The organism is Vreelandella venusta (genome assembly GCF_007989605.1).
In the GTDB taxonomy this organism is placed as follows: Bacteria; Pseudomonadota; Gammaproteobacteria; order Pseudomonadales; family Halomonadaceae; genus Vreelandella; species Vreelandella venusta.
Window position 1 is genome coordinate 171875 of the sequence record NZ_BJUL01000005.1, and the last position, 56036, is coordinate 227910.

58 protein-coding genes and 1 other RNA gene (2 of these 59 running past the window's edge) are annotated in these 56036 nt (G+C 52.0%); 41 read left to right on the plus strand and 18 right to left on the minus strand.

The features are described from left to right. The 4 genes in view from HVE01_RS07505 to tldD are tightly spaced (at most 59 nt apart) and all read left to right on the plus strand, a layout consistent with a single transcriptional unit that may run on beyond the window. On the plus strand, positions 1-182 hold the final stretch of the coding sequence (locus HVE01_RS07505) for a Maf family protein (RefSeq protein ID WP_146943313.1). The gene continues 430 nt to the left of window position 1, outside the view; only the last 182 of its 612 coding nucleotides appear in the window; the start codon falls outside the window, past its left edge; it ends in the stop codon at positions 180-182. A gap of 59 nt (positions 183-241) precedes the next feature. Next, positions 242-1705 carry a ribonuclease G gene (gene rng / locus HVE01_RS07510; protein ID WP_125749186.1) on the plus strand — a complete coding sequence of 488 codons (1464 nt, stop codon included), beginning with the start codon at positions 242-244 and terminating at the stop codon, positions 1703-1705. After that, positions 1705-5616: a YhdP family phospholipid transporter gene (locus HVE01_RS07515; protein WP_146943315.1), complete on the plus strand. Its 3912-nt coding sequence runs from the start codon at positions 1705-1707 to the stop codon at positions 5614-5616. Before rng ends, HVE01_RS07515 begins: the two co-directional genes overlap by 1 nt. Beyond that, a complete protein-coding gene (gene tldD, locus HVE01_RS07520; protein WP_146943317.1) occupies positions 5616-7070 on the plus strand; it encodes a metalloprotease TldD in 1455 nt (484 codons plus the stop codon). Before HVE01_RS07515 ends, tldD begins: the two co-directional genes overlap by 1 nt. Before the next feature lie 43 nt (positions 7071-7113). On the opposite strand, the gene yjgA is transcribed toward tldD, so the two are convergent. Further along, complete coding sequence (gene yjgA, locus HVE01_RS07525; RefSeq protein WP_146943319.1) at positions 7114-7635, minus strand: ribosome biogenesis factor YjgA; 522 nt, start codon at positions 7633-7635, stop codon at positions 7114-7116. Between the two features lie 96 nt (positions 7636-7731). Between yjgA and pmbA the strand changes: the two genes are divergently transcribed. Continuing rightward, a complete protein-coding gene (gene pmbA / locus HVE01_RS07530; RefSeq protein ID WP_146943321.1) occupies positions 7732-9072 on the plus strand; it encodes a metalloprotease PmbA in 1341 nt (446 codons plus the stop codon). A 71-nt stretch (positions 9073-9143) separates the two neighbouring features. Here pmbA and HVE01_RS07535 read toward each other — a convergent pair whose 3' ends face one another. The 10 genes from HVE01_RS07535 to HVE01_RS07580 form a co-directional block, all read right to left on the minus strand. Continuing rightward, positions 9144-9413: an HPr family phosphocarrier protein gene (locus tag HVE01_RS07535; RefSeq protein ID WP_125749171.1), complete on the minus strand. Its 270-nt coding sequence runs from the start codon at positions 9411-9413 to the stop codon at positions 9144-9146. A gap of 46 nt (positions 9414-9459) precedes the next feature. After that, positions 9460-10374, minus strand: coding sequence for an RNase adapter RapZ (rapZ, locus tag HVE01_RS07540; protein WP_125749168.1), 915 nt, complete (start codon positions 10372-10374; stop codon positions 9460-9462). Positions 10375-10448: 74 nt separating this feature from the next. Next, entirely contained in the window at positions 10449-10919 is a 471-nt protein-coding gene (ptsN, locus tag HVE01_RS07545) for a PTS IIA-like nitrogen regulatory protein PtsN (RefSeq protein ID WP_089037697.1), read from the minus strand. Between the two features lie 4 nt (positions 10920-10923). Further along, the gene (gene hpf / locus HVE01_RS07550) at positions 10924-11232 is read right to left on the minus strand and encodes a ribosome hibernation-promoting factor, HPF/YfiA family (protein ID WP_009721972.1); all 309 of its coding nucleotides are present in this window, start codon (positions 11230-11232) and stop codon (positions 10924-10926) included. Between the two features lie 98 nt (positions 11233-11330). Beyond that, the gene (locus HVE01_RS07555; RefSeq protein ID WP_125749165.1) at positions 11331-12746 is read right to left on the minus strand and encodes an RNA polymerase factor sigma-54; all 1416 of its coding nucleotides are present in this window, start codon (positions 12744-12746) and stop codon (positions 11331-11333) included. Positions 12747-12851: 105 nt separating this feature from the next. Beyond that, entirely contained in the window at positions 12852-13577 is a 726-nt protein-coding gene (gene lptB, locus HVE01_RS07560; protein WP_125753647.1) for an LPS export ABC transporter ATP-binding protein, read from the minus strand. A gap of 75 nt (positions 13578-13652) precedes the next feature. Next, positions 13653-14156 (minus strand): lipopolysaccharide transport periplasmic protein LptA, encoded by a 504-nt coding sequence (lptA, locus tag HVE01_RS07565; protein WP_125749162.1) that lies wholly within the window; start codon positions 14154-14156, stop codon positions 13653-13655. Between the two features lie 8 nt (positions 14157-14164). Continuing rightward, the gene (lptC, locus tag HVE01_RS07570) at positions 14165-14737 is read right to left on the minus strand and encodes an LPS export ABC transporter periplasmic protein LptC (RefSeq protein WP_186808816.1); all 573 of its coding nucleotides are present in this window, start codon (positions 14735-14737) and stop codon (positions 14165-14167) included. Beyond that, positions 14737-15279: a KdsC family phosphatase gene (locus HVE01_RS07575; RefSeq protein WP_038485504.1), complete on the minus strand. Its 543-nt coding sequence runs from the start codon at positions 15277-15279 to the stop codon at positions 14737-14739. Before HVE01_RS07575 ends, lptC begins: the two co-directional genes overlap by 1 nt. 35 nt (positions 15280-15314) lie before the next feature. Continuing rightward, positions 15315-16301 (minus strand): KpsF/GutQ family sugar-phosphate isomerase, encoded by a 987-nt coding sequence (locus HVE01_RS07580; protein WP_125749159.1) that lies wholly within the window; start codon positions 16299-16301, stop codon positions 15315-15317. A gap of 293 nt (positions 16302-16594) precedes the next feature. Here HVE01_RS07580 and HVE01_RS07585 point away from each other — a divergent pair, with 293 nt between their 5' ends. The 9 genes from HVE01_RS07585 to hisD all read left to right on the plus strand — a co-directional run bounded on the left by HVE01_RS07585 (position 16595) and on the right by hisD (position 23372). Next, positions 16595-17416, plus strand: a complete 822-nt coding sequence (locus HVE01_RS07585) for an ABC transporter ATP-binding protein (protein WP_125749154.1) — start codon at positions 16595-16597, stop codon at positions 17414-17416. Continuing rightward, positions 17417-18217, plus strand: a complete 801-nt coding sequence (gene mlaE, locus HVE01_RS07590; protein WP_125749151.1) for a lipid asymmetry maintenance ABC transporter permease subunit MlaE — start codon at positions 17417-17419, stop codon at positions 18215-18217. Between the two features lie 16 nt (positions 18218-18233). After that, a complete protein-coding gene (gene mlaD / locus HVE01_RS07595; protein WP_146943323.1) occupies positions 18234-18698 on the plus strand; it encodes an outer membrane lipid asymmetry maintenance protein MlaD in 465 nt (154 codons plus the stop codon). A gap of 38 nt (positions 18699-18736) precedes the next feature. Then, positions 18737-19396, plus strand: coding sequence for an MlaC/ttg2D family ABC transporter substrate-binding protein (locus HVE01_RS07600; RefSeq protein WP_125749146.1), 660 nt, complete (start codon positions 18737-18739; stop codon positions 19394-19396). Continuing rightward, positions 19393-19725 (plus strand): STAS domain-containing protein, encoded by a 333-nt coding sequence (locus tag HVE01_RS07605; protein WP_125749143.1) that lies wholly within the window; start codon positions 19393-19395, stop codon positions 19723-19725. Before HVE01_RS07600 ends, HVE01_RS07605 begins: the two co-directional genes overlap by 4 nt. Before the next feature lie 110 nt (positions 19726-19835). Further along, positions 19836-20084, plus strand: a complete 249-nt coding sequence (locus tag HVE01_RS07610; RefSeq protein ID WP_125749140.1) for a BolA family protein — start codon at positions 19836-19838, stop codon at positions 20082-20084. A gap of 13 nt (positions 20085-20097) precedes the next feature. Further along, a complete protein-coding gene (murA, locus tag HVE01_RS07615) occupies positions 20098-21360 on the plus strand; it encodes a UDP-N-acetylglucosamine 1-carboxyvinyltransferase (protein WP_125749137.1) in 1263 nt (420 codons plus the stop codon). Positions 21361-21388: 28 nt separating this feature from the next. Continuing rightward, positions 21389-22042 carry an ATP phosphoribosyltransferase gene (hisG, locus tag HVE01_RS07620; RefSeq protein WP_125749134.1) on the plus strand — a complete coding sequence of 218 codons (654 nt, stop codon included), beginning with the start codon at positions 21389-21391 and terminating at the stop codon, positions 22040-22042. A 13-nt stretch (positions 22043-22055) separates the two neighbouring features. Then, positions 22056-23372 carry a histidinol dehydrogenase gene (gene hisD / locus HVE01_RS07625; protein WP_125749130.1) on the plus strand — a complete coding sequence of 439 codons (1317 nt, stop codon included), beginning with the start codon at positions 22056-22058 and terminating at the stop codon, positions 23370-23372. A 70-nt stretch (positions 23373-23442) separates the two neighbouring features. Here the strand turns inward: hisD and HVE01_RS07630 are convergent, their stop codons facing one another. Next, complete coding sequence (locus HVE01_RS07630; protein WP_125749127.1) at positions 23443-24687, minus strand: Do family serine endopeptidase; 1245 nt, start codon at positions 24685-24687, stop codon at positions 23443-23445. A 156-nt stretch (positions 24688-24843) separates the two neighbouring features. On the opposite strand from HVE01_RS07630, the gene HVE01_RS07635 reads away from it, so the two are divergent. Then, complete coding sequence (locus HVE01_RS07635; protein WP_125749124.1) at positions 24844-25605, plus strand: Nif3-like dinuclear metal center hexameric protein; 762 nt, start codon at positions 24844-24846, stop codon at positions 25603-25605. 62 nt (positions 25606-25667) lie between these two features. On the opposite strand, the gene HVE01_RS07640 is transcribed toward HVE01_RS07635, so the two are convergent. Next, positions 25668-26114, minus strand: coding sequence for a ZapG family protein (locus HVE01_RS07640; RefSeq protein ID WP_146943325.1), 447 nt, complete (start codon positions 26112-26114; stop codon positions 25668-25670). Positions 26115-26346: 232 nt separating this feature from the next. On the opposite strand from HVE01_RS07640, the gene zapE reads away from it, so the two are divergent. The 8 genes from zapE (at position 26347) to HVE01_RS07680 (ending at position 32747) form a co-directional block, all read left to right on the plus strand. Continuing rightward, the gene (gene zapE / locus HVE01_RS07645; protein WP_146943327.1) at positions 26347-27528 is read left to right on the plus strand and encodes a cell division protein ZapE; all 1182 of its coding nucleotides are present in this window, start codon (positions 26347-26349) and stop codon (positions 27526-27528) included. Between the two features lie 225 nt (positions 27529-27753). Beyond that, entirely contained in the window at positions 27754-28182 is a 429-nt protein-coding gene (gene rplM, locus HVE01_RS07650; RefSeq protein WP_009721993.1) for a 50S ribosomal protein L13, read from the plus strand. Between the two features lie 13 nt (positions 28183-28195). Beyond that, positions 28196-28585 carry a 30S ribosomal protein S9 gene (rpsI, locus tag HVE01_RS07655; RefSeq protein WP_125749117.1) on the plus strand — a complete coding sequence of 130 codons (390 nt, stop codon included), beginning with the start codon at positions 28196-28198 and terminating at the stop codon, positions 28583-28585. 208 nt (positions 28586-28793) lie between these two features. Next, complete coding sequence (gene petA / locus HVE01_RS07660) at positions 28794-29393, plus strand: ubiquinol-cytochrome c reductase iron-sulfur subunit (RefSeq protein WP_125749114.1); 600 nt, start codon at positions 28794-28796, stop codon at positions 29391-29393. Next, entirely contained in the window at positions 29393-30652 is a 1260-nt protein-coding gene (locus tag HVE01_RS07665; protein WP_125749111.1) for a cytochrome b, read from the plus strand. Before petA ends, HVE01_RS07665 begins: the two co-directional genes overlap by 1 nt. Further along, on the plus strand, positions 30652-31419 hold the full coding sequence (locus HVE01_RS07670; protein ID WP_125749107.1) for a cytochrome c1: 768 nt from the start codon (positions 30652-30654) through the stop codon (positions 31417-31419). The genes HVE01_RS07665 and HVE01_RS07670 overlap by 1 nt, the downstream gene beginning before the upstream one ends. A gap of 150 nt (positions 31420-31569) precedes the next feature. Continuing rightward, on the plus strand, positions 31570-32196 hold the full coding sequence (gene sspA, locus HVE01_RS07675; protein ID WP_089037713.1) for a stringent starvation protein SspA: 627 nt from the start codon (positions 31570-31572) through the stop codon (positions 32194-32196). A 62-nt stretch (positions 32197-32258) separates the two neighbouring features. After that, positions 32259-32747, plus strand: a complete 489-nt coding sequence (locus HVE01_RS07680) for a ClpXP protease specificity-enhancing factor (RefSeq protein WP_146943329.1) — start codon at positions 32259-32261, stop codon at positions 32745-32747. Between the two features lie 130 nt (positions 32748-32877). On the opposite strand, the gene HVE01_RS07685 is transcribed toward HVE01_RS07680, so the two are convergent. The 4 genes from HVE01_RS07685 to HVE01_RS07700 form a co-directional block, all read right to left on the minus strand. Beyond that, positions 32878-33450, minus strand: a complete 573-nt coding sequence (locus tag HVE01_RS07685) for a BON domain-containing protein (protein ID WP_146943331.1) — start codon at positions 33448-33450, stop codon at positions 32878-32880. A gap of 106 nt (positions 33451-33556) precedes the next feature. Next, complete coding sequence (locus HVE01_RS07690; protein ID WP_125749098.1) at positions 33557-34150, minus strand: phosphoheptose isomerase; 594 nt, start codon at positions 34148-34150, stop codon at positions 33557-33559. A 22-nt stretch (positions 34151-34172) separates the two neighbouring features. Continuing rightward, positions 34173-34562: a YraN family protein gene (locus tag HVE01_RS07695; RefSeq protein ID WP_146943333.1), complete on the minus strand. Its 390-nt coding sequence runs from the start codon at positions 34560-34562 to the stop codon at positions 34173-34175. Further along, positions 34552-36057 carry a penicillin-binding protein activator gene (locus HVE01_RS07700; RefSeq protein ID WP_146943335.1) on the minus strand — a complete coding sequence of 502 codons (1506 nt, stop codon included), beginning with the start codon at positions 36055-36057 and terminating at the stop codon, positions 34552-34554. The genes HVE01_RS07695 and HVE01_RS07700 overlap by 11 nt, the downstream gene beginning before the upstream one ends. 113 nt (positions 36058-36170) lie before the next feature. Between HVE01_RS07700 and rsmI the strand changes: the two genes are divergently transcribed. The 17 genes from rsmI to lpxC all read left to right on the plus strand — a co-directional run bounded on the left by rsmI (position 36171) and on the right by lpxC (position 55189). Beyond that, a complete protein-coding gene (gene rsmI, locus HVE01_RS07705; RefSeq protein WP_146943337.1) occupies positions 36171-37028 on the plus strand; it encodes a 16S rRNA (cytidine(1402)-2'-O)-methyltransferase in 858 nt (285 codons plus the stop codon). Positions 37029-37060: 32 nt separating this feature from the next. Further along, positions 37061-37421: RNase P RNA component class A (gene rnpB / locus HVE01_RS07710), an RNA gene on the plus strand. A 53-nt stretch (positions 37422-37474) separates the two neighbouring features. After that, on the plus strand, positions 37475-38431 hold the full coding sequence (gene rsmH / locus HVE01_RS07715; RefSeq protein ID WP_125749087.1) for a 16S rRNA (cytosine(1402)-N(4))-methyltransferase RsmH: 957 nt from the start codon (positions 37475-37477) through the stop codon (positions 38429-38431). A 2-nt stretch (positions 38432-38433) separates the two neighbouring features. Then, a complete protein-coding gene (gene ftsL / locus HVE01_RS07720; RefSeq protein WP_125749084.1) occupies positions 38434-38769 on the plus strand; it encodes a cell division protein FtsL in 336 nt (111 codons plus the stop codon). Continuing rightward, positions 38766-40472, plus strand: a complete 1707-nt coding sequence (locus tag HVE01_RS07725) for a peptidoglycan D,D-transpeptidase FtsI family protein (RefSeq protein WP_125749081.1) — start codon at positions 38766-38768, stop codon at positions 40470-40472. The genes ftsL and HVE01_RS07725 overlap by 4 nt, the downstream gene beginning before the upstream one ends. A 14-nt stretch (positions 40473-40486) precedes the next feature. Continuing rightward, a complete protein-coding gene (locus tag HVE01_RS07730; protein ID WP_146943339.1) occupies positions 40487-41980 on the plus strand; it encodes a UDP-N-acetylmuramoyl-L-alanyl-D-glutamate--2,6-diaminopimelate ligase in 1494 nt (497 codons plus the stop codon). Then, on the plus strand, positions 41980-43338 hold the full coding sequence (locus HVE01_RS07735; RefSeq protein WP_146943341.1) for a UDP-N-acetylmuramoyl-tripeptide--D-alanyl-D-alanine ligase: 1359 nt from the start codon (positions 41980-41982) through the stop codon (positions 43336-43338). The genes HVE01_RS07730 and HVE01_RS07735 overlap by 1 nt, the downstream gene beginning before the upstream one ends. Positions 43339-43347: 9 nt before the next feature. Next, on the plus strand, positions 43348-44430 hold the full coding sequence (mraY, locus tag HVE01_RS07740) for a phospho-N-acetylmuramoyl-pentapeptide-transferase (protein WP_125749072.1): 1083 nt from the start codon (positions 43348-43350) through the stop codon (positions 44428-44430). A 62-nt stretch (positions 44431-44492) separates the two neighbouring features. Beyond that, a complete protein-coding gene (murD, locus tag HVE01_RS07745) occupies positions 44493-45887 on the plus strand; it encodes a UDP-N-acetylmuramoyl-L-alanine--D-glutamate ligase (protein ID WP_146943343.1) in 1395 nt (464 codons plus the stop codon). Then, positions 45884-47065, plus strand: coding sequence for a putative lipid II flippase FtsW (ftsW, locus tag HVE01_RS07750; protein WP_125749066.1), 1182 nt, complete (start codon positions 45884-45886; stop codon positions 47063-47065). The genes murD and ftsW overlap by 4 nt, the downstream gene beginning before the upstream one ends. An 18-nt stretch (positions 47066-47083) precedes the next feature. Next, entirely contained in the window at positions 47084-48181 is a 1098-nt protein-coding gene (gene murG, locus HVE01_RS07755) for an undecaprenyldiphospho-muramoylpentapeptide beta-N-acetylglucosaminyltransferase (RefSeq protein WP_146943345.1), read from the plus strand. Between the two features lie 53 nt (positions 48182-48234). Then, complete coding sequence (gene murC / locus HVE01_RS07760; RefSeq protein ID WP_125753641.1) at positions 48235-49647, plus strand: UDP-N-acetylmuramate--L-alanine ligase; 1413 nt, start codon at positions 48235-48237, stop codon at positions 49645-49647. Next, positions 49644-50585, plus strand: coding sequence for a D-alanine--D-alanine ligase (locus tag HVE01_RS07765; RefSeq protein WP_125749060.1), 942 nt, complete (start codon positions 49644-49646; stop codon positions 50583-50585). The genes murC and HVE01_RS07765 overlap by 4 nt, the downstream gene beginning before the upstream one ends. Beyond that, positions 50582-51298, plus strand: coding sequence for a cell division protein FtsQ/DivIB (locus HVE01_RS07770; protein WP_125749057.1), 717 nt, complete (start codon positions 50582-50584; stop codon positions 51296-51298). Before HVE01_RS07765 ends, HVE01_RS07770 begins: the two co-directional genes overlap by 4 nt. Before the next feature lie 316 nt (positions 51299-51614). Beyond that, positions 51615-52904 carry a cell division protein FtsA gene (gene ftsA, locus HVE01_RS07775; protein ID WP_089037730.1) on the plus strand — a complete coding sequence of 430 codons (1290 nt, stop codon included), beginning with the start codon at positions 51615-51617 and terminating at the stop codon, positions 52902-52904. 34 nt (positions 52905-52938) lie between these two features. Further along, positions 52939-54117, plus strand: coding sequence for a cell division protein FtsZ (gene ftsZ / locus HVE01_RS07780; RefSeq protein WP_125749054.1), 1179 nt, complete (start codon positions 52939-52941; stop codon positions 54115-54117). A 160-nt stretch (positions 54118-54277) separates the two neighbouring features. Further along, complete coding sequence (gene lpxC / locus HVE01_RS07785; protein WP_125749051.1) at positions 54278-55189, plus strand: UDP-3-O-acyl-N-acetylglucosamine deacetylase; 912 nt, start codon at positions 54278-54280, stop codon at positions 55187-55189. A 96-nt stretch (positions 55190-55285) separates the two neighbouring features. Here lpxC and HVE01_RS07790 read toward each other — a convergent pair whose 3' ends face one another. Further along, on the minus strand, positions 55286-55762 hold the full coding sequence (locus HVE01_RS07790) for a DUF721 domain-containing protein (protein WP_125749048.1): 477 nt from the start codon (positions 55760-55762) through the stop codon (positions 55286-55288). Between the two features lie 111 nt (positions 55763-55873). Between HVE01_RS07790 and HVE01_RS07795 the strand changes: the two genes are divergently transcribed. Then, on the plus strand, positions 55874-56036 hold the 5' end (the start) of the coding sequence (locus HVE01_RS07795; protein WP_125749045.1) for a hypothetical protein. It continues 191 nt past the right edge of the window; the window shows 163 of its 354 coding nt (coding positions 1-163); its start codon is at positions 55874-55876; its stop codon lies beyond the right edge, outside the window.

Consider the following 56036-nt stretch of genomic DNA (forward strand, 5'->3'; position numbering starts at 1 on the left):
GGCAGACCGGTGAGCCAGTAGATAAAGCCGGAGGATATGCCATCCAAGGTTTAGCCGCTGTGTTTGTTGAAGAAATTAAGGGCAGCCATTCAGCCGTCGTGGGGCTGCCACTCTATGAAACAACACGCTTGTTGTGCCAGCAAGGGGTGCCAATCTGGTCGGGCTGCTATCAGCAGAGCTAACCACCATTTCGCCGCCTGCTGTGTTGGCAAGGATACTGTGACTCAATAAGGAATTTTGCATGAGCGGTGAAGTCCTCATCAATTTAACGCCAATGGAGACTCGCGTTGCGCTGGTGGAAAATGGTGTCTTACAAGAGGCGCTCATTGAACGCTCACGTAGGCGCGGCATTGTAGGTAATATCTACAAAGGCAAAGTAGTGCGTGTACTGCCTGGTATGCAGGCTGCTTTTGTTGATATTGGCCTTGAGCGCGCGGCGTTTATTCATGCCCATGAGGTAATGCCATCGGGTACGCCTAATGATGAGCAGCAGACTATTGGTCAGTTGCTACATGAGGGGCAGGCGCTTGTCGTTCAGGTTACCAAAGATCCCATTGGCACTAAGGGTGCCAGGCTCACTACCCATCTCTCGATTCCGTCACGCTATCTTGTCTATATGCCTGATTCCCCCCATCACGGAGTGTCTCAGCGCATTGAAGATGAGCGAGAGCGGGAGCGTTTGAAAGCGCTGCTAGATAAGGGCATTGATGAGCAGACCATTGAGGTAACCGGTGGCTTCATCGTGCGCACAGCGGCAGAGGGGGTCGGTGATGAAGAGCTGGCGAGTGACATGTACTTTCTGCTGCGCATCTGGCGCAAAGTAAGTGAGCGCAAAATAACGGCGGCATCGCCTAGTGTGATCTACGATGACCTGCCGTTGTTTATGCGTACATTGCGGGATGTAATGCGCGATGATATTGAAAAAGTGCGCATCGATTCTCGCGAGAACTTTGTCAAACTGGTTGAGTTCGCAGAAGAGTTTATGCCCGATGCGGTAGACCGTATTGAGTATTATCCAGGCGAGCGACCCATCTTTGATTTGTATAGCGTTGAAGATGAAATTCAGAAAGCTCTGGGTCGTAAGGTTCAGTTGAAGTCTGGTGGTTACCTGGTTATCGACCCGACGGAAGCGATGACCACGATTGATGTTAATACCGGTGGTTATGTCGGTCATCGTAATCTTGAAGAGACGATTTTTAAAACCAACCTGGAAGCGGCAACTGCGATTGCCCGTCAGCTCAGGCTTCGCAATCTTGGCGGTATCATTATTATCGACTTTATCGATATGGTGGATGTCGAACATCAACGCCAGGTGTTGCGTGTGCTTGAAAAAGCGCTAGAGCGTGATCATGCGAAGACGAAATGCACCGGGGTGACTGAGCTGGGCTTAGTTCAGCTGACCCGTAAGCGCACGCGGGAAAGCCTGGAGCAAACGCTGTGCGAGGCTTGCCCAACTTGCAGTGGGCGCGGGACGTTGAAAACGCCTGAAACTGTTTGTTATGAGATTTTTCGCGAGATATTACGCGAAGAACGTGCCTACAGTGCAGAAACGTATATGGTGCTTGCTTCTCAACCGGTGGTTGACAGACTGTTAGACGAAGAGTCGGCGGCGGTGGCTGACTTGGAAACGTTTATTAATAAAACTATTCGTTTTCAAGTAGAGCAACACTACTCACAAGAACAGTACGACATCGTACTAATGTAATGGCAGCGTTACGTTCATTCTCTCGGTGGTGCCTAGTAGTAATCGCTTCGTTACTAGGAGGCCTTGCTGTTGCTCTATTGCTGGCACGTTTATTAATTAGCCAATCCAGTCTGCTGACACCGAAAATAGAAGCGTTATTAGAGGCCCGTGTCGGGGTGCCCGTTACTATCGAGCACCTATCGCTATCTTTGGCGCGTAACGATCTTGTTTTGCGATTGGAAGGCGTACATTCAGCGACGTCTGATGGGCAGCAATTAGTATCCCTTGAAAGTGCACTTTTACGGCTCGATGGCTGGGCGACATTGAGAAATATTGCGCCTGTGTTTAATGATGCGCGTATTACGGGCTTTGAGTTTCATCTCTATCAGCAGGAAAATGCTGCTTGGGGCTGGCCGGCGCCAGCAGAGCTACCGATTGCTATGTCTGAGGAGCCCACTGTTGACTTAGAGGCGCTGGATGCCTGGGCGGGGCTTATTCTTCGCCAGCGCTTGTGGGTAGATAATACTCGTTTGGTGCTGCATGGAAACCAGCAAGCCGTCACCTTGCACGCGCCTACCTTGCTGCTCAATGGCGACGAACGACGGACACGTTTGGAAGGTGCTATTACGATCTTAGAAGCGCAGAGCGAGAATTCGCAAGGCGCTGGGTCTCAAGAAGTCGAGGTTCAAGAAGCACAGGCACAAGAAACGCTGCCGGCTATCGCGATGAACGTGGAGATGCAGCCTGGGGCACAGGGCTTCCGTGATTTTTCAGCGGCACTTCAATTGGACATGCAGTTGGATCATCTCGTGGCACTAGCCGCTGTTTTACGTTCCGATCATATGCCTTTCCTAGAGCAAGCGGGAGGCGAGGTTACGTTATGGGGACGCTGGCATGCAGGGCGTTTAGATGAGGCTCGCTTGGCTGTTGATGTGCCACAGTTGACTCTGCGCCACGATATTCAATATGCCGTACTGCAGAATATTCAGGCCAATGGCCTTTGGCAGCGAGACGGCGAGGGCGGCGAAGCTTGGCTTAGTGGTGACGCTAAAAACGTTGAGTGGGCACGACCTGAAGGGGGAAGTGGTGGCCCAGCCCTACCGCGGCACTGGTACTTATCCCATCAGCCTGATCGATGGGAAGTCCGCACCAGCGAATTTGAACTGGCTTCTTTGGCGGCTTGGCGCGACTATATTTTGTTGCCTGAATCGCTGACTCGCGTGTTAAAAACGCTATCCCCCCGTGGTCAGGTTCAAGGTTTGCGGTTAGGTCAGCGTGAGGGGCATTGGGGGGTTGATGCGGCGTTAACCAATGTGGCGGTGCTGCCTTGGGAGCAAGCGCCAGGAGGTGGCCCCTTAGATGCCTGGGTACAGGCAAGAGATTTTCGCGGCAGGGTAACGTTTAACAGTGCCGGAAGCAGCTCGCTTAATTTTCCTGAATTGTTTGAATCCCCTATGCAGTTGAGTCATGCCGAGGGTGTGGTGGAGTGGGTGTATGATGGCCCAAGCACCATGATCAGTGGTAGGGATCTGCGCTTGGATTGGGACGGTGCCGAAGTGAGTGGAGGCTTTGGACTGATTGCGAGCGAGCACGGCGGACAATTTGGGCTTGATATAGCTTTTGCGAATGTTGATGCGCTTAATTACCCGCTCTCCCAGTGGCTGCCTGTTAAGGCACTTGAACCTGAGCTTCGTGAGTGGTTATTAACTGACGTAGGTGGTTATGTTCCCAGTGGCTTGCTCAAGCTTAGCTTTCCCCTGACCGATGACGAGGCGGAGTCAGAAAGTCAGTTTGCAGAGCAAATTTCCTCCACGTTGGCTCTGACTGTTACACAAGGGCGACTACCTATCGCGCCTGAGTGGCCTGTACTTGAGGAAATAGAGGGCAGGCTGGTTTGGAAGGACCAGGTGTTGGAGGCAGCTATTCAGCATGCTGAAAGCCAGGGCATTGAGGTCTCTGATGGGGTGCTAAAGATGGCCGATGAGACGCTTAATTTGTCGGGAAGTGTTCGCAGCGATAGTGATTCACTGCTGACGTTTCTCCAGACGATGCCCGAGCTTGATTTGCCCATACTTAACGATATTCGTGCAGAAGGCCGAGTTGAGGGTGACGTCGCTTTATCGTTGCCACTGAACGCGCCGGACTCATTGGCGCTGGAGATTAATGCTCGACCCAATGTCACAACGCTTGCTTTTCAACCCGTCGCTATTCCGCTAGAAGATATTCAGGGGGAGGTGACGTGGCAGCAGCACGGCGAGAAAAGCGCGTTGCTTGGCAACGTTTCGGGTCTATGGTCGGGTAATTCCATAGAAGCGGATATCAATGTTCCGGACGACGGTATTGCCTTGGGTGGAGATATTGATATTGCCACCTTATTTCAACTGGCCAATATTCCCGCTGAACAAGCTCGCCAGCTGTTTGAAGGGCGTGCTCAGTGGCGTGGGCAGGTCAATCTACAGCCATCACCGTCGCTGGTCCTTGAAAGCCGCTTGCTTGGCATTACAAGCAAGTTGCCAGCGCCATTTAGTAAGTCCGCTGAACAGCCATGGCCATGGCGGTTCAGCGCCGACTTCGACAGTGGTCGCTTAAGCTCACAGTTGGCTGACATCGTTAATGCTCGCGTGCAGCTTGGTAACGATGAACCGGCTGGGGCGATTACGCTAGGCAGCGCTGCTGCACCGAACGGTTGGCCGACGCAGCCAGGTTGGAGTGTTGTCGCGCAGCTTGATGAGTTGCCTCTCGATGACTGGCAAGAGGCGTTGTCACCGTTGATGCAGGCGTCGTCTTCGCCGAATGGCGATAGTAAGGGTACGCCAATATCAGTCATGCTGAGTACGCCTTGCGTATATTTCCGTGATGCGTGTTTTGGTCGCTTAGAAGCGACAGGTAATCTTGAAGGAAAGCGCTTGGCTATGCAGTTAAGCGGTGATCTTGTGTCAGGGCGAGTGAATTATCAGCCTGATAGCGAGCTGCCGCTGGATATTGCAATCTCGTCGCTGGAAGTCGACCGGCTATTTGATATGCCTGCTGCAGCGCATGATAGCAGTGCGCCAACACCAGGCTCTTGGATGGATGCTGTTGAAACTCAGCACACCACACCAATTGCTATGCCGGAATGGCTTAACCAACTGCCGGATGGCAGGCTCAGACTAGCCGATATTGGCGTTGGTGAAGGGCGTTTCGGACCGTTAACCGCTTATTGGCAAAGCCAGGATCAACGTTTTACTCTTTCCCCGGTTGGCCTGACATTAGGTCAGCTCTCTGCCCGCGGAGAGTTGGTGTGGGAGGGCGACGCTAACAATAGCCATACTCGCGCTGATATTTCGATACAAGGTGGTGATGTAGGTACTGCGTTAGAGCATCTCGGTCAACCAATCGCTATGCGTAGCCGTTCCACGGATGTTGGCGCCGCTCTGACGTGGCCAGGCGCTCCTTGGCAATTAGAGTTAAGTCGGGCAGATGGGAATATTCGAGCCGATGTACGGGATGGACGCTTTGTGACGCTGGAATCTACACCGGCTCGCTTGGTTGGTCTGCTGAATTTTGACAACATACTGCGTCGTTTGCGTTTCGATTTTTCGGACGTGACGGGACAAGGAACCGCGTTTGACCGGGTGCATGGCACGGCAGATGTCGCCACGGGGCAATTACAGCTACGCGGGCCGCTTACCATTGAAGCGCCATCTACCACGCTAACGTTAACGGGAAGCGTCAATCTTATACAACGTGAACTTGATCAGCGGTTAGGCGTCACACTACCTATTAGTCAGAGCTTGCCTATCGCAGCTATTGCAGTAGGTGCTCCGATCGTTGGTGGCGCTCTTTTTATAGCGGACCAGCTTTTTGGTAGCGCGTTAGATCAAGCAACCACTATTCACTATCGCGTGCGAGGTCCGTGGACGTCGCCGCAGATCACTCTAGAAGGCCCTTAATGACCGCACATAAGAGCGATGTAAATACCGCTGTTTCGATTTTGTTAACACCAAGTGGCCTGGATTTGGATGCCTTGGATACAGGGCTGTCTTACGCCATGGGAGCGGGCATCGATTATGCCGATCTCTACTTCCAACGTACTTGGCAAGAGGGCTGGGTGCTGGAAGATGGTGAGGTAAAAGAAGCCAGCTATAACATTGATGGCGGTGTTGGTGTGCGCTCCTTGGCGGGTGAAAAGACAGGCTTTGCCTACTCCAATCAAATTACCGCAGATGCGCTAATGGATACTGGGCGTACCGCCGCGGGCATTGTGCGAAGCGGTAAACAGCTGCCTGGGCAGCCGGTAGTGGCTGTCAGCGCTGCCGGTCGTTATGCAGGACTTGATCCGTTGGCGGGGCTTACAGCTGACGAAAAAGTGGCGATGTTGAAAGAAGCAGACCGCATCGCGCGCGCAGCTGACCCCTGTATTAGCCAAGTGAGTGCCTCATTGTCAGGCACTTATGAAGTGGTGTTAGTACGTGCCAGTGATGGCACCTTGGCGGCAGATATCCGCCCATTAGTGCGTTTTAACGTGAGTGTTATCGCAGCTAAAAACGGTCGGCGAGAGCGAGGTAGTGCTGGCGGGGGCGGTCGTTACTCTATGTCCCGGCTGCGAGATGAAAACGTAGCGGAACGCTATGCGAAAGAGGCTGTTCGCCAAGCCCTGGTTAACCTCGAAGCAGTCGATGCACCTGCTGGTCAAATGCCTGTTGTTCTCGGCGCAGGCTGGCCAGGTATTCTGCTTCATGAGGCGGTAGGCCACGGGCTAGAAGGCGATTTTAATCGTAAGGGCAGCTCAGCGTTTGCAGGGCAGATGGGCAAGCGTGTCGCAGCGAAAGGCGTGACGGTTGTCGACGATGCTACCGTTGCTGACTGCCGTGGTTCGTTAAGCGTGGACGATGAAGGCACGCCCGGGCAATACACACCGCTGATTGAAGACGGTATTTTAACGGGCTATATGCAAGACAAACTTAACGCCCGGTTAATGAACATGGCGCCAACGGGTAATGCGCGACGTGAATCTTTTGCCCATTTGCCGATGCCGCGTATGACCAATACGGTCATGCTGGCAGGCCAAGATGAACCCGCCGACATTATCAAAAGTGTTAAGCGCGGTATCTATGCGGTCAGTTTTGGTGGTGGTCAGGTCGATATTACATCAGGCAAGTTCGTGTTTTCAGCCAGCGAAGCCTACCTCATTGAAGATGGCAAAATTACCGCGCCTGTTAAAGGGGCAACCTTGATTGGCAGCGGCCCTGAGGCAATGGGGCGTGTTTCAATGATTGGCCATGATATGGAGATGGACACCGGTATCGGAGTGTGCGGCAAAGAGGAGCAGGGAGTGCCGGTAGGCGTTGGTCAGCCCACCCTTAAGCTGGATGAGCTGACTGTTGGCGGTACCCAGTCGTCGTAACTTGGCTTGGTCTTTATGACTCAGTCATTGAGGCATGCAAGGGTTAGAGTGCCAGCGTATCGCGTAAGTGTTTGAACAGCTTACGCGAGCTGGTTGGTGGTTTACTTTGCTCACGCTCTTTGCGTGCATTGCGTACCAGTTGTCGTATTGCCTGACGATCAGCGTTAGGGTATTCCGCCATAAATAGATCAACAGCACTGTCACCTTCTTCGATTAACCGATCGCGCCATTTTTCTAGTCGGTGAAAGGCATGATCGCGCTGCTCTTTTTCTTGCTCGATAGCGTCGAAGACACCCTGTATGGCAGTAAGGTCTTCTTTGCGAATAAGCTTGCCCACATATTGCATATGGCGACGGCGGCCTTCATGGGAGCGGATGCGCGAGGTTTCTTCTATGGCGCGTAACATGTCGTCAGAGAGCGGAAATTTTGCGCGTTCTGCAGGTTTCATGGCGATAAGCGTTTCGCCAAGCGCCTGGAGAGCATGCATTTCCCGCTTGAGCTGCGATTTGCTGGGGCGCTCTTCTTGTTCATCAATATCGAAGGGCTCGGGACGTTGCTTAGGCATACTAGAACTCACTAATTAGTTTCGTTTGCAGCATTATATCAGGCTGCGACCACAACATTGATCCGCCAATGCGATTCAGGCGAAAAGGAGGCCAAAATGGCACAAGCATTTGATGCAGCGGCCCAGCAGGTGCTGTTAACACAGCGTGCTGAAGAGGCGCTTGCGCTGGCAAAAAAATTAGGCGCAGATGCTGCCGAGGTCGGCGCTAGTGTAGATCAAGGCCTTGGGATAAGCGTGCGTCTTGGTGAAGTTGAAACCGTCGAGCTTTCACGTGATCAAGGGATTGCCGTTACGCTATATGTTGGGCAGCGCAAGGGCAGTGCCTCGTCTACCGATGCCAGCAGTGCGTCAATTAAAGCCACGGTAGAGAAAGCCCTGGCAATTGCCCGTTATACGGGTGAGGATCCTGCCGCAGGGTTGGCAGATGCATCGCTAATGGCAACTGACCTACCTGACCTTAAAGTACATTATCCATGGGCGTTGACGACTGACGAAGCAATCGAATTGGCGCTGGCATGTGAGCAAGCGGGGCGTGACGTAGCGGGTATTCATCAGTCGGAAGGTGCTTCGCTATCCAGTGGTGAGGGAGTGCGAGTTTATGCTAACAGCCACGGTTTCCTCGGCACCCAGAAAGGCAGCAGCCATTCGCTTTCCTGCATGCTGATTGCACAGGATGAGAAGGGTATGCAACGCGATTACGATTATACTTCGGCTCGTAATCCCGCCATGCTTCGTGATCCTGCGGAGGTTGGCCGCGAAGCGGCGTCACGCACGCTACGTCGGTTAGGCGCTCAGCGGCCGCCAACAGGCTCCTTCCCGGTGCTGTTTGACCCGTCGCTTTCCAGCGGCCTGGTAGGTCATTTAATGGGAGCGTTGGCAGGTGGGGCGCTTTATCGCGAATCCTCTTTCTTATGTGATCGTTTAGGTAGCCCGCTATTCCCGAGCTGGTTTGGCTTGGAAGAACGGCCTATGGAGATTGGAGCCACGGCTAGCTCGCCGTTTGATGCTGAAGGCGTTCAGACTCGTAATAATCGCTTTATTGATCAGGGTAGTGTCGCCAGCTATATGCTGTCTGCTTACAGTGCGCGGCGCTTGGGCATGCAATCGACAGGGAATGCCGGTGGGGCGCGCAATTTACGTCTGTTGGCGCCGCTGACGCCGCGAGATGATTTGCTGAAGCAGATGGGGCGTGGCATTTGGGTGACTGAACTAATGGGGCAGGGGGTTAACGGCGTGACGGGTGACTATTCACGAGGCGCTGCAGGCTTCTGGGTAGACAATGGCGAAATACAGCATCCCATCGAGGAGTTCACTATTGCCAGTAATTTGAATAGCATGTTTGCTGGCTTAGTTGCAGTCGGTGATGATACCGATACCCGTGGCAGTATTCACACGGGTAGTTGGCTAATTGATGCAATGACCGTCGCTGGTAACTAACAACTTGGCTAACGGCTCAGCTAACACGTTGGCTGACGCTGTTTTACTGATGTTAGTACTCTTCACTAATGTTAGTGCTCTTCGTCAAAACGCGCGTCGAACAGAGCTTCAATCGCCTCTAGTGCTTGTTCGGCGTCGTCGCCTTCCGCTTGGATTCTAAGTTCAGTGCCACAAGGAGCGGCCAGCATTAACAACGACATAATGTTGGCCGCATCTGCCATTTGCTGTTGCTTGTAAACGTGAATCTTGGCCGAAAACTGTTGGCCACACTTGACGAGTTTTGTCGCTGCGCGAGCATGAAGGCCGCGCTGATTAGTGAGTGTTAAGATTCTTTCTGGCACTCTGGTTCCTTTTTGCCGAGTGGGGTCGTGAAGAAAAAGGCGTTGCTTATTGCGCGTTTGTTGAAGGCGGGGATGTGGAAGGCTGCTGTTCACTGAGCGTGTACTGCAGGCCTAGCTCACGATGACGGAGTTGAACCTCTCCCGCTTGTTTCACCAGCATTTGCGCTAGTTGTTCCACCATAAAGACAGAGCGGTGCTGCCCACCGGTACAGCCAATAGCAATCGTCATATAGCTGCGTTGGCTATTTTGGTAAGCGGGTAGCCACTTTTCCAACCATGTCTGGATATCATTGCGCATTTCTTCAACGACGGGATATCCCTTCAGAAAGTGGATGATATTGGCGTCACGGCCAGTGTATTGGCGCAGTGTAGGATCCCAGTACGGGTTTGGTAAGCAGCGCACGTCAAAGACGAGATCAGCGTCAAGTGGGACGCCACGCTTATAGCCAAATGACTCTAGTGTCAGCGTTAATCTATCTTCACGCTGTTGAGCAACCTGATCCGTTATCCGGCGACGCAGGTCATGAACCGACAGACGTGATGTGTCGATCATCAGGTCAGCAAGATCACGGATGTCTAGCAGGGTTTCTTCTTCTTTATTGATGGCCTCTTCGAGCGTCATGTCACTGTCACGCGTCAGGGGGTGGCGACGACGCGTAGCTGAATAGCGCTCAAGCAGAATTCGGGCATCGGTGGTTAGATAGATAACCTGAAAGTGAATGCTTTTCTGACGCAAAGATTCGAGCATTTTTGGCAGCTGCTTTAGTGCAGCAGGCAAATTGCGCGCATCAATGCTTACCGCTAGTTGGGGACGTGCCCCTTGCTCACGAAGCTCATCCACCAGAGAGCTGAGTAGCATGGCCGGCAGGTTATCGATGGCGCAATAGCCAAGATCTTCTAACGCTTGTAAGGCGATAGATTTACCGGACCCTGAACGGCCGCTAATGATCACCAGTTGCATAGAGTGTCTCTTGGCATGCCAATAAAAATGAAGGTAAATGTTGAACTTGTAGGCAGTGTCTAACGGTGGACCGTTTAGCTAACAGGTTGTTCACGAATTTTTGCTGTTATAAGGTCCAATAGCTCACGTTGGCTAGCCGCTCTACGAAGCTGCTGGCGTGTGTCAACGCTGTTCATAATGGACGCCACTTGCCCTAATAAGGCTAAGTGCGTGTCGTCCGCTTCTTCGGGTACTAAAAGTACGAAAACAAGGTCGACGGGGTCGCCATCAATAGCATCGAAGTCTACGGGCTCAGCTAGCTTTAAGAAACCAGCTATAGGTGAGCTACAGTGAGGGCTGCGGGCGTGAGGAATAGCAACGCCGTTGCCTATTCCAGTGCTGCCCAAGCGCTCACGACCTATCAGGCGGCTGAAGACTTCTTGGCTATCTAGGCTTGGCGTATTTTGCGCAATAAAGGTGCTGAAAAATTCCAGCACCCTTTTTTTGCTACCCCCGGGGACGTCATACAGCACGCGCTCCGGGGGAAGAATGGTTTCCAACGTCATTGAGTTAACGCACGCCGGCGCCTTGGGCGCGAGCTTGTGCTTTTTCCTTGTGTTTAACGAGTTGACGGTCAATTTTGTCCGCTAGTGCATCAATTGCAGCGTACATATCATTGTCTAATGCTTCTGCGTGTAGATCGGCTCCGGCAGCATGCAGGGTGCAGGCAGCCTGTTGACGCTCCTTCTCAACAGATAAGGTTACTTGTACGGTGGTGATGTTGTCATAATGGCGCTCAACGCGTTCCAGCTTCTCATTTACATAGTCACGCAAGGCGTCAGTCAGATCTACGTGATGACCAGTGATATTTACTTGCATTGACGTGCTCCTTATCCATCGGACTGTTCTTCGATTGTAACCCTTTTTGCGCTATTGCAAAGCCCCTAGACGGACTTTGTCTCGTTAGCACTGTTTTATTAGCGTAAACGGCGGCGCTCGCTTGAAGAGGGAATACCCATTGATTCACGATATTTGGCCACCGTTCGCCTTGCTACTTGAATGCCACCCTCTTCCAATAGCGCCACGAGGCGGCTGTCTGAGAGGGGTTTTCCGGGCGGCTCATCTTGTACCAGCTTTTTGATTCGCGCTCGGATGGCAGTGCTGGAGTGATTGTCGCCGCCATCCTGGCCACTTACTTGGCTTGAGAAGAAGTATTTGAGCTCGAACACGCCACGCGGAGTATGAATATATTTCTGGGTGGTGACCCTGGAAATAGTAGATTCATGCATTTCCACGGCATCTGCGATATCGGCTAAGATCAGCGGTTTCATGGCTTCTTCACCGTGTTCCAGAAAGCCTATCTGGCGAGCGATGATTTCTCGACCCACCCGCAGCAGCGTATCATTTCGGCTTGAAAGGCTCTTGATGAGCCAGCGAGCTTCCTGAAGATGCTCTTTTAAAAATTGGTTATCTTGGCTCTTGTCAGCCCGTTTGATGAGGCTTGCGTAGTCAGGTTGAATGCGCAAGCGCGGCAGCGCCTCTGGGTTTAGCTCCAGGTGCCATCCTTCGTGGTCATGGCGGACGACTAAATCTGGCGTTACGTAGCTGTCATCTGTGTCGCCAAAGGCACTCCCAGGGCGGGGATCAAGGCTGCGGATCAAGCGAATGACATCATCAAGCTGCTCATCATCCAGACTTAACCGTCGCTTTAGCAGGCGCGCATCATCTTTACCGAGCGCTTCAAGAAATTGACGCACTAGCCGCTTGGCAGGCATCAACAGCGGTGTATCTTCGGGGAGTGAGGCGAGCTGCAGCATTAAGCATTCTCGCAGGTCGCGAGCAAATACACCGGTGGGTTCAAACTGTTGAAGGCGCAGCAGGGTTGTTTCAACTTCACGCTGGCTAAGGCCTTCATGCCCCTGGGCTTTAAGTCCTTCGCGAATGTCATTGAGCGGCTGTGTGAGGTAGCCGTTGGCATCCAGGGCATCGATGAGGCTTTCAGCAATGGCATGATCGCGTGGTGAAAAATCTGTCATGGCGAGTTGCCAAAGTAAGTGGCCATGTAAACTTTGACCAGCGGCTTGACGCTCAAAGTCTGGCCCCTCGCTACTGGCACCATGGCTACCCAAGTCTTGATAAGTGTCTGACCAGTCACTGTCAGTAGAGAGCTCGTTAGGAATGCTTTCGGACCACTCAGCTTCCTGGGGCTCGCTAACGGCCTGCTCGCCGAACTCGTCTTCCTGCTCAAGCATGGGGTTGGCATCAAGCGCTTGCTGAATTTCTTGACGGAGGTCCAGCGTTGATAGCTGTAACAGGGCGATGGCCTGCTGCAGCTGAGGTGTCATGGTCAGCTGTGTACCGATACGCAATTGAAGAGAAGCTTTCATGACCATCTGAGAACCACTCGTTAATCAGAAAGCTCCACCCTAGTGCGAGTTATGGCTTGGTGCAAGTGCAATAAGTATGCCACCCATACTATTTTTTCTGCAGGTGGCTGTTTACAGGCGGAAATCAGCCCCCAAATAAACGTCTCTTACCCGTTGGTTGTTGAGAATTTCCTGAGGGGGGCCGCTGGCGATGATATGGCCGTCACCTACAATGTAGGCAATATCGCAAATATCTAGTGTTTCTCTGACGTTATGGTCGGTGATCAGTACGCCGATATGGCGTTTTTTGAGTGCTCGAATGATCGTTTTAATATCGCCTACTGAGATCGGATCAACGCCGGCAAACGGCTCATCAAGCAGAATAAAGGCAGGCTCTGTCGCGAGTGAGCGTGCAATTTCAACACGTCTACGCTCCCCGCCTGAAAGACTCATGCCGAAGTTGTCACGAATGTGAGTGATGTGAAAATCTTCCAGTAGCGACTCAAGGCGCTGCTCCCGAGCGCTGCGATCGAGTTCTTTGCGAGTCTCCAGAATTGCCATTATGTTGTCGGCGACGGTCAGTTTGCGAAAAATAGAGGCTTCCTGGGGCAAGTACCCAATACCTGCCAGTGCACGTTCGTGCATAGGGGCATGGGTTAAATCAAGCCCGTCGATGCCTACCTTTCCAGCATCAGACTTTACCAAACCGACAATCATATAGAATGATGTCGTTTTGCCCGCGCCATTGGGGCCTAGCAGTCCTACCACGCTGCCTTGAGATATCTCTAGGTTAATATCCTTAACGACACGGCGGCGTTTATAGCTTTTGGCTAAGTGGTGGGCATAAAGTGTTTTTATCGGCGCTGTTTCTGATGCTGATTCTAAAGTTGTGTGAGGTGCAGACTCTGCATGTTTTGTCGCCACTGGTCACTCCTATTGTTCCGGCTGAAGAGTCATGCGGATACGTTGTGGTTCACTGCCGCTAACATCAGAACGCGCCTGAACTACACCTTGGTCGATAAAATACTCTAAGCGCCCACCTTCGAAGCGGTCAGCTTGCTGGGTCAGCTCCGCTTGGTCGATTAGCTCTACCCGACGCTCGGCAACATGATAAATGATGCGCTTTGCCCAGCCTTCCATTGGACTAGCTTGGTCTTCGAGCTGGTTGCGTATATAGGCTCGTCCACCGGTTGCAACGGCGCGCGATAGCTCGCCAGCATCGTTGCGCTGAATCTCAACGCGATCTCCGCGTAGCTGCATATTGCCCTGACGAATATCGACGTTGCCCGAATACACTGCAGTGCCTGCGCGTTGATCTAGATCTAAACGATCAGCCTCTACTTCTACAGGGGCTTGGCTTTGTGCCATGACCGGTAGCGCTGCCGCAGAAATAGGTAGTGTAATGACGAAGAGTGCCGTGCGAATAAGAGCGTTCATCGCGACTCCTACTGAGAACGAGTGGCAGGCGGGTGAACGCCGCGCACGTTATTGGTTAAGCGGATCTGGCTATCATCCAGCCATACATCCATACGTGAAGCGCTAATGCGTTGAGGCGGCTGCTGAAGTATGGTTTCGGCATCGCTCCAAGCATGGCGGGTGATGCCATTGTAATGTAATAACTCTGTATTCAACTGCCAGCCCTCATCAGGTGCAAGTAATTGGGCTGAGCCAGCTAGCGTGAGTGCTTGCGTGTCAGTATTTAGAGTGCCGCTCTGGGCCGTCGCTAGCCATTGACGCTCCTCTCTATCGAACAGTGTCGCCCTGGGAGAGGTAACCTCTGTCATCGCTGTTTGAGGGGTATGGACTAAGCGTGGCGTCGCCAGCGACTGTTGGATGGCACCGGTGTCACCAAACAGAGTGATTTCTGCATTTTCCAGTACATGGCCGGGCTCTTGAGCGCGAGCCTCAGGATCGATTAATTGGTCTTGAGGGCCGCGCGGGTCTAGCCACGCCAGCACACCACCTAGGGCAAATACCATGGTGGTTATCCAAACGCGTTTTTTAGCCCAAAAGCGCATTACGATTGGCCGTGTAGGTACGTATCTAAAACAGCATCCCAATGGCCTTGAGACATCAATAAGGTGTCGCAGATTTCACGTACGGCACCGTGGCCACCAAGCCGGTCGGTGATCCAGTCGGCATGGGTATGCATGTAATCAGGAGCATTAGGCACGGTAATGCCTACGCCAGAGCGTTTAATAGGAGCAAGGTCTGGTAGATCGTCACCACAATAAGCAACCTGCTCAAGCGTGATATCTAGGCGTTGGCAAAGCGCGCGTAACGTAGTGAGTTTATCTTCACATCCTTGATAAACATGGGTAATGCCCAGCGACGCAGCGCGTTGACTAACCATCGGAGAGTCACGCCCAGTAATTAAGGCAACATGGATTCCGACGCGCTTCAAAAGTTTGAGGCCGTGGCCATCTTGAGTATGGAATGCTTTGATTTCGATACCGTCGGCTTGGAAATAGAGGCGGCCATCGGTAAGTACGCCGTCAACGTCAATGGCAAGCAATTTTACACGGCGAATGCGGTCTTGTAGAGCGTCAGGTAAGGCCATGAAGCCTCCGTATTATTAATGTTGAAAAAGAGCGATTAAATGACACCGCTGGCAAGTAAGTCATGCATATGCAGGGCGCCAATGGGGCGCTGTTGATCATCCACGACCGCCAGTGCGGTGATTCGACTGTCTTCCATGATGCGTACCGCTTCAGCCGCTAACACCTCGGGGCCGATACGTTTTCCAGGGCGTGTCATAACATCATCAACGAGGACGTCACGTAGGTCATGAAACTGATCCAGCGTTCGGCGTAAGTCACCGTCGGTATAAACGCCAGCAAGGCGTCCTTCGCTATCGACGACGCAGGTAAAGCCCAATCCTTGGCGAGTGATTTCCAACAGGGCGTCCCGTAGCGGGCTACCTAATGCTACTTGGGGGAGGCGCGAGCCGTTGTGCATTAAATCCTTGACACGCAAAAGCAGGCGTTTGCCGAGGCTTCCACCCGGGTGTGAAAGGGCAAAATCTTCCGCGGTGAAGCCGCGCGCTTCTAATAATGCCACGGCTAAGGCATCACCCAAGGCGAGAGCCGCTGTGGTTGAGCTAGTCGGCGCTAAGTCGAGAGGGCAGGCTTCGCGCTCAACACCGCTGTTAAGGTGAGCATCGGCGTGCTTAGCTAATGTGGATCCTGGGCGCCCCGTCATGCTGACAAGCGGGGTTCCTAAGCGTTTCAATAGCGGAAGCAGGGCGGTGACCTCTGCGGTTTCGCCAGAGTTCGAGAGGGCCAGCACAACATCTGCGCGGGTGATCATGCCGAGATCGCCATGGCTGGCTTCACCGGGGTGTACAAAAAAAGCAGGTGTGCCGGTGCTTGCCAATGTTGCAGCCAGCTTGCCCGCAATATGCCCGGACTTACCCATGCCGGTCACTACTACGCGGCCCTGGCAGGCAAGGATAAGTTCACAGGCGTGGTCAAAGCTCTCATCAAGCTTTGCCTGAAGCCCACCGATAGCGGCCTGCTCAATTTGCAGTGTGCGCAGCGCACTTTCACGCAGTGGGCTAGGTGTCGATAGTGGCTGGCGCATGAGGACATCTCTTTTCATAAGCGGTCAAAAGTAGGTCGCTAAGAATAACATCTTGGCGCGGTTTGTAGGTAAGGCGCGTACCCTACTCCTTACTGCAGTAGCAGTGAGCGTATCTGTTACTGTGAGTAGCGTTCAGTTACGATGTTCGATAATATTTCGAAAACAGTGTTTTTTAAACTGCCTGTGCTTTTAAACTAGCCGTTTTTTTGAATTATTTGTTTTTAACTAACTCATGCGTAGCCAGCATACATTAATGCTGTTGCGGCAAGACGACCATCAAGGCCAGCCAGCCCATGACCGATGCTCCCTTCATCGAAATTGAAGATTTGTACTTCTCGCGGGGTGATCATGATATTTTTCGTGGAATCAATATGACGATTTCGCGTGGCCAAGTAACGGCCATCATGGGGCCAAGCGGTACCGGCAAGACGACACTTTTAAAGCTCATTGGTGGGCAATTAACGCCTGACCGAGGGCGAGTGCTAATCGACGGTCAAGATGTCCATCGCTTGTCGCGCAAGGCCCTGTTTACGTTGCGTAAGCGCATGGGTATGTTGTTTCAGAGCGGTGCCCTGTTTTCGGATCTTGATGTATTTGAAAACGTAGCGTTTCCGCTTCGGGTGCACACTGACTTGCCTGATCCGATGATACGCGATCTAGTACTTCTTAAGCTGCAGGCAGTGGGTTTGCGCGGGGCTAGGCACTTGTCGCCTGCTGAGCTTTCGGGGGGGATGGCAAGGCGTGTGGCGCTGGCTCGGGCGGTAGCGCTTGACCCAGAGTTAATCCTTTATGATGAGCCTTTTGTCGGACAAGACCCCATTTCTATGGGGGTGCTTGTACAGCTAATTAAACGGCTGAATCAGGCGCTGTCGCTTACGTCAGTGATCGTTTCGCACGATATCAAAGAGACTCTCAGCATTGCGGATTATCTATACCTTATTTCCGATGGGCAGGTAGTCGCCTCTGGCACGCCAAGCACCTTAGATACAAACCAAGATCCCCGGGTGAGCCAGTTTATCCATGGTGAGCCAGACGGGCCGGTGCCGTTTCACTATCCCGCTGAGACACTTTATCGCGATATTCTAGGCCAAGCCTCTGCAGGGAAGGTGCGTTAAATGCAATCAAACATTAAACATGCTATTTCGCATGTTGCTCGGCTGGGGCAAAAAGGCTGTGATGCCATAGAGTCGCTAGGGCGTGCAGGTGTTTTTCTTGCCCAGTCAGCAGTAGGGCTGCCTTCTCGGGAAGGGTGGTCGCTGTGGCTACGCCAAGTACACTTTGTCGGTGTGCTGTCTCTGGCTATTGTGCTGGTGTCAGGGCTGTTTATAGGCATGGTGCTTGCGCTGCAGGGGTTCACCATTTTGGTTGATTTTGGGGCAGAGCAGGCGCTCGGCCAGATGGTTGCTCTTTCACTTCTCCGAGAGCTGGCGCCGGTGGTCGCTGCGTTATTGTTTGCCGGGCGCGCGGGCTCTGCGTTAACGGCGGAAATTGGCCTTATGAAGGCGACTGAGCAGTTAACAAGTATGGAAATGATTGGCGTTGATCCACTGCGTCGGGTTGTGGCTCCACGGCTGTGGGCAGGTTTTATTGCGCTTCCCATTCTGACCGTTGGCTTTAGCGTGGTGGGGATTTGGGGGGGCTATCTGGTTGGTGTGGAATGGCTGGGAGTATTTGAAGGTTCTTACTGGAGCAATATGCAGGCTAGCGTTTCGTTTATTGATGATATTGGTAATGGAATCATCAAGAGCCTTGTGTTTGCAGTGGTCGTTACCTGGATTGCGGTGTTCCAAGGGTATGACTTGGTGCCTACCTCTGAAGGTATTTCACGTGCGACAACACGCACGGTGGTGTATTCATCGCTTGCTGTTTTGGGGCTGGATTTTGTATTGACCGCCGTGATGTTTGGCGGCCTTTAATGGGTGGAGCAATAACATGAAGCGCAGTAAAACCATGGAGTTTGGCGTTGGCCTGTTTATGTTTGCGGGCATTCTGGGGCTTATTTTTTTAGGCTTGCGCGTAAGTGGCATGACGTTTTCAACATCTTCTGACACGTTTCGTCTTGAGGCTAGCTTTTCCAATATTGGTAGTCTGAAGCCACGTGCGCGGGTCACTATGGCCGGTGTCACTGTAGGGCGGGTAGAGAGCATTGAACTTGATACCGAGTGGTATGATGCGCGGGTGGTGTTAAGCCTCGATAGCGACCTTAAAGGCCAGCTTTCGCAAGATACTACCGCGGCTATTTTGACGGCTGGGCTGCTCGGTGAGCAGTATATTGGCTTGAGTGTTGGCGGCGCTCCTGACGTACTGGAAGAGGGGGATGTTATTCGAGATACCCAGTCTGCCTTAGTGCTTGAAGAACTTATCCAGCAATTTGTATCCAATATGGTTACTAACTAGGCACCGTGAGTGCTGTCAGTTGTTATGAGGTGACTTTGATGAAAGAAAATAGCGTAATGTTGGTCCGTCGTTGGCTCTTTTTGTTGTTGCTAGCGGTTTTTCTGCTGCCTTTTGCTGCTCAGGCCCAGTCGCAATCACCAGAAGCGTTGGTTCGTGACAACGTTAATGGCTTCATGGAGCAGATTAAGGGTAGAGAGGATTATTACGCCAATAATCTTGATGAGCTTAAAGCGTTAGTCAACGATAGCCTGAATGATGTGGCGGATTTTCGCTATATTGGCGCTAGCGTGATGGGCAGCTACTTTCGCAACGCAACGCCAGAGCAGCGTAGCCGCTTCGCCGATGTCTTTCGTCAAACCCTGATCGACACCTACACGCGTGGTCTCGTAACCTTTGATTATGATGAGTTGAGAGTGTTAACCGACCAGCGCGGTCAGCGCTATGAAGATCAAGCCAGTGTTGATATGGAAGTGGTGGCTACTAATGGTCAGGTTTACCCGGTTAGCTATAGCCTGCGACTTTCAAATGGTGAGTGGAAAGTAGTCAATGTCATTGTTAATGGCATCAATTTAGGACTGACCTTCCGCAATCAGTTTGATCAGTCGATGCGCGAAAATAATCGAGACTACGATGCTGTTATTCGTAGCTGGTCACCCGAAATTGGTGTCGACGAGCTAGAGCAAGGGGGCAACGCGTGACGACGCTGTTATCTATGCCCCATGTTTCGCTGATTGCGCAGCCTTGCGCGTTGGTGGTTCAGGGTGATCTCAATGTCAATGCAGCGGCCGAACTGGCCGCTGCAGGCGTTAAATGGCTTGAAAGTTCTCGGTTAGCTGATGTCGTTCTCGATTTTTCAGGGGTTACGAAGGCAAGTAGTGCGGCGATTAGCGTGCTGTTTGAATGGCTGCGGGCCTGTCACTCGCTAGGCATTGTCGTTACGTCGATTGCCTTGTCTACTCCGCTGGAGCGTTTAACGTCGCTCGCTGAGCTTGATGCACTAATAGGTTCGCCCAACGCTGAAGCGTGAGTGCTCGTCTGGCATCGCCAAGCGTGCCGCTTTTCTTTATCATGTTTCTTGATTCCTCACTAATTCAACGTCCCTACCTATTTCAATGACCCAAAGGAGTTCCCTGTCCTATGCAACCCCATGAGGTAAAAGCACTGCTTGAGTCCCGCATCGATGGATGTGATTTTCATATTCAGGGTGAAGGCTGCAATTTTCAGGTGATCGCGGTTGGCGAAGCTTTTGAAGGTCTTTCTGCCGTAAAGCGTCAGCAGCTGGTTTATGCGGCGCTAAGTGATGAAATTGCATCCGGCGCTCTGCACGCCATTAGTATTAAAACGTTTACTCCGGCGCAGTGGCAAACTGCACCGGAGAACGCATAGTAGTGGCTTCTCTATGGACAAATTAATCATTACCGGCAATGGGTCGGTAGATGGCGAAGTGTGGGTGAGTGGCGCTAAAAATGCGGCGTTGCCAATTTTGTGTGCCAGCCTTTTGGCAGATGGCCCGGTCATTATTGGTAATTTGCCACATTTGCAGGACATCACTACGACGCTAGAGTTGCTAGGGCGCATGGGCGTTGAGCCGGTGATGGGAGAGAAACTCAGTATTCAGCTTGACGGCTCTCAGGTAACGCAGTGTCATGCCCCCTACGAGCTAGTCAAGAAGATGCGCGCCTCCATTCTAGTGTTAGGTCCGTTGCTAGCACATTTCGGTAAGGCAGATGTTTCTCTGCCAGGAGGGTGTGCCATTGGTTCGCGTCCTGTGGACTTGCATATCCGTGGTCTTGAGGCGATGGGCGCAGAGATCCGCGTAGAAGCGGGTTACATTCGTGCTCGAGTTGATGGTCGCTTGAAAGGGGCGACTATCTTCTTTGATACAGTGACGGTAACGGGTACTGAAAATCTGCTGATGGCGGCCACGCTCGCGGAGGGCACCACTATTCTTGAAAATGCTGCGCGCGAGCCGGAAATTGTCGATCTCGCCGAGTGTTTGATCAAGATGGGGGCTGATATTCGCGGGCATGGTACTGACACTATCGTGATTGAGGGCGTTGCGACGCTGCACGGCTGCGAGCACGATGTCATGCCAGATCGCATTGAAACGGGTACTTTCCTGGTGGCTGCTGCCATGACAGGCGGCCGCGTGAAAGTTAAGCGCACCCGTGCCGATATTTTAGAAGCAGTGCTTGCGAAGCTTGAAGAAGCGGGCGCTGAGATTACCAGTGGCGATGATTGGATCGCTTTGGATATGCACGGTAAGCGCCCAAAAGCGGTGAATATTCGCACGGCACCTTATCCTGCATTCCCTACCGATATGCAGGCCCAGTTTGTGGCGATGAATGCTGTCGCTGAGGGGAATTCCCGGGTGGTGGAAACCATCTTTGAAAACCGTTTTATGCACGTGCAAGAGCTAAACCGGATGGGGGCGAATATTGCCCTTGAAGGAAATACGGCACTGATTGAAGGCGTAGAAAAGCTTTCGGGTGCGCCGGTAATGGCTACCGACCTTCGTGCGTCAGCATCACTGGTAATCGCGGCAATGATGGCTGAAGGCGAAACGCTTGTAGATCGTATTTATCACATCGATCGTGGTTATGAGTGCATTGAGGAAAAACTACAGCTGCTGGGTGCGCGCATTCGCCGTATTCCTGGCTAAGCCATGTTATTAACCATTGGCCTAAACAATGAGTAAGCAACTTATTTTAGCCCTTTCAAAAGGGCGTATTCTGGAAGAGACGCTGCCGCTGTTGGCGGATGCGGGAATTACCCCAGTAGAAGATTTGGGTAAAAGTCGTAAGCTGTTGTTTGATACTAATTTGCCAGATGTGAAATTAGTAATTATACGGGCAACCGATGTGCCGACCTATGTACAGCTGGGTGCCGCGGATGTGGGGATTGCGGGTAAAGATGTTCTGCTTGAGCATGGTGCTGAAGGGCTATACGAACCCCTAGACCTGGATATCGCTCGTTGCAAGCTGATGACGGCTGGTGTGACAGGTCAGTTGCCTGCTGAAGCGCGTCGTCGTGTAGCTACTAAGTTTGTAAACGTGGCGAGGCGTTACTACGCAGAGCAGGGTATTCAAGCCGAAGTGATCAAGCTCTATGGGGCGATGGAGCTTGCTCCTCTGATGAATTTGGCCGATGAAATTGTTGATATCGTGGATACCGGCAATACGCTACGCGCCAATGGCATGGAGCCTCGTGAACTTATTGCCCACATCAGTACCCGCTTAGTGGTTAATAAAGCAGCTATGACCATGAAGCATGACCGTATCAAGCCACTATTAGCCCGCCTGGAAAGTGCGGTTAAAAAGCGCCAGACTCAGCCTATTGAATGACACGAGGTTTACCATGAGCGATAAGTCCACAGCCACCATTGCCCGTCTCTCGACTGTTGATGGGGCATTCCATCAGCATTTAGACGCGCTGCTGGATTGGGAAGGGGTGTCTGATAAGGCAGTGCAGGCTCGTGTTGAAGAGATATTGGCAGATGTTAAGCGGCGAGGTGACAGCGCGGTGGTTGAGGCGACCAATCGCTTTGATCGCCTGTCTGTCGAGAGTATGGAGCAGCTATGCCTATCTCCTGAGCAACTGAAAAAGGCCTTTGACGGCCTGCCTACTGAGCAGCGTAATGCGCTGTCGGCCGCCGCTGAGCGTATTAAGCGTTATCATGAGCGCCAAAAGCCAAGCTCGTGGCAATACGAAGAGGCTGATGGAACAGTGCTTGGCCAAAAGGTCACCCCGCTGGACCGCGCAGGTATTTATGTGCCGGGTGGTAAAGCTGCTTATCCTTCATCGGTGTTAATGAATGCTATCCCTGCCCATGTGGCTGGTGTGCGTGAGATTGTGATGGTTGTGCCGACTCCGGACGGTGTGCTGAATGATCTTGTGCTGGCAGCTGCGCATTTGGCGGGCGTCGACTATGTGTTCACGATTGGCGGCGCCCAGGCAATCGCGGCGCTTGCCTATGGTACGGAAAGCATTCCGCGGGTAGACAAAATCGTAGGGCCTGGAAATATCTACGTAGCAACTGCTAAACGCGCGGTATTTGGTCAAGTTGGTATTGATATGATTGCCGGTCCCTCTGAAATCATGGTGGTGTCTGACGGCCAAACAGACCCAGATTGGTTGGCAATGGACTTATTCTCTCAGGCTGAGCACGATGAGGATGCCCAGGCGATTTTTGTTAGTTGGAAGGCTGATCACCTGGATGCCGTTGAGGCTTCAATTGAGCGATTATTGCCGACGCTTGAGCGGGAAGATATTGCCCGCGCTTCACTGCAACGTCGTGGTGCATTGATTCTTTGCCAAGATCAAGCCGAAGCCATTGAGTTGATCAATCGTATCGCGCCGGAGCACCTGGAGCTTTCTGTTGAGACGCCTGGCGACTGGCTCGATGACGTGCGTCACGCTGGAGCAATCTTTATGGGGCGGCATACGTCGGAAGCTCTGGGTGATTATTGTGCAGGGCCGAACCATGTGCTGCCCACGTCTGGAACCGCTCGTTTTTCATCGCCGCTGGGGGTTTATGATTTCCAAAAGCGCTCCTCCATTATTCACTGCTCGCCTGACGGTGCGTCTGAGCTTGGTAAAATAGCCTCTGTGCTTGCCCGGGGTGAGTCGCTGACGGCCCATGCGCGTTCAGCGGAGTATCGTATTAACGATTGAGTCTTGTTTGAAAAAAAACGCCGCTTGAAAAAGCGCCGTCTGAACAAGCGTCGATAGCCATCAGAGCGACTTACGAGTCGCTCTGATGCTCGCCTGACGTAGCATTGATGGGTACTGGCCGTTCACCGACCTCCAGTGTCATATCCATGCGCTCACCGCTTCGTACGATCGTCAGCGGTAATTTTGTGCCGGGGGGGATGGAGGCAATCGCGCTCATTGTTACCCGAGCATCTAAAATCACTTGACCGTCAATAGACAGCAAAACATCGCCGGGCTGTAAGCCTGCTTTAGCGGCTGGCCCGTCCTTCACAACGCCAGCCACAATCACGCCTTGAGGGGTTCTTAATCCAAATGATGCGGCCAGCTCGCGGGAGAGGGCTTGTGCTTCTATGCCTAGCCAGCCGCGTATAACGCGACCGCGGGTAACCAGTTCATTCAAGATGCTATGGGCAAGGTTGGCTGGAATCGCAAACCCAATTCCTTGTGATCCTCCCGATCGTGAGAAAATGGCCGTATTAATACCCACTAAAGCGCCGTCAGGGTTGACTAGCGCCCCCCCAGAATTGCCTGGATTTATCGCTGCGTCTGTTTGAATGAAGTCTTCATAAGCATTTAAACCTAGGTGGCTGCGCCCCGTCGCGCTGATAATGCCCATGGTAACGGTTTGTCCAACGCCGAAAGGATTGCCAATAGCGAGTGCTACATCGCCCACCGCCACCTGCTCTGAGTCAGCAAGCTCAATTACCGGCAAGTCATCAAGGGCAATGCGTAAAACGGCAAGGTCGCTTTCTGGATCAGTGCCAATTACTTCAGCCAGTGTTTCCCGGCCATCGCGGAGTGCCACCTGTATTTGATCGGCGCCATTAATGACATGGTGATTGGTTAGCACATAGCCGTCATGGCTGACGATAACGCCTGAACCAAGGCTCGACAGCATTCGCTGGTGAGTGGTTGCATCGTCGCCGCTGAAGAACTGCTGGAAAAAAGGGTCAGACATCAGCGGATGCTGGTCGCGTTCAACAATACGTGATGAATAGATGTTGACGACGGCTGGCGCCGCTTGATTAACGGCATTGGAGTAACTTGCAGGCCCTTGATTGCGGTTGAGCGGTTCTGCTTGGCGAATCTCAGGGGCAGGTCGATTTGCTGCTGACTCTCCGCTAGTGGGTACTAGCGAAGGAGGAGGCTCGACCGTTGCGGGTGGCGTTTGCCGAAAAGGATTAGGCAAATACTCTGGGAAAGCAAGTAGCACCAAGGCGGCGAGCAATAGCCCGGTGATAATTGGCCATATATAGGGCAGCACAGAGCGGTGCATGCGAAATTTCCTCAGCGGGTGATAGTCTAAATGGTCGCGAGGTTCGCGAGGTTCGCGAGGTTCGCGATAACGCGAAGCGATATTTACAATAGTCCCATCGTAACACTTTATTGAGATGTTCCTCACGATAGCTTGTTAATCGGTTAAGGAGTCAGTGTGATCCATCGTGACCAACTAGTAGCTGCATGCGACCATCAATTGCGGTCATCGCAATTCAAAGATTTTACCGTTAACGGCCTTCAAGTAGAGGGGCGTGACACGGTAACACGCGTGGTGTCGGGCGTGACGGCATGCCAGGCGTTATTAGAGGAGGCAGTCGCTTGGCGAGCGGACATGGTGTTGGTGCACCATGGTTATTTCTGGAAAAACGAACCGGTGGCCATTACCGGCATGAAACAGAAGCGAATTAAAACGCTCTTGGATAACGAAATGAGCTTGCTGGCTTACCATTTACCATTAGATGCGCATGCCGCGTTTGGCAATAATGCCGAGCTGGCCAAGCGTCTGGGGTGGAAGGTCGAGGGATGCATTGATGGTGAGCTTGGTGAAGGGCTGTTATGGTCCGGGCGATTGGCTGAGCCGCTAAGCGTTGCAGAGTTGGGTGGTCAATTGGCTGCAGTGCTCCATCGAGAGCCTTTGGTGGTTGAGTCGCCTTTGGTTGGCTCTGTGGAGCGGGTTGCATGGTGCACCGGAGGTGCTCAAGATATGATTACGGCGGCTTACGATGCAGGCGCGCAAGTTTTCGTGTCTGGGGAAATATCAGAGCGCACGACGCACCTGGCTAGAGAGATGGGGATTCATTACATCGCTGCTGGCCACCATGCTACAGAGCGTTTTGGTGTTCAGGCGCTGGGTGAGTGGTTGGCAAGTGAGTATGGTGTGGAGCATCGGTTTATCGATATCGATAATCCCGCTTAGTACTCGCTTGTGCAAAGCATCCGCATCGATTTGCTATGCGGATGCTTTGACCTTGTTAATTACTAATAACGAGGAGGTTGTGGAGCAGGCTCATCATGCTCTTTCAAGCTGTCTTTTAGGCCAAAGTCTTCAGACAGCGTCCCGCTTTTGCCATCCGCATAATCACGAGGAGTGTTAACGTCGCTTTCCTCCTCTGTGCCAGGCGCGAGTTTGCTTGTGGGAGGCGTTGTGGCTGTTTCCAGTCTCCATTCAGCAGCTTCGCTGTCTATTTGTTGCTCTAGTCGATCAGCTTCCTGGCGAATATTAACAATATGCTGCTGAATACCGGAAAGGTGGCTTCCCATGCCTTTCTTAAGCTCGGCTATTTGATGCTCACGCTCAAGCAAAGACTGCTTTAGTGTGGCGTGGTCACGTTGGCTTTTGCTGAACAGGCGATAGCACGCTAAGCCGATAACAAATCCAATAACGACACCGATAATCGCAACAGTGAATGGCGAGCTTGCTTCCACAGTATTCTCCCTAGAGATGATGCACGCCACCAAACGCATGGCGGGGTTTGACAAACAGCTTAACAAACAGCTTAACAAAGCGTGACTATTATAGGCGCGTATCCGTTGGTTGGGTCAATCCGCTCATGCGCTTAGTTATTATGCAGCGTATAATACTGTTTTTTTATTTGGGCAGACTGTGTTCTTACAACGTCACAGTTTCGTTCACGATGTGGGCTGTGGGAGCGAGTTGATGTCATCATTATCTGCACGTAAAGACAGCGAGCAGGCGAGCCGATTAACGCCTTTTGCGCGGTATCAGGAAGACTTAAAGCGTGACGATTTCCAGTATGACCCTGCTCAAGAGCAGGCGGTTAAACACCTGCAACGCCTTTATGATGAGCTGCTAGTCACTCCGGCTAGTGCTCCTAAGGCGGTCATTGCCAACAAAGGATTAAAGGCAAAAGTTGCCGGATTGCTGGGTAAAAAAGCCAGTGCCAGCGAGCCGGTGCTGCCTGACGTTAAGGGGCTCTACTTTTGGGGAGGTGTGGGGCGTGGGAAAACGTATCTAGTCGACACTTTCTACGAAGCGCTGCCGTTTCCTGAAAAAATGCGCACCCACTTTCATCGTTTTATGCAGCGCGTTCATAATGAGTTGACGCACTATAAAGGCGAAAAGAACCCGTTGACGCTGATTGCTGGCAAGTTTGCTAGCGAAGCGCGCGTTATTTGCTTTGATGAATTTTTTGTCAAAGATATTACCGACGCGATGATCTTGGCAAATTTGCTTGAGGCGCTATTTGAGCGTGGTGTGGTGTTGGTGGCGACATCAAATATAGTGCCGGACGACCTTTACAAGGATGGGCTGCAGCGCGCACGGTTTGTTCCCGCCATTGAGCTAGTGAATCGTCACTGCGAGATCGTCAACGTCGATTCTGGTGTTGACTACCGTTTGCGTGCCCTGGAGCGAGCTGAAATTTTTCATGCGCCGCTTGATGAGGCGGCAGAGCAGGAGCTGAGCAGGAGTTTCAGAGAAATAGCTGGCCATGAGGGCGAGGAGGGGGCGCCTCTTGAGGTTAATCATCGCGTTTTAAAGACACGTCGACTCCACGACGATGTGGCATGGTTTGAATTTGTCGAACTCTGTGATGGGCCGCGTAGCCAGAATGATTATATTGAGCTGGCCAGGGAGTTTCATACGGTTTTGGTGTCTAACGTCACTCAGATGAATGCAAAAACTGACGATCAGGCTCGCCGCTTTATTAATATGGTTGATGAGTTTTACGATCGCGGGGTCAAGCTGTTGATGTCGGCAGAGGCGCCAGTTGAAGCACTGTATCGCGATGGCAAGCTGACCTTTGAATTTCAGCGGACGCTGTCACGCCTGCAGGAAATGCAGTCTAAAGAGTATTTAGCGCTACCTCATAAGCCCTAGTATCGGGTACGCCGATAAATACGCTGCAAGCAAGAATAATATCAATAAGAGCGATATTAATAAAAAAGAGTGGCGGTACTTAACTTGCGGTGATACTTGCTGTAGAATGCCGCCTCGCTGCACGTTGCTGGTTTTTTTCTGGCAACCAAAAAAAATAGGGATGGTGCTTCATTGCTTATATAGCGGTGTGAGCTACCCAACACACTTAATCTGGTGATTTTATCCATGAAGACGTTCAGTGCTAAGCCGCAGTCCGTCCAGCGCGACTGGTACGTAGTCGACGCTACGGACAAAACGCTCGGTCGTCTGGCAACCGAGATTGCTCGCCGCCTGCGTGGCAAGCATAAACCCGAATTTACTCCTCACGTTGATACTGGCGATTACATCGTTGTTATCAACGCTGAAAAAGTCCATGTAACCGGCAATAAGGCGAAGGCTAAAACCTACTATCGCCACACGGGTTACCCGGGCGGTCTGCGCTCTATGACATTCGACAAAATGCTTGATCATGCCCCTGAGCGCATTATTGAGTCTGCCGTTAAAGGCATGTTGCCGAAAGGTCCTTTGGGTCGCGCCATGTACTCAAAATTGAAAGTGTACGCCGGTGCCGAGCATCCGCATGCTGCCCAACAGCCGCTTGAACTGAACATCTGAGGAAATCTTCGCCATGACACAGCAGTATTACGGTACCGGGCGCCGCAAGACTTCCACCGCTCGCGTGTTTATGAAGCCGGGCTCTGGCAAAATTACTGTCAATGATAAAGATCTTGACCTGTATTTTGGTCGAGTAACTGGTCGTATGGTTGTTCGTCAGCCGCTTGAGTTGACTGAAACACTGAACCAGTTTGACGTGTTCGTCACTGTTGCTGGCGGTGGTGGTTCCTCTCAAGCAGGCGCCATTCGTCACGGCATCACTCGCGCCCTGATGAACTATAATGAAGATCTGCGTCCAGCATTGCGCGCTGCCGGTTATGTAACCCGCGATGCCCGTCAGGTTGAGCGTAAGAAAGTCGGTCTGCGTAAAGCACGTCGTCGTCCGCAGTTCTCTAAGCGTTAATTTTACGCTATGCGGCAAAAGCGCCCGGGTCAAAGACCTGGGCGCTTTTTATTGGAATATCAAAAAATTATAACGCTTATACCACCATGGTCACGGGCGGTTGTTCTTGTGCAGAGCGCTTTGTTTTTTTAACATAGAGCGTATTTGATATTCGTCGTCGCAAGACGCCTTTGCGGCGGAACGGGTAAGCTGATGGGAGAAACCAGAAATGGCAGATAACGGCGTAAACAAAGGTCGGCGCCGTTTCCTTGTAGGCGCCACCTCCGTTGTGGGGGCGGTGGGCGCTGTCGGGGTTGCGGTCCCCTTTGTGGCTTCTTGGCAGCCTAGTGCCAAGGCAAGAGCGGCAGGCGCGCCTGTTCAAGCTGATATATCGAAGCTTGAGCCTGGGCAGCGTATGACCGTCGAATGGCGTGGTCGGCCGATTTGGATTATTAACCGTACGCCGGAAATGATCGAGCGAACGGAAGCGTTAGGTGCCGACAGCTTAGCGGATCCTAATTCAGAGGTGCCGCAGCAGCCAGCATATATCCAAGGTGGTCTGCGCTCTATTAAGCCAGAAATAGGCGTGTTGATTGGTATTTGCACGCATTTGGGCTGTTCACCCTTGTTCCGACCTGAGCCGAATGCCGAAGGGGTTGGGGTGGAGAACTGGCCGGGTGGTTTCTTCTGCCCATGCCATGGCTCTCGCTTTGACTTGGCTGGTCGCGTATTTAATAACGTACCTGCGCCGACTAATCTTGAGGTTCCACCCTACCGCTTTGAAAATGATGACATTATTGTCGTCGGCGAAGATGAGGAGGCTGCCTGATGGGTAATCCGAATAAAGCCAAGGCGGAAAAGGGCCTCATGCGTTGGGTAGATGATCGCTTCCCCGCTACTCAGATGTGGCAGGAGCATCTTTCCAAATACTACGCGCCTAAAAATTTCAACTTTTGGTATTTCTTTGGCTCATTAGCGCTGCTGGCGCTGGTTAACCAAATCTTGACCGGGGTTTGGTTAACCATGAGCTTTAACCCCTCTGCTGAAGGTGCATTCGATTCTGTCGAATACATTATGCGTGATGTGGAGTGGGGGTGGCTGATTCGCTATATGCACACCACCGGCGCTTCTGCCTTCTTCCTTGTCGTCTATCTACATATGTTCCGTGGCCTCTTGTATGGTTCCTACAAAGCGCCTCGTGAATTGGTGTGGGTGTTTGGTATGACGATTTATCTGGTGTTGATGGCCGAAGCCTTCATGGGCTATTTGTTGCCATGGGGCCAGATGTCTTACTGGGGTGCTCAGGTTATTATTTCGTTGTTCTCAGCGATTCCTGGTATTGGTCCCGACCTAGCGCAGTGGGTGCGTGGTGACTTCCTGATCTCAGGCATTACCCTTAACCGTTTCTTTGCACTGCATGTGGTGGCTCTGCCAATCGTTATTTTAGCGCTCGTCGTGTTGCATATTATTGCGCTACACGAAGTGGGTTCAAATAACCCTGACGGCATTGATATTAAGCAGAAGAAGGATGAAGCGGGTGTACCGTTGGATGGAATTCCTTTCCACCCTTACTACACGGTAAAAGACCTGGTAGGTATTGCGGTCTTCCTGTTTGTTTTCTGCGTAGTGGTGTTCTACTTCCCAGAGGGCGGCGGCTACTTTATTGAGAAGCCAAACTTTGATCAAGCGAACCCGCTAAAAACGCCTGATCACATCGCACCTGTTTGGTATATGACGCCTTTCTATGCCATTCTTCGCGCTATCACTTTCTCCGTGTTCGGCTTAGACGCTAAGTTCCTCGGTGTTATCTTTATGGGCGCTGCGATTGCGATATTGTTTGTTCTGCCCTGGCTGGATCGTAGTCCAGTGCGCTCAATGCGCTACAAAGGCTGGATGTCGAAAACTATGCTGACGCTGTTTGCTATCAGCTTTGTCATCCTTGGTGTTTTGGGTGTGTTGCCATCTACAGAGGGCAGGACGCTACTAGCCCAGGCCTGCACCGTGATTTATTTCGCCTTCTTTGTCTTGATGCCGTTCTACACCAAGCTGGAGAAGACTAAACCCGTTCCGGAAAGGGTGACTGGCTAATGAAAAAGTATCTACTTGGACTCCTTTTCGCGTTAGTGCCAGTAACTGCGATGGCTGCCGGTGGTGCGAGTGTGCCTCACTCGATGGATCCTGATCTGCATGATCAAGCCTCGCTGCAAAATGGCATGAAGCTCTATGTTAACTACTGCATGGGCTGTCACTCGCTTCAGTATCAACGCTTTGCTCGTGCGGCTGAAGATCTGGGGATGCCCCAGGATTTGGTTGAAGAAAATCTGATTTTCTCATCTGATTTGGGGTTCAATGATCAGATGCACATTGCAATGAATAGTGGTGATGCTGAGTCTTGGTTCGGTGCGCCGCCGCCAGATCTATCGCTTAAAGCGCGTGTGCGTGGAACGGACTGGATCTACTCTTATCTGCTTGGTTTCTACAAAGATCCGAGCCGCCCCACTGGTGTTAACAACACGGTATTCGATTTAGTTGCGATGCCTAACGTGTTGGAGCCACTGCAGGGTGTACAAGAGCTGGTGTGTGCGGAAACGGATCATCCGGTGGCGGGTCAGTCACCCGATCCTTTGTCGGGTAAGTACCAGTCTTGTGATGTGCTGCAAGTAACCCAGCCAGGTTCCATGGAGCCTGCTGAGTTTGAGGAAGCAGTGTATGATCTTACTAACTTCCTAGCTTATGTGGGCGAGCCCTCCAAGCTTCAAGCTCAGGCATTAGCACCTAAAGTGCTGATCTTCATTTTCATTTTTGGTGTAATTGCCTACTTGCTTAAGCGTGAGTATTGGCGAGATGTTCACTAATTATTAAGTGATGAGCGGCATGTCGGGCGCACGGCGGAAGCCGTGCGCCCTTTGTTTATCTAGTCAGTCGTAATGCAAAGCGGGTTACCATCCCATAAGCTAGCGCTGGCGTGTTATTATCAAAGATTGTTTTGATGCGAGGATGCTTTCATGGGTGTTGTGGCCAAGCGGTCGTCGATGATCTTTTACTCTGGTAATGATGATCATTTTAGTCATCGTGTACGCATTGTTCTGGCTGAAAAGGGGGTGGCGGTTGATATCGTTGATGTCAGCGACGAGCGTCCGCCTGAAGAGTTAGCAGACCTCAACCCGTACAACAGCGTGCCTACGCTGCTAGATCGTGACTTGGTGCTCTATGAGTCTAAGGTCATGATGGAGTATCTGGATGAGCGTTTCCCTCATCCTCCTTTGCTGCCTGTTTATCCGGTGGCGCGGGCGCAAAGCCGTTTGTGGATGCATCGTATTGAGCGCGAGTGGTGCCCAATGCTGGAGCAAATACGCACTGGTGGTAAAAAGGAAGCGGAAAAGGCGCGTAAAGAGCTGCGCGAAAGTCTCATTGGGATTTCGCCCATCTTTGAAGATATGCCTTACTTTATGAGTGAGGAGTTTACGCTTGTCGACTGCTGTTTAGCGCCGATTTTATGGCGTTTGCCTGAGCTGAATATTGAGTTGCCTGAGAAGCAGGTAAAGCCTCTGTTGGGCTATATGTCGCGGGTATTCGAACGTGAAGCGTTTAAGGCATCTTTAAACGAGCGTGAAAAAGAGATGCGCGCTTGAATTCATGCTGCCTCTTTTCCTTAATTAGGTAAGGGGCATATTTTTCAGGAGGAGGGAGCCTTATGAAATCGAGCCGTCCCTATCTCGCCCGAGCTCTCTATGAGTGGTTGCTGGATAATGAGTTGACGCCTTATGTGGTAGTAGATGCTACTCAGCCAGGCGTAGAGGTGCCGCGTCAGTTTGTTCAGAATGGACAAATTGTGTTGAATGTAGCGCCAACTGCTGTGCGTGACCTGTTTATGGAAAATCAGGCCATAGGGTTTAATGCTCGCTTTGGTGGCCAGCCTATGCAGGTAATGATTCCTACACCTGCGCTTATCGCAATTTACGCTCGCGAAAATGGTGCTGGTATGGTGTTTGGTCATGAGCCAGAGTTGGATGCAGCAGAATTTGATGATGCGGAATTGGGTGGCGATTTTTCAGACTCTTGCGATGAGTCGTCGAAGCCTGAGTTAACGGTTACAGAGCCTGTGTCTGAAAAAGAGGGTGATGTTTCTGCTCTGCCGTCTAAAAAGGCTAAGAAAAAGCCAACGTTACGTGTGGTTAAATAGCTCGGTGGCTTAGCTAAGATATTAGCCTGTGCTTCTTAGCGACGATTTTGCTGAGTAAGCTGGTGGGTGAATAAAAAAAACCTCGTCTCGGTGAAAAGCTGAAACGAGGTTTTTTCTACCGATGTATTAATCAGTCGATATAGTCAAAGACTTTGACGATTCGCTGAATACCGCCAACCGCTGATACCGCATTGGCAATTCGGTTGCCTTCATCGCGAGTCACCATGCCCATCAGATAAACCGTCGCGTTTTCTGTGGTGACTTTTAGTTTTGATGAGTCGATACGGTCATTGGTGGCAAGTTGGCTCATCACATTGGTGGTTATCCAAGTGTCGTTTAGGCGTTGGCTGGCGGGTAGATTTGCAGCAATACTGAGTTCGTTGTGAACTTGGTCTACGCCGCGTAGAGAGCTGGCGACTTCAGCTGCTTTATTGCGCAGTTCCTCGCTTGGTACTTGTCCAATCAGTAGGAGTGAGCCGTTATAGCTCTGTGCCCTTATGCGAGCATCTCTCAGGCGAGCGTCTGCACGCTCCAGCGCACGTGGTGCTTCACGTTCGATGGTTGTATCAATGGCTTCGACATCACTGCTGCGCTGACCATAGTTGGAGGGGTTAGATGCCGCGTTATTCGCGCATCCAGCCAGTAAAATAACGCTAAGTGTCGCAACGGCAATTAGTTTGTATAAAGGATAGCGCAGGACCATGGCGATAACTCCTTGTGAAGTGTAAAGTCAGTAGGTGTTAATCTACCTGTTTGATTGTGTTTTTGCAGTTTGATCTGCTCAGGTTAATGAGTTTTATGCTGACTATTTAGTCGATTCCGCCAAAGAGCTGTTCGTCAATTAAATCACATAAGCAGTGGATGACGAGTAGGTGAACCTCTTGAATGCGTGCAGTAGATGTCGCTGGCACGCGGATCTCGCAGTCATCTTGGCCTAGCAGTGACGCCATATCGCCCCCATCTCTGCCAGTAAGCGCGACTACCGTCATATCGCGGTCATGGGCCGCCTGAATGGCTTGAACGATATTGGCTGAGTTGCCACTGGTGGAAATAGCTAACAAGACATCGCCGGGCTGTCCTAGCGCTCTGATCTGCTTGGAAAACACTTCATTATAAGTGTAGTCGTTAGCGATCGAGGTAAGCGTTGAAGTGTCGGTTGTCAGTGCTAGTGCGGGTAAGCTTGGGCGCTCACGTTCAAAGCGATTCAATAGCTCGGACGAAAAGTGCTGGCTATCGCCTGCGCTGCCGCCATTGCCGCAGGCGAGGACTTTGCCTTCATTAATTAAGCACTGAACCATCATTTGGCTGGCGACTTCGATAAACGGCGGCAGCACTTCGCTGGCATATGTTTTCGTGTCTATGCTGGCGTTAAAGTGATTAAGTATGCGTGATTGAAAGTCCATTAGGGCTTCCTAGGTAAAAGTATCAGTAAGCATCAAAAGCCGCTTTTTCCCACTGAAATTCAAGCGCGGGAGGCGTGCCCGTGATAGCTAGGATATCAAAGCGACACGGACTTAAAACAGCATGTTGAGCGATATAGAGCTTGGCTGCTCGTATTAGACGATGTCGCTTCTGTGCAGTGACGGTCTCTAAGGGGTGGCCATAACGGGTAGTGGTGCGATGTTTTACTTCGATAAAGACCAGGGTGTCCTGGTCTTTCATCACAAGATCAAGCTCGCCACCTTTAACGTGATGATTACTAGTGACAAGCGTTAAACCATGCTGCTGCAGCCATTGAGCGGCTAATTGCTCAATGGCTGCGCCCCGAGTCCGTGCTGTTTGCGGTGTATTGGGGGGCTGGTGGCTATTGGTCATCGTTCAGCAGGCCGGGAATCAAAATGGGCGAAGGCACGCCATTTTGGAATTTCGCCCACGGTAATTCCCGGTGAATCCTGCCATCGTCTGATAGGTGAAGAGTGCCAGTGCTTCCATTCATGCCGTCAAGGGCTGATAGGTCTGATAAGCGAATGCCAAGCTCGTAAGCATCCACGCCCATTGCCATCAGGCGGAACATTGACGCATCTGACTCGTTGCGAAGCTCGGCATACGTCGAATAGAAGGGCAGCGCTTCTTCCCCGCCAACCGCTGCATCAGGGATTTGCCAGGGAATGTCGATAAACATCACATCGTTTAGGTCTTGATCTAGGCGTGTCTGTAGGCGCCCTTCATGGAGGTGAGATGTGGCGTAAACAGGCAGGTTAGGGGCGTAGTAGTAGTCCAAAGTGGGCGGTACTTGGCGTGCATACTCAGGAAGTGCCAGTAAGAATAGTGCATCAATATTGCCTAGGCGGGCGCGATCGCCGCTGACATTTAGGGCTGTTTTGACTGCGTTGGCTACGGCGTTGCTAGGGTTGTAGCGAACAGCATTGGTGATTTCGCCGCCTTGGCTTTGCCACTCATTCCAAAAGGCTTCACCGACGCGCCGTCCCCAGGCGTTGTCGGGCACCATAATAGACATTTGACGATGGCCGTCCTGAAAGGCTCGGCGAGCAGCTTGGCGGGCTTCATCTTCAGCAGATAAACCATACTGAAGGAGTTGCGGTGCCTGATTGCTTGCACTATTACCATAGTTCAGAGCCAGCGTCGGTAGTGGTACACTGTCGCGTTGCTCAAGTTGAGTGACTTGACTTTTGTCAATGGGTCCAATCAAAAGCTGAGCATTCATTTGCTCTGCACGTTGGTAAATCTCATCTAATGAATATTGAGATGCATTGATGAAGTTGAGTTGTACGTTATCTCCGTGCAGCTCGTGATGGCGGCGCATGGCGGAAGCGATAGCGTTAGCAACGCTGCTTAGTGGGCCGGATTCTGGTAATGCCACAGCTATGCGGCGTATTTCGACACCCGCTAATTCAGGTATGGATACATTGGTGTATTCGGCTTGATCCAAGGCTTGACGTGCCCACTGCTGCCGTTCTGTTAGGGTTTTTTGTTGGTTTGCTCGCATGGGGAGCTCGTCGTCAAGTACCTGGGTCGCACGGAGGACCGCGCGCGGGTTGTCCAGGCCACGAGCAAGTTCAGAGAAAAGCATTGCCCAGCGCACCCGATCCGATTCTGAAAGCATTGTTTCATCAACCGCATCGGCTGCGTCAAAAGCATTTTCGCGTTGCCCTTGTCTGGCGAGGATATTGGCCGCTTCGAGTCGTGTCTTGGCGGCTTGCTCAGGCGCCTGCTGCTCTGCTTGACTAAGCAATTGGCCGGCATCCTGGTCAGGGACGCGATCAACCACGCTTGGGGATTGCATGGCGCACCCTGTAATCAGAAGCGCCATGAAGGCAGTGGCTAGTAATCCACGTATTGACTGTTTCATGTATCCTTCCTTAGTTTCCATTTGCGCTGCCGTGGCTCAATGAGCAGATAAATTTACCATTGTACAAGCATGGCGCACCGTCAGTGCAGGCTATTAACAAATCGGGAGTCACAATGACACACCAGCATCCGGGTATATTGTACGTGGTTGCAACACCAATTGGGAATTTGGAAGACTTGTCACCACGCGCGGCTCGGGTATTAGCAGAGGTATCACGCATTGCTGCGGAGGATACACGCCACAGTGGCCGCTTGTTAGCGCATTTAGGTATTAATAAGCCGATGCTCTCGCTGCATGAGCATAATGAAGCACGGCGGGTCGATACGCTGGATAGTTACTTGATGGCGGGGGAGAGTATTGCCCTAATTAGCGATGCAGGGACGCCGCTGATATGTGATCCGGGATTCGTGCTGGTAAGAGAGTTACGATTGCGGGGTAGGCAAGTGGTGCCGCTTCCAGGGCCTTGCGCGTTAGTCAGTGCGCTTTCGGCGGCTGGATTGCCGACTGATAAATTTACATTTGGCGGTTTTTTGCCGTCTAAGCCGAGTGCGCGACGGCAAGCGCTTGAAAAATGGCAATCTCGAGAAGAAACGTTGGTTTTTTACGAATCACCTCACCGTATTGAGCACACGCTCGAATCGCTATGTGAACAACTGCCCGAGCGGGCAGTTGTTCTGGCGCGAGAATTGACCAAAACGTATGAGACTTTTTTGCAGGGCTCGCCCGCGTCATTACTTGATCAGCTTAGGCAAGACCCTAACCAAGGTCGCGGAGAATTTGTCGTAATGATCGCCGGGGCGCCGCCTGCTGTTCAAAGCGATGAGCAATCAATTGCTGCTGATGAGCTGCTTAAGACAATGCTGGCCGAAGGTGTTGGCGTCAAGCAGGGTGCGGCCGTAGCTGCAAAAATGCTGGGCGGTCGAAAGCAGGAGTGGTACGCAAGATTGCAAGCATTGAAAGGTGGGCATTGAGGCGACGGCAGGGCGCTGGTATGCTTGCCGCCGGAGTTGGCCAGACAGTCGCCGCTAATATGCCAGTAATGGCTGCTTAGGGGAGGAAAGTCCGGGCTCCATAGGGCAGAGTGCCAGGTAACGCCTGGGCGGCGTAAGCCGACGGAAAGTGCAGCAGAGAGTAGACCGCCTAAGCCTTTCGAGGCTGGTAAGGGTGAAAGGGTGCGGTAAGAGCGCACCGCGCGCCTGGCAACAGTGCGTGGCAAGGTAAACCCCACTCGGAGCAAGACCAAATAGGGATCCAATGGCGTGGCCCGCGCTGGATCCGGGTAGGTTGCTTGAGCGCTGCGGTGACGCAGCGCCTAGAGGAATGACTGTCCACGACAGAACCCGGCTTATCGGCCGACTCCCCATTTCCATAAAAAGGTGCGCCGTTCGCACCTTTCTTAACACTGTGCGAGATTAACATGCCTTCTCCTGACGCTAACCAGGTTACTAACCATTTTCGCCACACTAGCGTCTTATTGGAAGGGGCGGTAGATACACTTGTTCATAATTCAGATGGTATTTATTTAGACGGCACGTTTGGACGAGGCGGGCATTCCCGCGTTATTCTTTCGCGCCTGAGCGATCAAGGTCGGTTAATGGCCATGGATCGTGATCCTCAAGCAATAGCAGCCGCTAAAGCTATCGATGATCCTCGATTTGATATAACGCAGCGAGAGTTCGCTCGGTTAGTTGAATATGCGCAAGAGCAAGGGGTTTACGGAAAGCTTTCAGGGGTATTGCTAGATATTGGTGTTTCTTCCCCGCAGTTAGATGATCCGGAGCGTGGCTTTAGCTTTATGCGCAACGGTCCCCTTGATATGCGTATGGATCCTACTCAAGGGGAGAGTGCGGCAGCGTTTCTGGCCCGCGCTAGCGAAGCTGAGATTGCCACTGTGTTCAAAACCTATGGTGAAGAGCGCTACGCAAAGCGCTTGGCGCGTGCCGTTGTTACGCGGCGCGTGGAAAAGCCTTTTACGCACACTGTTGATTTGGCCGAAGTATTAAAGGCTGCCCATCCTGCTTGGGAAAAAGGGCGTCACCCAGCGACCAAAGCGTTTCAGGGGTTGCGTATTTATTTGAATGGTGAGCTCGATCAACTGGATGCAGCGCTTGAGGGAGCCTTGGAAGTGCTAGCTCCAGGTGGGCATCTAGTAGTGATTAGCTTCCACTCGCTTGAAGATCGTCGTGTGAAACGCTTCATTCGCCACCATGTGCGGGGTGATACGCACTTGCCAAGGGGCGTGCCGATTCGCGATGATCAGCTAAATCGCCGTCTTGAAGCTTTGGGTAAAGGAGTGCGCCCAAGTGACGAAGAGGTAGACGCTAACCCCCGGGCGCGCAGTGCCGTCATGCGAGCCGCCCGTAAACGAGTGTGATCATGAGCATGGATCGGATAGAGCGTTGGGCGTCAACGCTGCGCACCGAATGGCCCTTCAAGCTACGCTTTCGAGCTTGGCCGGCTATCCTTGTTGCGCTGTTTTTAGCGTGTGTCGCTACTGGCGGTTTAGTGATTGCCACCACGCATATGACGCGAGTGCAGTATGCGCAGTTACAGCAGTTAGAGCAGGAAAAAAATCAGCTGCAAACCGAGTGGGGGCAGCTGTTATTGGAAGAGGGAGCGTGGTCTACTCCGGCCCGTGTGGAGCAAATTGCGACGGAACGGCTTGAAATGCGCATTCCCGATGTGAATGATGTCGAGGTGATTCGACCATGAAGCGTGAAAGTCGGGGAGGGATATCCCGTCAAATGCCTATTGCGCCGCCATTAGCTGGCGGACGCTTTTTGTTTATTCTCATTGTTGTAATGGTGGCGTCGGTTATTCTAGTCGGCAGGATTACGCTGCTTCAGGTAATTGATCGCCCGTTTTTGCAGAGCCAAGGCGATGCACGGACGCTTCGCCATGAGGCAATACCCGCACACCGCGGTATGATCACTGATCGTAATGGTGAACCTCTGGCTATTTCTACGCCTGTTGTGACGCTTTGGGCAAACCCCCAAGAGCTACCTACCGATGCTATTCAGCGTGTAATGCTGGCCCAAGCTTTGGGCATGTCGCTCGATGACTTTGAATCGCGTGTTTCTCGCTATAGCAGTCGAGAGTTTATGTATCTTCGTCGTCAAATGACGCCAGATGCGGCCCAACGCATACTGGATTTACGTACGCCGGGGGTTTATCAGCAGCGTGAATACAAACGTTATTATCCCGCTGGCGAAGTGGCGGCGCAGTTGCTGGGTGTTACCAATGTGGATGATGTGGGCCAAGAGGGGCTTGAACTCTCTTATCAACCCTATTTGGCGGGGCACCCTGGGCAGCGCCGAGTCATAAAAGATCGACGAGGTCGGCTAGTCCGTGAGCTGGGTGTTATTCGTGAAGCGCAACCGGGTGGTGAGTTAACGCTGTCAATTGATCAGCGCATTCAATATATGGCCTACCGTGAGTTGCGTGCTGCTGTCGCCGAGCATGAGGCGGACGGTGGGGTGTTGGTAATGCTTGATGCGCGCACAGGGGAAGTGTTAGCAATGGCTAACTTGCCATCTTACAACCCAAATAACCGCGCTGGTTTGGACCCGCGAGGTTTACGCAACCAGGCGCTGGTTGATGTATTTGAACCTGGGTCTGTTATGAAGCCTTTGGCAATGGCTGCGATACTGGAAAGTGGTGTTGTAGATCGCGATGCTGTCGTTGATACCTCGCCCGGCTGGATGCGCCTGGATCAGTTTACTATCCGCGACTTCCGTAATTACGGCGATTTAGATTTGGCGGGGATTCTACAAAAGTCTTCAAACGTTGGTATGTCTCGTTTAGCGCTGCAGCTAAGCGATACGGCAATTTGGGAAAAATACAATCAGCTAGGCCTTGGGCAAGCACCAGGTACTGGCTTTCCTGGTGAGGCGGCAGGTAGCTTGCCGGCACCGGTTCGCTGGTCTCGAAGTGAGCGAGCGACGCTCTCCTATGGCTACGGTCTCTCTGTTTCGGCCGTTCAATTGGCCAGTGCTTTCACAGCGCTAGCCAATGAAGGCGTACGCTTGCCGCCCTCGCTGTTGAGGCTTTCTGAGCCTCCTCAAGGGATTCCTGCTATATCGCCCACAGTGGCTAATGATTTGCTGAATATTTTAGAAACGTCGGTTGCCGCCTATACCGGTGGGCGCCGAGCGCAGGTTGAAGGCTATCGTGTGGGGGGGAAAACAGGCACGGTGCGTAAAATAGGGCAGCAAGGCTATACCACTGATGCTTACCGCAGTGTTTTTGCGGGAATTGCACCTATTTCCGATCCGCGTATTGTTACCGTCGTTATGATTGACCACCCCCGTGCTGGTCAATTTTATGGTGGCGCAGTGGCTGCTCCGGTGTTTTCTAGCGTGACAGGTAATGCCCTACGTTTGCTGGACGTGCCGCCCGATCATGAGGTCGAGTAGCATAAGGAGATTGCATGAGGTTGTCCCCAGAGAGTTTATGGGTAGCACTAAAGCAGGTTTGGCCTAACGCAGTGTTACCTGAGGAGCTGCCTAAATTGCCAGAGCAGCTTCGCTTAGTGACGGACACGCGCAAGTTAGCGGTAGGCGATGTATTTGTGGCTGTCCCTGGCAGTCAGCGTGATGGTTGTGAGTTTGTTGACCAAGCATTGGCAGCAGGTGCATCACTCGTTTTGGCGCACACTAAAGAGGGTGGGGTTTCACTGGACGGGGAGATACTTTATTTACCTCATCTGTCTATGCGGCTCGGCGAGCTAGGCCGCACGCTGTTTGCTGTTCCGAGCGATCTTCAGGTGATTGGAGTGACCGGCACCAATGGGAAAAGCTCTGTTACCCATTACATAGCAGCGTTAAGTGAACTACTTGGCAAGCCTGCTGGAGTGATCGGCACATTAGGTGTTGGTCGCCTTGGCCAATTGGTCGATACAGGCCTGACTACGCCTGGTTCATTGGCAATGCAAGAAACCTTAGCTGATTTAGCGCATCAAGGCGTCAAGCGTGTGGCGCTTGAAGTTTCTTCACATGCCCTTGAGCAACGCCGTTTAGACGCAGTGAACGTCTCCGCAGGAGTATTCACCAACCTGACGCGAGATCACCTTGATTACCATGGCAGTATGGCGGCTTATGCCGCTGCAAAAGCAAAGTTGTTCCGGCGTTCTGAGCTTGTGCTTGCGGTCGTCAATGCAAATGATCCTCTTGCGCGACTAATGTTGGCAGGCTGTGATAGCCGTGTGCGTGTTTTGGCAGTAGGCGACGATGAAGCAGTGACGCTGCGCGTGATTGGTTGGCATCCCCATGAGCATGGTCAACAGGCTCTTGTTGCTACACCGGAAGGTGAGAAAACGCTTAATCTCGGCTTAATGGGGCGGTTTAATCTAGACAATGTGCTGTTAGCCATTAGTGTGCTTTATGGGTTGGGCGAATCTTTAGAGCAGTTGTTTGAGCTGGCAGCTGAGTTGGGCCCAGTGCCTGGGCGAATGGCGTTATACCGCGAGGTTAATGCGCCCAGCGTTGTTATCGACTATGCCCACACGCCGGATGCATTAGCAAATGCTCTCGAGGCGCTGAAAGAGCATTTGGGAAGTGCTGGAAAGCTATGGTGCCTGTTCGGTTGTGGCGGAGAGCGTGATACGGGAAAGCGGGCAGAAATGGCTGCTGTGGCGGAGCGGCGAGCGGACCATGTGATCGTTACTGACGATAATCCGCGCACGGAGTCTGCCGAGCAAATTCGTCAACAAATTATTTCGGGTTTTTCTGCTACGGGTGCCTTTACTGAAATAGGTGATCGTAGTCAGGCGATTTGTCATGCGGTTCAGCATGCTGGTAGCCAGGACGTTATCTTAGTGGCTGGGAAAGGTCATGAGGCTTATCAGCACATCGGTAACGTACGCCATGACTACCAAGATAGCGAACAAGTGATAAAAGCCTTCAAACTTAGGGCTGCCATGTGATGAACTGGTCGTTAGCGAGCATTGCCTCAGCGTTAAAGCTTCCTGTCCCGCAGGCTTTATGTCAGTTGTCGGTGACTGCGGTCATTACCGATACGCGCCATATTGTGCCTGGGTGTCTATTTGTGGCCTTGAAGGGGCCGCGTTTTGATGGTCATGATTTTATTGAGCAGGCACTTGATAAAGGCGCTGCAGCTGCTCTGGTTGAGCACCCGGTGGATAGTTTGCTTCCTCAACTGGTATGCGCTGACACGCGTTTAAGCCTCGGCCTGCTGGCGCGAGCATGGCGTCAGCGCTGCACATTGCCACTGGTGGCTGTCACCGGCAACAGCGGTAAAACAACCGTTAAAGAGATGACGGCTGCGCTGCTCTCCCCTTTGGGCGGTGTGCTTGCTACCGAGGGCAACTTAAACAATGATATTGGTGCGCCGCTGACGTTACTGCGTTTAGCAACGCACCACCAAGCAGGCGTGATTGAGCTCGGGGCTAATCATTTGGGCGAAATTGCCTGGACCAGCCAGCTGACCTCCCCGAATGTTGCCATCATTACCAATGTAACAGGCGCACATGTTGGAGAGTTTGGCGGCATGGGGCAAATTGCCCAAGCCAAAAGTGAAATATTAGCCGGGTTAGTTGAAGATGGTATTGCGGTGATAAATCGCGATGACGGCTACTTTGAATTTTGGTCAGCCTGTGCGGGAAATAAGCAAGTTGTAAGCTACGGCTTACATAGCGATGCGGATGTTCACGCGTCCGCACTGTCATGCGACTCTTTGGGGCGGTATGCTTTTACGCTTATTGAGCGAGGCCGGGTGCTGGGTGATGTGCAGCTGCCCTTGATTGGTAAGCATAATGTGAGTAATGCTTTGGCGGCTGCTGCGGCGGCTCTTGCGTTAGGCGTTACCCCACAGCAAGTAGTGGCAGGGCTGTGCGAGTTATCCTCGTTATCTGGTCGGTTAAGCATCGTGCCCGGCGTGCGCAATACAACGCTGTTAGACGACACGTACAACGCAAACCCCGGTGCTGTGAAAGCGGCATTGGATGCGTTAGCGAACTTTCCTGCTCCTCGTTGGTGTGCGCTTGGCGCAATGGGGGAGTTGGGCAGCGAGTCTCATGCCCTGCATGCTGATATCGGTCATTACGCTGCGTCACTGGGTATCGACACATTGCTGACTTATGGTGATGCCGCCCGTTCAGCAAGTGAAGCCTTCGGTCGCGGGCAACATTTTGACGACCACGAGACGCTAGTGCGTCATGTTATTAATACTCTGCCGCCTAACACCACGCTACTGGTGAAAGGGTCGCGTAGTGCAGGCATGGAAAATGTCATTACTGCGCTACGTGCGGATGAAACAAGGTAAGCGCCGTTTATGTTACTTCACCTGGCGAATTTTCTAGCCCAATATCAGTCTGCTTTCCAAGTTTTTAACTATTTAACCTTACGTGTCATTCTCGCCGCGCTAACCGCCCTTATGCTATGCCTGTGGCTGGGACCCTGGGTTATACGCCGGTTAGTGGAAGGTCAGATTGGCCAAGCGGTTCGTGATGATGGCCCTCAATCTCATTTGTCTAAGGCGGGTACGCCCACAATGGGTGGGGCAATGATATTGTTGGCTATTGCTATCAGTACGCTGGTCTGGGGCGATTTAACCAATCATTACGTTTGGGTGGTGCTACTGGTCACATTAGGCTTTGGCGCTATTGGGTGGGTCGACGATTATCGCAAAGTTGTCGAAAAGAATCCGCGTGGATTGCCCGCTCGTTGGAAGTATTTCTGGCAGTCGGTGGTGGGGATTGGCGCTGCTTTGGTGCTCTATATCACGGCTGCTACACCGGCTGAAACTAGCTTATTGATCCCGATGTTTAAAGATGTCGCTTTACCGCTTGGCGTGTTCTACATCGTGTTGACCTATTTTGTGATCGTTGGCAGCTCTAATGCAGTCAATCTTACAGATGGTCTTGATGGTTTGGCGATCATGCCCACCGTGCTAGTGGCAATGGGATTGTCCGTATTTGCCTATGCCAGTGGGAATGCTGTGTTTGCCAACTATCTGCATATTCCTTTCATTCATGGTACCGGCGAGCTGGCTGTTTTCTGTGCCACTATTGCAGGGGCTGGCCTGGGCTTCTTGTGGTTCAATACTTATCCCGCTCAGGTGTTTATGGGCGATGTGGGTGCGCTGGCGCTAGGGGCCGCGCTAGGCGTTGTGGCCGTTATTGTGCGTCAAGAAATTGTGCTGTTTATTATGGGCGGTATCTTTGTGCTTGAAACGGTCTCGGTGATTCTTCAGGTTGGCTCTTATAAGCTTACCGGTCGGCGTATTTTCCGTATGGCACCTTTGCATCACCATTATGAGTTGAAAGGTTGGCCAGAGCCGCGGGTCATTGTGCGTTTCTGGATTATTACCGTCGTACTGGTGCTGTTAGGGTTGGCTACGCTTAAAGTTCGATGATTAGCAAAGTAGTAATAGCGGCAGTGTTGCCACTATTAGCGTGATGCACAAAGGAGCCGGTCATCGTGCGAGTCGCAAATGGAGTCACCGTTGTTATTGGCCTGGGAATCTCCGGGAGAGCTATTTGTCGGCATTTGGCGCGCCAAGGCGTGCCATTTATGGTGGCAGATACGCGAGCCGAGCCTCCGGGGTTAGACGCTTTTCAGAATGAGAATCCTGGTGTTGAGGTTTATTGTGGCCCGTTAACAGCGCTTGATTTTACAGATGCCTACGAAGTGGTTGTCAGCCCTGGTGTCGATCCTCATTCGCCAGGCCTCGATGGCTTACTAGAGCGTTATAATCCAGCAACGGGGGAGCCCGTGCTGATAGGCGAAATTGCCTTGTTTGTCCGCGCGGTGAATGCACCGATTGCTGCTATTACTGGTTCTAATGCCAAGTCAACTGTTACGACATTACTCGGCGAGATGGCTAGAGCGGCTGGTGTTAAAGCTGCGGTGGGTGGCAATTTGGGTACGGCTGCATTGGATTTATTAGTTGAATGCCCAGATGCCGAGCTTTACATCCTTGAACTCTCTAGTTTTCAGCTGGAAACAACGCCTCATTTGGGTGCTAAAGCGACTGCTTTTTTAAACCTCTGTGAAGATCATTTAGATCGTCATGGAGATATGGTGGGTTACCGCCGCGCTAAGCAGCGTATTTTTCGCGGTGCGCAATCAGTCATTGTCAACGCGGACGATGCGCTCACTTGGCCAGAGTCGCCTATTGGTCATGTAGAGCGTTTCACGGCTTTCGTCCCCGCAGGTAATGACTGGGGGGTGGTTGAAAAAGCCGGTAGATTAACGCTAGCCCATGGTGATGAAGCTTGGCTTAATGCAGACGACTTAACGATGGCAGGGCGACATAACTATGCCAATGCACTAGCAGCATTGGCCATGGGTAAGGCGTTAGGCTTCGCAAAAGCGCCAATGTGTCAGGCGTTAGCTGCTTTTAAGGGGTTGCCTCATCGTAGTGAAGTAATCGCTCGAATTAATGGCGTTATGTGGGTGAATGATTCAAAAGGTACTAACGTTGGCGCTACGCTGGCCGCGATTCAAGGCATTAGCGCGTCTCTGACAGGGAAAATAATCTTATTGGCCGGTGGTGTCGGCAAAGGTGCTGACTTTACCCCTCTGGCGATGCCTCTGGCAGAGAGCGCTAAAACTGCGGTGCTATTTGGTGCTGACGCACACCGTCTTGAGGCCGCTATCTCATCTGCTGTTCCAGTGCACCTAGTCAGCGATTTAACCCAAGCTATGGAAGTGGCCTGGGGATTAGCTGAGCCCGGCGACTGTGTATTGCTGTCACCCGCCTGTGCAAGCCTAGACCAGTTTGCCAATTACCAAGCGCGAGGCGATGCCTTTCGGGCTTGGGTTGAGCAAAAGCATAAACAGCATAATCACTCAGGAGAGAGGTTATGAGTCGAGTACAGCGTATCCGTGATGCTTTGACTACGCGACATTTACCCTCCGATGTGTGGTTGATCGTCGCCGCCGTAGCGTTAGCCGGATTAGGCTGGGTGATGGTAAGTTCCGCCTCGGTAGGTCTGCTTGAAAATACCTATCACTACTCCCGGCAGCATGGCATTTTTCTAATCCTGGCTATATTGGCTTGTTTTTTTATGCTGTGTGTTCCTTTGGAAGCATGGCGGCAAAACGCAGCGCTCATTTTGCTAGTGAGCATCATCATGCTGGTGCTAGTGCTAGTGGTTGGCCAGGAAGTTAACGGCAGTAAACGCTGGATTTCACTGCCTGGCCCCTTACCTAGCCTGCAAGTTTCGGAGCTTGGAAAAATCGGTTTGATTTTTTACATGGCAGCCTTCATGTCCCGTTTTACCTATGACCTGCGCCAACGGGCATTCAGTATGTGGCGACCTTTAGCGGTGCTTGCCGTTCCGGCGGGGTTGCTTTTTCTTGCTCCTGATTTTGGCGGCATGGTGGTATATACCGTGTGCGTTATTGGTATGTTAATGATGAGCGGCGCCTCACTTACCTTGCTATTTGGTAGTGGTGGCGTATTGGCTGTTGGTGCCGTCATGATGGTCGTTATGGAACCTTACCGATTAGCGCGGTGGACGAGCTTCTTGGACCCCTGGGCTGATCAGTTTGCCACTGGCTACCAGCTTACTCAGGCGCTGATTGCTTTCGGTCGTGGGCATGTGACCGGTACTGGTTTAGGTAATAGTGTTCAAAAGCTTCACTACCTGCCTGAAGCTCACACCGACTTTATTTTTGCTGTCATCGCAGAAGAACTTGGCATGATTGGGGCCATTCTTGTGGTACTGCTATTTACGTTACTCATTACCAGAGCGATGTTGATTGGCCGTCGTGCCGAGCTGGCAGGCCATTTATTTGGTGCCTATGTCGGCTATGGTATTGGCTTCGTTATCGCTGCTCAGGCATTTATCAATATGGCGGTAAGCTCGGGGCTATTGCCAACGAAAGGACTAACATTGCCGCTGATTAGCTATGGCGGTTCAAGTTTATTGGTAACCGGTATGATGATTGGCTTGCTGCTGCGCGTAGATGCAGAGACGCGTCACCGTCCGCGTCGCCTGTCGACAGCCAACAAGTCTCGCCATGAACCTCGGTTATCGTAACTACTCAAGGAGTTGTTTGTGACGACGAACACACGTCGACGCATTTTGATTATGGCAGGAGGTACCGGAGGTCATGTTATTCCGGCGCTTTCATTAGCACGTTCACTCAAAGCCCACAATGTCGACGTTGAATGGCTGGGAAGCCCAAGAGGGATCGAAAATCGCCTAGTACCAGAAGCAGGTATTACGCTTCATACCATCGATATAAGCGGTCTGCGTGGCAAAGGAGTTGCTGGGTGGCTTAGAGCGCCGCTGAACCTTTCCCAAGCCGTACTGCAGGCGCGAAAGGTGATTCGTCGCTTCAATCCTGATGTGGTGGTTGGGTTAGGTGGATTTGCCAGTGGCCCCGGTGGGTTGGCAGCGTGGCTTTCCAGGGTGCCATTGGTGATACATGAGCAAAATGCTATTGCTGGGCTGACCAATAAGGTGCTCTCAAAATTAGCGACCCGCACATATGCGGCGTTTGCCGAGGCTTTTGGTGACAAGGCGGAAGTGATTGGCAATCCGGTGCGAGAAGATATTGCCGCACTGGGTGAGCATCCAAGAAGTGCGTCTGAACTGACCGTTCGTCCGCTGCGCTTATTAGTTGTTGGTGGTTCGCTAGGCGCGGTCGCATTGAATGAGCGTTTACCGCTCGGGCTGGCGGGTTTGCCGCCAGAACGACGCCCTGATGTTCGCCATCAAGCGGGCAAAGACCGAGATGTGGCGACGGCAAGCGCCTATGTTGAACATGGCATTGTGGCAGATGTTACGCCTTTTATTGATGATATGGCGGCTGCGTATGAGTGGGCAGATTTAGTCGTTTGCCGCGCCGGAGCGCTAACCGTGGCAGAGCTTGCCGCCGCGGCAAAGCCTGCCTTGTTAGTGCCGTTTCCATTTGCTGTTGATGATCATCAGCGGGTCAATGCTGACGTTTTGGTAAAGGCCGGGGCGGCGCTTTGTGTTACCCAGTCTGAGCTTACCCCCGAGCGATTAACACACTATTTAGATGAGCTATTAGTCCCGAGCGTTTTGTCAGATATGGCTTCTAAAGCCCGTCAGACGGCCTACTTAGAAGCGACTGAGCGCCTTACAAAGGGATGTTTAGCGCTGGTTAAACAAGGAGAGACTGCGTGACCGACTCTATTAATAATGCGTTGCACTCAGGTGTCCGCCCAAGCGGCTCTGGTATGCGCCGCATTAAGCGTTTGCACTTTGTTGGTATCGGTGGCGCAGGTATGTGTGGAATCGCTGAAGTACTCGCGAATCAGGGTTACAGCGTGAGTGGTAGCGATATGAAGGCATCGAATGTTGTTGAGCGCCTTCGCCAGTGTGGTGTTAGCGTTGCTATCGGCCATGCTGAAGAGAACGTGGTAGGCGCTGATGTCGTGGTTGTCTCCAGTGCCATTGATGAAACAAATCCTGAAATTCGCTGGGCTCATGAGCATCGTGTGCCCGTGGTTAGGCGTGCCGAAATGCTAGCCGAACTGATGCGCTTTCGCCATGGCATTGCGGTCGCAGGAACCCATGGCAAGACGACCACAACCAGTTTGACGGCAACGCTACTGGCGGAAGGTGGGTTAGACCCCACCTTTGTGATTGGTGGGAAACTCACCAGCGCTGGCGCTAACGCTCGGTTGGGTGAGGGAGATTATTTAGTCGCTGAGGCTGATGAGTCGGATGCGTCGTTTCTTCATCTTCAGCCAATGGTCTCTATTGTAACGAACATCGATGCAGACCATATGGCGACTTATGGTGGAGACTTTGAGCGCTTAAAAAGCACGTTCATCGAGTTTCTGCATAATTTGCCGTTTTACGGGTTGGCAGTGCTGTGTATTGACGATGCTAACATTCGGTCGCTACGTGATCAGGTGAAGCGCCAGTTTGTTACCTACGGTTTCGATGAAGATGCTGATTACCGTATTGTAGACTTTACCCAGCAAGGCGGTGAAGTTTCGTTCACTGCAGTGCGTCCTGGGGATGCGGCTCCATTAGCGGTTCGGCTAGCAATGCCTGGTCGCCATAATGCGTTAAACGCGATGGCGGCGATTGTTGTCGCAACGGATGCCGGGGTAAGTGACGAGGCCATTCTTCGTGGGCTGGCAAGTTTTGCTGGTGTAGGGCGCCGCTTTCAAGTGCATGGCCACTTCAGTGCCCCCATGGCTGATGGCGAGATCATGTTAGTAGACGATTACGGGCATCACCCCCGTGAGGTTGACATGGTTATCCAGGCGGTTCGTGCCGGTTGGCCGGATCGTCGACTGGTCATGTTGTATCAACCACACCGCTACAGTCGCACCCGTGATCTTTATGAAGATTTCGTGCGTGTGCTTTCTCAAGTGGATACGCTCGTTCTATTGGACGTTTATAGCGCTGGGGAAGCCGTGATTCCAGGTGCGGAAGGACGCACCCTTGCTGGCTCGATTCGCCAGCGAGGAGAAGTTGATCCCGTGTTTGTTGAACATAAGCAGGAGCTACCGGCACTGTTAAGCAAACTGCTTCGCCCTGGGGATATTTTCATTACTCAAGGCGCTGGTGATGTGGGCGGCATTTCGTTACGTTTCGCGCAAGCCAAATTATCGCTAGATAAGGTAGAGCTATGAGTACAACAATGTCATTGAATGACCCCTTGGCACGCGTTGTTGTTGTTTATGGTGGTACTTCAGCAGAGCGTGAAGTATCGCTTAAAAGCGGTGCGGCTGTGCTTGGTGCGTTAAAGCGTCAAGGTATCGATGCCATTGGCTATGATCCAAAAGAAGAGGGATTGGTGGGGCTAGAACGCCTTGCCCCGACGGCTGTTTTTGTGGCTCTTCATGGTCGTGGTGGTGAAGATGGTACGCTACAGGGCGCGCTTGAGCTTTTAGGGCTGCCTTACACCGGTAGCGGGGTGCTGGCGTCAGCGTTAGCAATGGATAAGCAGCGTACGAAGCAGATTTGGCAAGCCGTAGGGCTGCCTACTCCTCAAAGCATCATGCTCAGCGAGACATCTGATTGGTCTATGGTGGTTTCACAACTAGGTTTACCAATGATGGTAAAACCTGTTCACGAAGGCTCCACGCTGGGTATTAGCATCGTTAAAAGCCAGGAGGCATTGGAAGCTGCCTACCATGAGGCGGCGGGCTATGACGCCCGTGTCATGGCTGAGCGGTTCATTGTGGGCGAAGAGTATACCGTTGCGCTGCTTGACGATGATGTATTGCCGGCTATTCGTGTTGAAGTCCCAGGCGGCTTTTATGATTACCAAGCGAAATATATTGCTAACACAACCCAGTACCACCTTCCTTGCGGCTTAACATCCAATGACGAGCAGTCTTTGGCAGAGCTATGCAAGCAAGCCTTTGATGCGGTAGGTGGCGAAGGCTGGGGGCGTGTCGATGTGATGCGCGACGCGATGGGCAAGTTTTGGCTGATTGAGGTTAATACAGTGCCAGGAATGACAGATCATAGTTTAGTTCCTCAAGCGGCAGCGCATGCGGGCATAGCGTTTGATCAGTTGGTGATGCGTATATTGAATACTGCGGTTCAACGCAGCTGCTCATGAAGAAGCGTAATGCGTGGTTAGGCCTCATATTGTTGGCACTGTTGCTAGGCGCTGGCGGGCGTGCCTTATGGCTATGGTTAGATAGGCCTATCGAGCGTGTATCTATTCGTGGCGAGTGGGAATATGTGAGTGCTGATTACCTCCGTACTCAGCTAGCGCCCCTCGTTCAAGAGGCAACTTGGCTCTCGGCTGATCTAGGTGAGCTGCGGCAGCGTGCGTTAAGAATTGGCTGGTTAAGTGAAGTTAGAATTTCCAGAGAGTGGCCTAATGCGCTTGTTTTTGAGTTGGTAGAGCAAACGCCAGTGGCCCGTTGGAACGATGACTTTCTACTTAACCCGCAAGGTGAATCGTTTGCGTTTGCACCGCTTGCTGTTCCTCAGGGGCTTCCTGATTTAGCCGGGCCGACGGGAAGTGGCGAAGAGGTGCTTACCTATTATCGCCGCTTAACACCTCATTTCCAGGGGTTATCGTTGTCACTTTCTCAATTACGCTTAGAGCCGCGTGGTGCATGGCGGCTTCAGTTGAGCAATGGTGCTTGGGTAATGCTAGGCAGGCGTCAGCATGAAATTCGCCTAGCGCGCCTATCAGCGTCGTGGCAGCGTGAACTGGCGCAAGTTGGCGATCATATTCGCTATATTGACTTGCGTTATCCGAATGGTGTGGCAGTTGCCTGGCACGGAGAAAGCGACTTTGCAGAAGAAGATGAGGAGTAAGCGACTTACAATGTGCAAGAAGTAGGTAAATGTAAGTGGTTGCCAACTGCGAAAAGCCATGAATAGGGTTTAAATCGCGGACAAAGGCGATTATCGTAGGCATGCGCTAGTCGTATTGTGAGTATTGTTTCTATACTATGTTATAGCTGATGTTTTTTTATGGGCTGTTTTATTTAATTACGGTCAGCATTTGGCTTGATATTACGGTAGGCGTCAATGTTATTCGGGATGATTTTGTATCGCCGTTTTAACACTGTTGGCGCAGTTACGAATAACAAGTTTCTTTTACAATTTTTTCTAGGAGATTATCCGACTCATGGCAGGCTCACCCAACGCATCCAATATGGTTGTCGGGCTGGACATTGGAACGTCCAAAGTCGTCGCGATAGTCGGTCAACCCACCGATGACGGCGGGATTGAGATAGCGGGTATCGGCTCTCATCCATCACGTGGCATGAAGCGTGGTGTGGTGATTAATATCGAATCAACAGTGCAGTCTATTCAGCGCGCTGTTGAAGAGGCTGAGTTAATGGCTGGTTGCGATATTCACTCTGTCTATGTCGGCGTTGCTGGTAGTCATATCAGTTCAATGAACTCAGATGGGGTGGTTGCAATTAAAGAAAGGGAAGTCACGCCATCTGATATCGAGCGCGTTATTGACTCAGCCCGTGCACGCGCGGTCTCGGAAGGGCAGCGTGTTTTACATGTATTGCCCCAAGAGTTCTCAATTGATGCCCAAGGCGGTATCCGCGAACCGTTAGGAATGTCAGGTGTTCGCTTAGAGGCACAGGTTCACCTGGTGACAGCAGCGTTGAACGCCGTTCAAAATATTGAGAAATGTGTTCGGCGATGTGGGCTGGACGTTGACGCAATTATTCTTGAACAGCTAGCTTCTAGTATGGCGGTGCTTACCGAAGACGAGCGAGAATTGGGCGTTTGTATGGTCGATATTGGTGGTGGAACCACTGATATGGCCATTTTTAGTGAAGGTGCCATTCGCCATACTGCCGTTATACCGATAGCAGGCGACCAAGTCACTAATGACATAGCGATGGCATTGCGTACACCAACCCAGCATGCCGAAGAGATTAAAGTTAAATACGCTTGCGCACTGACACAGCTAGCGGCAAGCGATGAAATGATTAAAGTCCCCAGCGTAGGAGATCGTCCGGCTCGTGATTTATCGCGACAGGCACTTGCTGAAGTGGTTGAGCCGCGTTACGAGGAACTATTTACGTTGGTGAGAGACGAATTACGCCGTAGTGGCTATGAAGATATGGTGGCTGCTGGTGTGGTGCTCACTGGTGGCACCTCGCGTATGGAAGGGGTAAGCGAATTGGCAGAAGAGATATTTCATATGCCTGTTCGTATTGCTTGTCCACAAAATGTCAAAGGGTTGGCTGATGTGGTACGCAATCCAATTTATGCGACAGGCGTGGGTTTGCTGCATTATGCATTGCAAGAAGCGCGACATGGGCAAGGCCTAGAAAGCCACGGTGAAGTCGTTGCTGCGCACAAAGGGCGCAACGAAGTCGTTCGGCGTGATATCAAGGAAGGTCAATCGGCGCTGGTAAGAATTAAAGGCTGGTTCAAAGGAAATTTCTGACAGGGCCGCAAGCGCGGTTCAGGAGACGGGGCTTATGTTCGAATTGGTAGATAACGCACCCTCGAGCAGTGCGGTCATCAAAGTGGTCGGTGTTGGCGGCGGCGGCGGTAACGCGGTCAACCACATGGTCGAAAGTAATATCGAAGGCGTTGAATTTATTTGCGCTAACACCGATGCTCAAGCGCTTAAGCGGGTGTCTGCAAAGACAGTCCTGCAGCTTGGTGGTGAAATCACCAAGGGGCTTGGAGCCGGCGCCAATCCTGAAGTCGGTCGTCAAGCCGCCATGGAAGACCGTGATCGCATCGCTGAGTTATTAACCGGTGCAGATATGGTATTCATCACGGCGGGCATGGGTGGTGGTACAGGTACCGGTGGTGCACCTGTCGTTGCCCAGGTTGCCAAAGAGTTAGGTATCTTGACGGTTGCAGTAGTAACTCGGCCCTTCCCGTTTGAAGGGCCGAAACGTATGCGCGCCGCTGAAGAGGGCATGAAAGAGCTTTCTGAGCACGTTGATTCGTTGATCACTATTCCCAACGAAAAACTGCTTTCTGTGCTAGGCAAAAACGCCACGCTGCTAACCGCCTTTAGCGCTGCTAATGATGTGCTGTTGGGCGCCGTTCAAGGTATCGCAGAGTTGATTACCAGCCCGGGCATTATTAACGTCGATTTTGCCGACGTACGCACCGTTATGTCAGAAATGGGCATGGCGATGATGGGCACGGGTGGGGCAACTGGCGAAAATCGTGCTCGCGAAGCGGCTGAAAAAGCCATTCGTAGCCCGCTGCTTGAAGATATTGATCTGCACGGCGCTCGCGGTATTTTGGTTAATATTACCGCCGGCCCCGATTTGTCGATCGGTGAATTCAATGATGTAGGTGCCACTGTTCAAGAGTTTGCTTCTCAGGAGGCAACGATTGTGGTGGGTACCTCTATCGACATGGAAATGTCCGATGAGCTGCGTGTTACCGTGGTAGCCGCTGGTCTGGATGGGAGTAAGGGTAAAGTAGCCTCTCGTGAGCCAGTACGCCGGTCTGCTGCTGAAGCCTCCTCAGATTACCGCAAGTTGCAACAGCCAACTGTCATGCGTCAGCAGGCAACGGCGCGTAAAGAAGCGCCTGAGCCAACTGCAAAACCACGTGCCGAGAAGCGTCGCGCGCCTGATGCCGATGACTATTTGGATATTCCCGCGTTCTTGCGCCGTCAGGCAGATTAACTGACGCTATCGGGGTCATTGAAACAGCAAGCGAGAGTTTTATTGGTTAAAACACTCGTTTGCTGTTAAAGTGAACACTGTTTCTTAACTTTCTTTCCCCTAGCGGTACTTGTCGGCACTTTTGCCGGTAACCGCCGTCATTAGAGTTCGACCACTGCCCATGATCAGACAACGCACATTACAAAACGTCATTCGCGCCACCGGAGTGGGTCTGCACTCTGGTAAAAAAGTTCACTTGGCTTTGCGCCCGGCGCCAGCTAACACCGGAATTGTATTTATCCGGACCGACCTGGAACCTGTGGTTCACGTACCGGCTCGTGCTGAATTGGTGGAAGACACCACATTGTGCACTGCTCTTTCTTACAAGGGTGTGAAAGTCGCGACGGTCGAGCATTTGATGTCGGCATTTGCAGGGTTAGGCATTGATAATGCCTATGTCGATGTAAGTGCACCTGAGGTGCCTATCATGGACGGTAGCGCCAGTCCTTTTGTGTTCTTAATTCAGTCGGCGGGCATTCTAGAGCAAGACGCACCTAAGCAATTTATCCGAATCAAGCGCCGTGTTGCCGTCAGTGATGGCGACAAAGAAGCCGTCTTTTTGCCTCATCAGGGGTTTAAGGTCTCGTTTTCAATCGACTTTAACCACCCTGTGTTCGAGCAGCAAAAACAAACCGCGTTAATCGATTTTTCAACAACGTCGTTTGTGAAAGAGGTTTCTCGCGCACGTACTTTCGGGTTTATGCGCGATCTGGAATTTTTGCGATCCAATAATCTTGCGCTTGGTGGTAGCTTGGATAACGCCATCGTTGTAGACGATTACCGCATCGTTAACGAAGGCGGTTTGCGCTATGACGACGAGTTTGTCAAGCATAAGGTGCTGGATGCTATCGGTGATTTATACCAGCTTGGTCATAGCTTGATTGGTGAGTTTCAGGGTGTTAAGTCAGGCCATGCGCTCAACAATCGCTTGTGTCGTGAGTTATTAGCGCAGCCCGACGCCTATGAAATCGTCACTTTTGAAGAAGACAAAGCGATTGCGCCTATCTCTTACTCGGCACCTGCAATGGCATAGCTTGATCGCCTGTTAGGCGGTGGAATGGCATGTGGCAATAGTAAAAAAGCACCGCTTTGGCGGTGCTTTTTGCATATTGGCGTTGGCAATACGAGGTTACGAATGTTTGTCGTCTGAATGATTGGGTGCATGTGCCGCAAGGCGCTCCAGGGCGTTTTTAAGCGAGGGGTTGTCGGTACCTTTGGCACATTCGGTTAGCGTTTTGCCTGCATTCTCTGAGAGGGTGCGCGTGTAACGCTTGGGGCTTTCAATTGGTCGAATGGGGCGTACTTTCAGGGTAAAGCCGGTAACGCTTTCAAATCCTGGTAACTGATGCAGTAGGGCTAGCAATTGCGGCTGTTCATAGCGTAGCCATGTTAGCCAGCTTGCTTGACCACTTATTAATGTCAAACGTCCTTCTCGAAAGCCCCCGACGAAAATATGCTCACGCATTGCTTCAGGAAGGTGAGCGCGTAAATGACGCTGAGCCTGATCAATTAAGCGGGACTGTCGCATAAGCTGTCCAGCGCTGCCAGACTTGGTCAGCAGTTGGGTAATGGGCTGTGCGCGGGATCGCTTAACCTTTATACTCATTAACTTGATTCCTGGAACGTTGCTGGCTACGCCACACTCACGGCTGCCACCAGCGTTCTGTATTGTCTTTTAATTGATAGAGCCTAACACGCTCGGGAGCCAGTCCACAGCATGCCATCAACGCCAGATGTTTTGTCTGCTTCGCCGCGGCGGCAACGCCGAAATGGCTTAGCGCGTTGGTGGCTGGCAGGCCTCTTAGTGAGCTGTTTGTTACCTGCTAGTTTACATCCTTCAGATGCATTTCGTAGTGGTGAACGCGGCGTCATCATCTGTT

Excerpts from the sequence above, each read along its gene's own strand:
- rng (WP_125749186.1), top strand. The coding sequence starts at position 242 with ATGAGCGGTGAAGTCCTCATCAATTTAACGCCAATGGAGACTCGCGTT.
- HVE01_RS07515 (WP_146943315.1), top strand. The coding sequence starts at position 1,705 with ATGGCAGCGTTACGTTCATTCTCTCGGTGGTGCCTAGTAGTAATCGCT.
- tldD (WP_146943317.1), top strand. The coding sequence starts at position 5,616 with ATGACCGCACATAAGAGCGATGTAAATACCGCTGTTTCGATTTTGTTA.
- yjgA (WP_146943319.1), bottom strand. The coding sequence starts at position 7,635 with ATGCCTAAGCAACGTCCCGAGCCCTTCGATATTGATGAACAAGAAGAG.
- pmbA (WP_146943321.1), top strand. The coding sequence starts at position 7,732 with ATGGCACAAGCATTTGATGCAGCGGCCCAGCAGGTGCTGTTAACACAG.
- rapZ (WP_125749168.1), bottom strand. The coding sequence starts at position 10,374 with ATGCAACTGGTGATCATTAGCGGCCGTTCAGGGTCCGGTAAATCTATC.
- ptsN (WP_089037697.1), bottom strand. The coding sequence starts at position 10,919 with ATGACGTTGGAAACCATTCTTCCCCCGGAGCGCGTGCTGTATGACGTC.
- hpf (WP_009721972.1), bottom strand. The coding sequence starts at position 11,232 with ATGCAAGTAAATATCACTGGTCATCACGTAGATCTGACTGACGCCTTG.
- HVE01_RS07555 (WP_125749165.1), bottom strand. The coding sequence starts at position 12,746 with ATGGTCATGAAAGCTTCTCTTCAATTGCGTATCGGTACACAGCTGACC.
- lptA (WP_125749162.1), bottom strand. The coding sequence starts at position 14,156 with ATGAACGCTCTTATTCGCACGGCACTCTTCGTCATTACACTACCTATT.
- lptC (WP_186808816.1), bottom strand. The coding sequence starts at position 14,737 with ATGCGCTTTTGGGCTAAAAAACGCGTTTGGATAACCACCATGGTATTT.
- HVE01_RS07575 (WP_038485504.1), bottom strand. The coding sequence starts at position 15,279 with ATGGCCTTACCTGACGCTCTACAAGACCGCATTCGCCGTGTAAAATTG.
- HVE01_RS07580 (WP_125749159.1), bottom strand. The coding sequence starts at position 16,301 with ATGCGCCAGCCACTATCGACACCTAGCCCACTGCGTGAAAGTGCGCTG.
- HVE01_RS07585 (WP_125749154.1), top strand. The coding sequence starts at position 16,595 with ATGACCGATGCTCCCTTCATCGAAATTGAAGATTTGTACTTCTCGCGG.
- mlaE (WP_125749151.1), top strand. The coding sequence starts at position 17,417 with ATGCAATCAAACATTAAACATGCTATTTCGCATGTTGCTCGGCTGGGG.
- mlaD (WP_146943323.1), top strand. The coding sequence starts at position 18,234 with ATGAAGCGCAGTAAAACCATGGAGTTTGGCGTTGGCCTGTTTATGTTT.
- HVE01_RS07600 (WP_125749146.1), top strand. The coding sequence starts at position 18,737 with ATGAAAGAAAATAGCGTAATGTTGGTCCGTCGTTGGCTCTTTTTGTTG.
- HVE01_RS07610 (WP_125749140.1), top strand. The coding sequence starts at position 19,836 with ATGCAACCCCATGAGGTAAAAGCACTGCTTGAGTCCCGCATCGATGGA.
- murA (WP_125749137.1), top strand. The coding sequence starts at position 20,098 with ATGGACAAATTAATCATTACCGGCAATGGGTCGGTAGATGGCGAAGTG.
- hisG (WP_125749134.1), top strand. The coding sequence starts at position 21,389 with ATGAGTAAGCAACTTATTTTAGCCCTTTCAAAAGGGCGTATTCTGGAA.
- hisD (WP_125749130.1), top strand. The coding sequence starts at position 22,056 with ATGAGCGATAAGTCCACAGCCACCATTGCCCGTCTCTCGACTGTTGAT.
- HVE01_RS07630 (WP_125749127.1), bottom strand. The coding sequence starts at position 24,687 with ATGCACCGCTCTGTGCTGCCCTATATATGGCCAATTATCACCGGGCTA.
- zapE (WP_146943327.1), top strand. The coding sequence starts at position 26,347 with ATGTCATCATTATCTGCACGTAAAGACAGCGAGCAGGCGAGCCGATTA.
- rplM (WP_009721993.1), top strand. The coding sequence starts at position 27,754 with ATGAAGACGTTCAGTGCTAAGCCGCAGTCCGTCCAGCGCGACTGGTAC.
- rpsI (WP_125749117.1), top strand. The coding sequence starts at position 28,196 with ATGACACAGCAGTATTACGGTACCGGGCGCCGCAAGACTTCCACCGCT.
- petA (WP_125749114.1), top strand. The coding sequence starts at position 28,794 with ATGGCAGATAACGGCGTAAACAAAGGTCGGCGCCGTTTCCTTGTAGGC.
- HVE01_RS07665 (WP_125749111.1), top strand. The coding sequence starts at position 29,393 with ATGGGTAATCCGAATAAAGCCAAGGCGGAAAAGGGCCTCATGCGTTGG.
- HVE01_RS07670 (WP_125749107.1), top strand. The coding sequence starts at position 30,652 with ATGAAAAAGTATCTACTTGGACTCCTTTTCGCGTTAGTGCCAGTAACT.
- sspA (WP_089037713.1), top strand. The coding sequence starts at position 31,570 with ATGGGTGTTGTGGCCAAGCGGTCGTCGATGATCTTTTACTCTGGTAAT.
- HVE01_RS07680 (WP_146943329.1), top strand. The coding sequence starts at position 32,259 with ATGAAATCGAGCCGTCCCTATCTCGCCCGAGCTCTCTATGAGTGGTTG.
- HVE01_RS07685 (WP_146943331.1), bottom strand. The coding sequence starts at position 33,450 with ATGGTCCTGCGCTATCCTTTATACAAACTAATTGCCGTTGCGACACTT.
- HVE01_RS07690 (WP_125749098.1), bottom strand. The coding sequence starts at position 34,150 with ATGGACTTTCAATCACGCATACTTAATCACTTTAACGCCAGCATAGAC.
- HVE01_RS07695 (WP_146943333.1), bottom strand. The coding sequence starts at position 34,562 with ATGACCAATAGCCACCAGCCCCCCAATACACCGCAAACAGCACGGACT.
- HVE01_RS07700 (WP_146943335.1), bottom strand. The coding sequence starts at position 36,057 with ATGAAACAGTCAATACGTGGATTACTAGCCACTGCCTTCATGGCGCTT.
- rsmI (WP_146943337.1), top strand. The coding sequence starts at position 36,171 with ATGACACACCAGCATCCGGGTATATTGTACGTGGTTGCAACACCAATT.
- rsmH (WP_125749087.1), top strand. The coding sequence starts at position 37,475 with ATGCCTTCTCCTGACGCTAACCAGGTTACTAACCATTTTCGCCACACT.
- ftsL (WP_125749084.1), top strand. The coding sequence starts at position 38,434 with ATGAGCATGGATCGGATAGAGCGTTGGGCGTCAACGCTGCGCACCGAA.
- HVE01_RS07725 (WP_125749081.1), top strand. The coding sequence starts at position 38,766 with ATGAAGCGTGAAAGTCGGGGAGGGATATCCCGTCAAATGCCTATTGCG.
- HVE01_RS07730 (WP_146943339.1), top strand. The coding sequence starts at position 40,487 with ATGAGGTTGTCCCCAGAGAGTTTATGGGTAGCACTAAAGCAGGTTTGG.
- HVE01_RS07735 (WP_146943341.1), top strand. The coding sequence starts at position 41,980 with ATGAACTGGTCGTTAGCGAGCATTGCCTCAGCGTTAAAGCTTCCTGTC.
- mraY (WP_125749072.1), top strand. The coding sequence starts at position 43,348 with ATGTTACTTCACCTGGCGAATTTTCTAGCCCAATATCAGTCTGCTTTC.
- ftsW (WP_125749066.1), top strand. The coding sequence starts at position 45,884 with ATGAGTCGAGTACAGCGTATCCGTGATGCTTTGACTACGCGACATTTA.
- murC (WP_125753641.1), top strand. The coding sequence starts at position 48,235 with ATGCGCCGCATTAAGCGTTTGCACTTTGTTGGTATCGGTGGCGCAGGT.
- HVE01_RS07765 (WP_125749060.1), top strand. The coding sequence starts at position 49,644 with ATGAGTACAACAATGTCATTGAATGACCCCTTGGCACGCGTTGTTGTT.
- HVE01_RS07770 (WP_125749057.1), top strand. The coding sequence starts at position 50,582 with ATGAAGAAGCGTAATGCGTGGTTAGGCCTCATATTGTTGGCACTGTTG.
- ftsA (WP_089037730.1), top strand. The coding sequence starts at position 51,615 with ATGGCAGGCTCACCCAACGCATCCAATATGGTTGTCGGGCTGGACATT.
- ftsZ (WP_125749054.1), top strand. The coding sequence starts at position 52,939 with ATGTTCGAATTGGTAGATAACGCACCCTCGAGCAGTGCGGTCATCAAA.
- lpxC (WP_125749051.1), top strand. The coding sequence starts at position 54,278 with ATGATCAGACAACGCACATTACAAAACGTCATTCGCGCCACCGGAGTG.
- HVE01_RS07790 (WP_125749048.1), bottom strand. The coding sequence starts at position 55,762 with ATGAGTATAAAGGTTAAGCGATCCCGCGCACAGCCCATTACCCAACTG.